This window comes from Peribacillus sp. Bi134 (genome assembly GCF_918698065.1).
Taxonomy (GTDB): domain Bacteria; phylum Bacillota; class Bacilli; order Bacillales; family DSM-1321; genus Peribacillus.
On record NZ_CAKKLN010000005.1, the window covers coordinates 1 to 57,671 of the forward strand.

51 protein-coding genes and 1 pseudogene (1 of these 52 running past the window's edge) are annotated in these 57,671 nt (G+C 38.5%); 12 read left to right on the forward strand and 40 right to left on the reverse strand.

Annotated features, from left to right (window positions below; genetic code table 11):
• The 8 genes from LQ188_RS11275 to LQ188_RS11310 all read right to left on the reverse strand — a co-directional run.
• A partial coding sequence (locus LQ188_RS11275; protein ID WP_230176863.1) for a hypothetical protein occupies positions 1 to 1,433 on the reverse strand: 1,433 nt, incomplete at its 3' end.
• Between the two features lie 471 nt (positions 1,434 to 1,904).
• Entirely contained in the window at positions 1,905 to 2,993 is a 1,089-nt protein-coding gene (locus LQ188_RS11280) for a glycosyltransferase family 2 protein (protein ID WP_230176864.1), read from the reverse strand.
• A gap of 1,079 nt (positions 2,994 to 4,072) precedes the next feature.
• Positions 4,073 to 4,414, reverse strand: coding sequence for a hypothetical protein (locus LQ188_RS11285; RefSeq protein ID WP_101226114.1), 342 nt, complete (start codon positions 4,412 to 4,414; stop codon positions 4,073 to 4,075).
• A 247-nt stretch (positions 4,415 to 4,661) separates the two neighbouring features.
• Positions 4,662 to 5,159, reverse strand: coding sequence for a hypothetical protein (locus LQ188_RS11290; RefSeq protein ID WP_230176865.1), 498 nt, complete (start codon positions 5,157 to 5,159; stop codon positions 4,662 to 4,664).
• A 276-nt stretch (positions 5,160 to 5,435) separates the two neighbouring features.
• A complete protein-coding gene (locus LQ188_RS11295) occupies positions 5,436 to 5,957 on the reverse strand; it encodes a hypothetical protein (RefSeq protein ID WP_230176866.1) in 522 nt (173 codons plus the stop codon).
• Positions 5,950 to 8,694, reverse strand: a complete 2,745-nt coding sequence (locus LQ188_RS11300; RefSeq protein WP_230176867.1) for a DUF3289 family protein — start codon at positions 8,692 to 8,694, stop codon at positions 5,950 to 5,952. Before LQ188_RS11300 ends, LQ188_RS11295 begins: the two co-directional genes overlap by 8 nt.
• Positions 8,695 to 9,606: 912 nt before the next feature.
• A complete protein-coding gene (locus LQ188_RS11305) occupies positions 9,607 to 10,269 on the reverse strand; it encodes a hypothetical protein (protein ID WP_230176868.1) in 663 nt (220 codons plus the stop codon).
• A 223-nt stretch (positions 10,270 to 10,492) separates the two neighbouring features.
• Entirely contained in the window at positions 10,493 to 11,038 is a 546-nt protein-coding gene (locus tag LQ188_RS11310) for a TetR-like C-terminal domain-containing protein (RefSeq protein WP_101222270.1), read from the reverse strand.
• Positions 11,039 to 11,221: 183 nt separating this feature from the next.
• Between LQ188_RS11310 and LQ188_RS11315 the strand changes: the two genes are divergently transcribed.
• The 3 genes from LQ188_RS11315 to LQ188_RS11325 all read left to right on the forward strand — a co-directional run bounded on the left by LQ188_RS11315 (position 11,222) and on the right by LQ188_RS11325 (position 14,252).
• On the forward strand, positions 11,222 to 11,968 hold the full coding sequence (locus LQ188_RS11315) for an SDR family oxidoreductase (protein WP_101222271.1): 747 nt from the start codon (positions 11,222 to 11,224) through the stop codon (positions 11,966 to 11,968).
• A 261-nt stretch (positions 11,969 to 12,229) separates the two neighbouring features.
• A complete protein-coding gene (locus LQ188_RS11320; RefSeq protein ID WP_230176869.1) occupies positions 12,230 to 13,402 on the forward strand; it encodes an MFS transporter in 1,173 nt (390 codons plus the stop codon).
• Positions 13,403 to 13,544: 142 nt separating this feature from the next.
• Positions 13,545 to 14,252, forward strand: a complete 708-nt coding sequence (locus LQ188_RS11325; protein ID WP_230176870.1) for an SDR family oxidoreductase — start codon at positions 13,545 to 13,547, stop codon at positions 14,250 to 14,252.
• 138 nt (positions 14,253 to 14,390) lie between these two features.
• On the opposite strand, the gene LQ188_RS11330 is transcribed toward LQ188_RS11325, so the two are convergent.
• From LQ188_RS11330 to LQ188_RS11355, 6 genes are all read right to left on the reverse strand, one after another.
• Positions 14,391 to 14,618, reverse strand: coding sequence for a hypothetical protein (locus LQ188_RS11330; protein WP_230176871.1), 228 nt, complete (start codon positions 14,616 to 14,618; stop codon positions 14,391 to 14,393).
• A 712-nt stretch (positions 14,619 to 15,330) separates the two neighbouring features.
• Positions 15,331 to 15,564, reverse strand: coding sequence for a hypothetical protein (locus LQ188_RS11335; protein ID WP_230176872.1), 234 nt, complete (start codon positions 15,562 to 15,564; stop codon positions 15,331 to 15,333).
• 57 nt (positions 15,565 to 15,621) lie between these two features.
• Complete coding sequence (locus LQ188_RS11340) at positions 15,622 to 16,566, reverse strand: sporulation protein (RefSeq protein ID WP_230176873.1); 945 nt, start codon at positions 16,564 to 16,566, stop codon at positions 15,622 to 15,624.
• A gap of 805 nt (positions 16,567 to 17,371) precedes the next feature.
• Entirely contained in the window at positions 17,372 to 17,800 is a 429-nt protein-coding gene (locus LQ188_RS11345; protein WP_101222280.1) for a MarR family transcriptional regulator, read from the reverse strand.
• Between the two features lie 251 nt (positions 17,801 to 18,051).
• Positions 18,052 to 18,678 carry a fumarylacetoacetate hydrolase family protein gene (locus LQ188_RS11350; protein WP_230176874.1) on the reverse strand — a complete coding sequence of 209 codons (627 nt, stop codon included), beginning with the start codon at positions 18,676 to 18,678 and terminating at the stop codon, positions 18,052 to 18,054.
• Positions 18,679 to 19,212: 534 nt separating this feature from the next.
• Complete coding sequence (locus LQ188_RS11355; protein ID WP_101222282.1) at positions 19,213 to 19,848, reverse strand: FMN-dependent NADH-azoreductase; 636 nt, start codon at positions 19,846 to 19,848, stop codon at positions 19,213 to 19,215.
• A 243-nt stretch (positions 19,849 to 20,091) separates the two neighbouring features.
• Between LQ188_RS11355 and LQ188_RS11360 the strand changes: the two genes are divergently transcribed.
• Complete coding sequence (locus LQ188_RS11360) at positions 20,092 to 20,910, forward strand: histidinol-phosphatase (protein ID WP_230176875.1); 819 nt, start codon at positions 20,092 to 20,094, stop codon at positions 20,908 to 20,910.
• A gap of 318 nt (positions 20,911 to 21,228) precedes the next feature.
• Positions 21,229 to 21,390, forward strand: a complete 162-nt coding sequence (locus tag LQ188_RS11365; RefSeq protein WP_161784845.1) for a hypothetical protein — start codon at positions 21,229 to 21,231, stop codon at positions 21,388 to 21,390.
• 343 nt (positions 21,391 to 21,733) lie between these two features.
• Here LQ188_RS11365 and LQ188_RS11370 read toward each other — a convergent pair whose 3' ends face one another.
• On the reverse strand, positions 21,734 to 22,714 hold the full coding sequence (locus LQ188_RS11370; RefSeq protein WP_101222283.1) for an MBL fold metallo-hydrolase: 981 nt from the start codon (positions 22,712 to 22,714) through the stop codon (positions 21,734 to 21,736).
• A gap of 275 nt (positions 22,715 to 22,989) precedes the next feature.
• On the opposite strand from LQ188_RS11370, the gene LQ188_RS11375 reads away from it, so the two are divergent.
• Positions 22,990 to 23,154 carry a hypothetical protein gene (locus tag LQ188_RS11375; protein ID WP_153246145.1) on the forward strand — a complete coding sequence of 55 codons (165 nt, stop codon included), beginning with the start codon at positions 22,990 to 22,992 and terminating at the stop codon, positions 23,152 to 23,154.
• A gap of 248 nt (positions 23,155 to 23,402) precedes the next feature.
• On the opposite strand, the pseudogene LQ188_RS11380 reads toward LQ188_RS11375, so the two are convergent.
• Positions 23,403 to 23,916, reverse strand: a pseudogene (locus LQ188_RS11380) (hypothetical protein); the annotation flags it as partial.
• A gap of 236 nt (positions 23,917 to 24,152) precedes the next feature.
• Positions 24,153 to 24,779 carry a hypothetical protein gene (locus LQ188_RS11385; RefSeq protein ID WP_034311227.1) on the reverse strand — a complete coding sequence of 209 codons (627 nt, stop codon included), beginning with the start codon at positions 24,777 to 24,779 and terminating at the stop codon, positions 24,153 to 24,155.
• Positions 24,780 to 25,252: 473 nt separating this feature from the next.
• On the opposite strand from LQ188_RS11385, the gene LQ188_RS11390 reads away from it, so the two are divergent.
• Positions 25,253 to 25,873, forward strand: a complete 621-nt coding sequence (locus LQ188_RS11390) for an SDR family oxidoreductase (protein ID WP_230176876.1) — start codon at positions 25,253 to 25,255, stop codon at positions 25,871 to 25,873.
• Positions 25,874 to 26,074: 201 nt separating this feature from the next.
• Here the strand turns inward: LQ188_RS11390 and LQ188_RS11395 are convergent, their stop codons facing one another.
• Positions 26,075 to 26,815, reverse strand: coding sequence for a VCBS repeat-containing protein (locus LQ188_RS11395; protein WP_230177078.1), 741 nt, complete (start codon positions 26,813 to 26,815; stop codon positions 26,075 to 26,077).
• A gap of 408 nt (positions 26,816 to 27,223) precedes the next feature.
• Here LQ188_RS11395 and LQ188_RS11400 point away from each other — a divergent pair, with 408 nt between their 5' ends.
• Positions 27,224 to 27,814, forward strand: coding sequence for a TetR/AcrR family transcriptional regulator (locus tag LQ188_RS11400; RefSeq protein ID WP_353616216.1), 591 nt, complete (start codon positions 27,224 to 27,226; stop codon positions 27,812 to 27,814).
• A gap of 25 nt (positions 27,815 to 27,839) precedes the next feature.
• Complete coding sequence (locus tag LQ188_RS11405; RefSeq protein WP_230176877.1) at positions 27,840 to 29,042, forward strand: MFS transporter; 1,203 nt, start codon at positions 27,840 to 27,842, stop codon at positions 29,040 to 29,042.
• A gap of 161 nt (positions 29,043 to 29,203) precedes the next feature.
• Here the strand turns inward: LQ188_RS11405 and LQ188_RS11410 are convergent, their stop codons facing one another.
• The 10 genes from LQ188_RS11410 to murQ all read right to left on the reverse strand — a co-directional run bounded on the left by LQ188_RS11410 (position 29,204) and on the right by murQ (position 37,701).
• Positions 29,204 to 29,929 (reverse strand): GntR family transcriptional regulator, encoded by a 726-nt coding sequence (locus LQ188_RS11410; RefSeq protein WP_230176878.1) that lies wholly within the window; start codon positions 29,927 to 29,929, stop codon positions 29,204 to 29,206.
• A gap of 115 nt (positions 29,930 to 30,044) precedes the next feature.
• Positions 30,045 to 30,911, reverse strand: a complete 867-nt coding sequence (locus LQ188_RS11415; protein ID WP_101222289.1) for a MurR/RpiR family transcriptional regulator — start codon at positions 30,909 to 30,911, stop codon at positions 30,045 to 30,047.
• Between the two features lie 25 nt (positions 30,912 to 30,936).
• Entirely contained in the window at positions 30,937 to 31,833 is an 897-nt protein-coding gene (locus LQ188_RS11420; protein WP_230176879.1) for a BadF/BadG/BcrA/BcrD ATPase family protein, read from the reverse strand.
• Between the two features lie 51 nt (positions 31,834 to 31,884).
• Positions 31,885 to 32,970, reverse strand: a complete 1,086-nt coding sequence (locus tag LQ188_RS11425; RefSeq protein ID WP_230176880.1) for a DUF871 domain-containing protein — start codon at positions 32,968 to 32,970, stop codon at positions 31,885 to 31,887.
• A gap of 14 nt (positions 32,971 to 32,984) precedes the next feature.
• Positions 32,985 to 33,314 (reverse strand): PTS lactose/cellobiose transporter subunit IIA, encoded by a 330-nt coding sequence (locus LQ188_RS11430; RefSeq protein ID WP_101222292.1) that lies wholly within the window; start codon positions 33,312 to 33,314, stop codon positions 32,985 to 32,987.
• Between the two features lie 80 nt (positions 33,315 to 33,394).
• The gene (locus LQ188_RS11435) at positions 33,395 to 34,741 is read right to left on the reverse strand and encodes a 6-phospho-beta-glucosidase (protein ID WP_290370116.1); all 1,347 of its coding nucleotides are present in this window, start codon (positions 34,739 to 34,741) and stop codon (positions 33,395 to 33,397) included.
• A gap of 35 nt (positions 34,742 to 34,776) precedes the next feature.
• Positions 34,777 to 35,061 carry a hypothetical protein gene (locus LQ188_RS11440; protein WP_230176881.1) on the reverse strand — a complete coding sequence of 95 codons (285 nt, stop codon included), beginning with the start codon at positions 35,059 to 35,061 and terminating at the stop codon, positions 34,777 to 34,779.
• A gap of 69 nt (positions 35,062 to 35,130) precedes the next feature.
• Positions 35,131 to 36,420: a PTS sugar transporter subunit IIC gene (locus LQ188_RS11445; RefSeq protein WP_101222295.1), complete on the reverse strand. Its 1,290-nt coding sequence runs from the start codon at positions 36,418 to 36,420 to the stop codon at positions 35,131 to 35,133.
• A 49-nt stretch (positions 36,421 to 36,469) separates the two neighbouring features.
• Positions 36,470 to 36,775 (reverse strand): PTS sugar transporter subunit IIB, encoded by a 306-nt coding sequence (locus LQ188_RS11450; RefSeq protein WP_061463755.1) that lies wholly within the window; start codon positions 36,773 to 36,775, stop codon positions 36,470 to 36,472.
• 41 nt (positions 36,776 to 36,816) lie between these two features.
• Positions 36,817 to 37,701, reverse strand: a complete 885-nt coding sequence (gene murQ, locus LQ188_RS11455) for an N-acetylmuramic acid 6-phosphate etherase (protein WP_101222296.1) — start codon at positions 37,699 to 37,701, stop codon at positions 36,817 to 36,819.
• Between the two features lie 340 nt (positions 37,702 to 38,041).
• Here murQ and LQ188_RS11460 point away from each other — a divergent pair, with 340 nt between their 5' ends.
• Together LQ188_RS11460 and anmK are read left to right on the forward strand one after the other, a co-directional pair.
• The gene (locus LQ188_RS11460) at positions 38,042 to 39,652 is read left to right on the forward strand and encodes a family 10 glycosylhydrolase (RefSeq protein ID WP_101222297.1); all 1,611 of its coding nucleotides are present in this window, start codon (positions 38,042 to 38,044) and stop codon (positions 39,650 to 39,652) included.
• 117 nt (positions 39,653 to 39,769) lie between these two features.
• Entirely contained in the window at positions 39,770 to 40,942 is a 1,173-nt protein-coding gene (gene anmK / locus LQ188_RS11465) for an anhydro-N-acetylmuramic acid kinase AnmK (RefSeq protein WP_230176882.1), read from the forward strand.
• 92 nt (positions 40,943 to 41,034) lie between these two features.
• Here anmK and LQ188_RS11470 read toward each other — a convergent pair whose 3' ends face one another.
• The 10 genes from LQ188_RS11470 to LQ188_RS11515 all read right to left on the reverse strand — a co-directional run bounded on the left by LQ188_RS11470 (position 41,035) and on the right by LQ188_RS11515 (position 54,281).
• On the reverse strand, positions 41,035 to 42,474 hold the full coding sequence (locus LQ188_RS11470) for an NAD-dependent succinate-semialdehyde dehydrogenase (protein WP_230176883.1): 1,440 nt from the start codon (positions 42,472 to 42,474) through the stop codon (positions 41,035 to 41,037).
• The gene (locus tag LQ188_RS11475) at positions 42,471 to 43,862 is read right to left on the reverse strand and encodes a DUF3360 domain-containing protein (protein ID WP_230176884.1); all 1,392 of its coding nucleotides are present in this window, start codon (positions 43,860 to 43,862) and stop codon (positions 42,471 to 42,473) included. The genes LQ188_RS11470 and LQ188_RS11475 overlap by 4 nt, the downstream gene beginning before the upstream one ends.
• A gap of 14 nt (positions 43,863 to 43,876) precedes the next feature.
• Positions 43,877 to 45,028 (reverse strand): iron-containing alcohol dehydrogenase, encoded by a 1,152-nt coding sequence (locus tag LQ188_RS11480; RefSeq protein ID WP_101222301.1) that lies wholly within the window; start codon positions 45,026 to 45,028, stop codon positions 43,877 to 43,879.
• Positions 45,029 to 45,161: 133 nt separating this feature from the next.
• The gene (locus LQ188_RS11485; protein ID WP_101222302.1) at positions 45,162 to 46,766 is read right to left on the reverse strand and encodes a sigma 54-interacting transcriptional regulator; all 1,605 of its coding nucleotides are present in this window, start codon (positions 46,764 to 46,766) and stop codon (positions 45,162 to 45,164) included.
• A gap of 1,705 nt (positions 46,767 to 48,471) precedes the next feature.
• The gene (locus LQ188_RS11490; RefSeq protein ID WP_230176885.1) at positions 48,472 to 49,965 is read right to left on the reverse strand and encodes an aldehyde dehydrogenase family protein; all 1,494 of its coding nucleotides are present in this window, start codon (positions 49,963 to 49,965) and stop codon (positions 48,472 to 48,474) included.
• A 50-nt stretch (positions 49,966 to 50,015) separates the two neighbouring features.
• The gene (locus LQ188_RS11495) at positions 50,016 to 50,981 is read right to left on the reverse strand and encodes a PDR/VanB family oxidoreductase (RefSeq protein ID WP_230176886.1); all 966 of its coding nucleotides are present in this window, start codon (positions 50,979 to 50,981) and stop codon (positions 50,016 to 50,018) included.
• A 5-nt stretch (positions 50,982 to 50,986) separates the two neighbouring features.
• A complete protein-coding gene (locus tag LQ188_RS11500; protein WP_101222304.1) occupies positions 50,987 to 51,505 on the reverse strand; it encodes a hypothetical protein in 519 nt (172 codons plus the stop codon).
• A gap of 16 nt (positions 51,506 to 51,521) precedes the next feature.
• Entirely contained in the window at positions 51,522 to 52,508 is a 987-nt protein-coding gene (locus LQ188_RS11505) for a DUF3445 domain-containing protein (protein ID WP_101222305.1), read from the reverse strand.
• Positions 52,509 to 52,555: 47 nt separating this feature from the next.
• Positions 52,556 to 53,968 carry a cytosine permease gene (locus tag LQ188_RS11510; RefSeq protein WP_230176887.1) on the reverse strand — a complete coding sequence of 471 codons (1,413 nt, stop codon included), beginning with the start codon at positions 53,966 to 53,968 and terminating at the stop codon, positions 52,556 to 52,558.
• Between the two features lie 82 nt (positions 53,969 to 54,050).
• A complete protein-coding gene (locus tag LQ188_RS11515; protein WP_063593935.1) occupies positions 54,051 to 54,281 on the reverse strand; it encodes a hypothetical protein in 231 nt (76 codons plus the stop codon).
• 168 nt (positions 54,282 to 54,449) lie between these two features.
• On the opposite strand from LQ188_RS11515, the gene LQ188_RS11520 reads away from it, so the two are divergent.
• A complete protein-coding gene (locus tag LQ188_RS11520) occupies positions 54,450 to 56,285 on the forward strand; it encodes a sigma 54-interacting transcriptional regulator (protein ID WP_230176888.1) in 1,836 nt (611 codons plus the stop codon).
• A gap of 367 nt (positions 56,286 to 56,652) precedes the next feature.
• On the opposite strand, the gene LQ188_RS11525 is transcribed toward LQ188_RS11520, so the two are convergent.
• On the reverse strand, positions 56,653 to 57,429 hold the full coding sequence (locus LQ188_RS11525) for a YibE/F family protein (RefSeq protein WP_230176889.1): 777 nt from the start codon (positions 57,427 to 57,429) through the stop codon (positions 56,653 to 56,655).
• A protein-coding gene (locus LQ188_RS11530; RefSeq protein ID WP_230177081.1) for a YibE/F family protein crosses the window boundary here: on the reverse strand, positions 57,429 to 57,671 show its final stretch. Its footprint extends 864 nt past the window's final position; only the last 243 of its 1,107 coding nucleotides appear in the window; its start codon lies off the right edge, out of view; it ends in the stop codon at positions 57,429 to 57,431. The genes LQ188_RS11525 and LQ188_RS11530 overlap by 1 nt, the downstream gene beginning before the upstream one ends.

Here is a 57,671-nt window from a genome sequence, read left to right on the forward strand (position 1 = left end):
GCACCCGTTGCTCCTGTGGCTCCCGTTGCTCCTGTTGCCCCTGTGGCTCCTGAATCTCCTGTGGCTCCCGTAATTCCTGTCGCACCCGTAGCCCCTGTAATTCCTGTGGCTCCTGTTTCCCCTGTGGCTCCCGTTGCTCCTGTGGCACCCGTTACTCCTGTTGCGCCGGTAGCTCCTTTGGCTCCTGGATCTCCCGTTGCTCCTGTAGTTCCCGTGGCTCCTGTAGCCCCTGTCGCACCTGGATCTCCTGTTGCTCCTGTAGCTCCTGTCGCACCCGTATCTCCCGTTGCTCCTGTAATTCCTGTTGCCCCCGTTGCTCCTGTGGCTCCTGTATCTCCCGTGGCTCCTGTGATTCCTGTTGCTCCCGTGGCTCCCGTCGCTCCTGTAGCTCCCGTGGCTCCTGTAGCTCCTGTTGCTCCCGTTGCTCCTGTTGCCCCAGAATCTCCCGTCGCTCCTGTAATTCCTGTGGCTCCTGTAGCTCCTGTCGCTCCCGTGGCTCCTGTAGCTCCTGTTGCTCCCGTGGCTCCTGTAACTCCTGTTGCTCCTGTTGCTCCTGCTGCCCCTGGATCTCCCGTGGCCCCTGTAATTCCTGTAGCACCCGTCACTCCTGGATCTCCCGTGGCCCCTGTAATTCCTGTGGTTCCTGTCGCTCCTGGATCTCCCGTGGCTCCTGTAGTTCCCGTTGCTCCTGTCGCCCCTGGATCTCCCGTTGCGCCTGTGATTCCTGTTGCTCCTGTGGTTCCTGTCGCACCTGGATCCCCGGTGGCTCCTGTGATTCCTGTGGCACCCGTAACTCCCGTGGCTCCTGTAATTCCTGTGGCTCCCGTGACCCCTGCGACTCCTATAGCACCCGTCGCTCCTGTCGCTCCTGGATCTCCCGTGGCCCCTGTGGCTCCCGTTGCGCCTGTGATTCCGGTTGCCCCTGTTGCCCCTGTTGGCCCTGTTGGCCCTGTGGCACCCGTCGCTCCTGTTGTCCCTGTAATTCCACCAGCTATCGCATTAAAGCTCTCTGGACCAACACGCGTTACATCTGTATCAACTGAACCAGTAATGTTACGAACAAAAGCTGTATATACTAAAGATCCTGAACCTTTGGGGACATTGTAATCTGCAGCTGAAAATGAGTACTCATGCGGTCCGGCCTCAGAGCCATTAAGTACAATAGTCTTAATACCGGTAAAAATTGTATTAGCATTAGGATTGGTCCCTCTAACAATTTTAATTTCAATAGAATTCACAGGAACACTGGCTTGTGGATTTACTCTTAAGGTGATGATCCCATCAAATTGAACACGAATCATTGAAGTTGGATTTGCTTCGCTAACATTAAGGCCAACTTGTCCAAAAAATTGATAAGCAGACGAAGTGGGAATATTAATGGAGTTAGCATAGGAAGCATTTTGAGATGTTATTTCATCAAAAAATTCTGGCATACTTTGTTCCACCTACTTTTTTTATAAAAATACAAATGAATTTAATTTTCTCCAAATACTAGGTGTTTTAATTTGGCTTTAGAACCTTATAATACTTTATGAAATTTGCAACAACAGTGAAACGGCACAAACCCTTTGTCCTTGTAAAATACCCTGTGTTATACAAAAATAAGGAAAATATCAATCTGTATTTTTTATTTAGTCTAAAGATAATCAATATTTTTATAGAGCTATTCTGCCCTTAAATAAGGGTATTTTTTTCTTGGATTGCTGTAAAAAAAACTGAAACCTACATTATGTAGTTTCAGTATTCATAAATTCTCGAACGAGTAAAAAAACCATTAGCATTCGTATTTCTTCTTTTTCCAGTTTTCTGCATGGCTAGTGGAATCATCCCCATTTTTACGATTAAAAGATCCAAATTAACTTTTCGAGAAGCAAAAAAAGGCTAATCCCTTGGCGTTCAAGGGATCAGCTTTTTTCCTTTTTTTCGATACTCTTAAAGTATCTGCGGTTATAGTCGATGGAAGGGTGATCTGGAAAGTAATCAGCAGCTAACTCATTATGCCTTTTTGATTCCTCTAGCTTGCCGATGCGGTCAAAACATACGCAAAGCTGAATGTGCGGCAGCCATGTGTAACAATTCCGCTCGATAAAAGGGCTTTTTGTTTCAGGTATTTCTATTTGTGTTGCTAGATTGTACCAGAATATGGAGCGTTCATAATCATGTTGCTCCAAATGGATGTATCCGAGCCGACAGCAGATTTCCCCTCTTGGTGTATCGTACTCGAAAGACTTTAAACAGCTCTGGACTGCTGAAACCCAATCTTTAAATTGAATATGGCAGTCCGCCAACTTGCCGCATGCTTGAATGTTATCCTCACTCCATCCTTTACCCTCTTCAAGAAATTTACGATACCACTTGATGGCATCATCATATAAACCATGGTCATTGCATTCATTCGCATAGTAATATTTGTCGCGCGGTGAAAAATCAATTCCTGATTGAAGGACATTCTTGTAAATTCTCAAATTACGATCATTAAAGCTTTTTTCCTTTTTATGATGTATGGCAATATCCGATTGAAATGTGAGTCCGGTTACTTCAAGATACTCATGAACGAATCCTATCCATTGAAAGTTCTTTTCCCGTTTTACGAGCCGGTTCCGCCTGGAACTGAAGCTGGGGTTTCCATTCCCATCAAAAGAAAGATGATAAAACATCATGACAGAATCGAAGTGAGGAGGAAGCTCTTTTTTCAGGGTTGAAAATTTCTCCTGATTCTCTTCAGTTAAAATATCATCCGCATCAAGCCAAAATATATATTCTTTTGTCGCTTTAGAAAAAGCGAAGTTTCTCGCAGCCGAAAAGTCATCGATCCATTCAAAATCATAAACATGATCAGTGAAGGCTGAGGCAATTTGTTTCGTGTTATCTTTTGATCCTGTATCAATGATGATAATTTCATCGACTAGTTCCCTTACAGAAGCAAGACAGTTAGAAAGTGAATCTTCTTCATCTTTTACAATCATGCATAAACTAATTGAAATCCCGCCCATTAAACCACCTCCAATAACAGCATATTAGTTTCTGCCTGCTATAGTGTCTGGAGATAGCGTAAGTATGACCTAATTAAATTCAAGACATGACCAAGGAAAATCGTCAATTGCAGGAAATTTAAGATCTTTTTTTGCAAACGCATCTTTTGTTGCAATTCCTTTGCTGAAGGACTCTATTTGTTTATAATTTTGTTTATATTTGTAAACACCAAATGTATGATTATGTTAATGATCGTACATTCAAAAGGCCGCCAATTGGCAGCCCTCTTATGGCGCTAAAGCATCCATTAGTTTAAGTATAATACTTCAAAAAATTATTGAAATTGTTCAAAAATGAATTGAACAATACAGTATAAATTTAGTTCATGGTTAATAAACAAAATAGACAAATCAATACAAGATATTTGATAGGGGATATGTTTTTTCTTCTTAAAGGCACCTGTTTAAATCTCAATACTTAACACAAAAAGTAAAGATATCATGAGAAAACAAGTAACTGTTTCTTTCATAGAATACAGTCTACTTGATATTCCTATAAGAAGCCCTCTCCCTACTAAACACTCCAACCTTAACTCGTCCGAACATCTGTTAATTGAAGAAAGGTCTTCGGTATTATATAAACTTAAACACCAAATAAAAATGTTCCTAAAATCATATATACAAAAGGAAACATTAATAAGACCGAATTTAAAATGATAGCACCAAGCGTCAAAACATCCTTTTGTATTTTATGTGCTTTTAAAGCGAAGAAAAGACCAATAGCACAAAATACTAAAGGAAAAAATATAGGCAATCCTTGTATCTTTTCGAGTGTAACAATATCAAACAGAAAATTCACAATGAACATTAGAGGAAAAAGGAATAACAAATAAGAAACAATAATAAATGTCTTTTGAACAATGAGCTCCTTTGAAAAGTTATGTTTCTTAAACTTTAACATAAAACAAGTTATATTTGGGTCGATTTTCCATCCCTTTATGCAACTAACCTGCCCCTTTAGCTCCATAAGAAAAAGAGCTGCAAAAGCAACTCCCTTATTAGAAGTAAAGTACCTTGTTATCTGAATAAGTAGTTACCTTTTATTTCTCGTTTAATTGCTCTAACCACTCTATAAACCAATCTTGAGGTAACTTTACTTTTGAGAGGTCTAAGTTCAGCAATTCTTTTAATGAGTAAGTATTTACCAAAAATAAATCCCATTGACATTCAATATCTCGTGCTATTCCAAAAGCTATTTCATCAAATTCATTAAATTCTCCAGCTTCATCTTCCTCAAAAGCCATTGTGAGGTTATCACACCACTTAATTAACTCATATTGTGAAAATCTGTTTTCTTTTCTACATACGGTATTTAACAAGTTCTTTAAGTTTTTGGACGAGAATGGAAAATCTATAGTGGTTTCATTCCAGTTCCAATTCATATAAACATCCCCTATATCAACTGAATTACTTACTATCCGCATCACCTTTCAACTCTCTATTTTATAACATTTTCTTATTCAACTAAACTGCCCCGTTAGTTCCATAAGAAAAAAGCTGCCTTAAAGACAGCTCCGGTCTTCAGCTAACGCACCCGTTAGTTTAAGTAGATTTCTTCACAAACTTTTTAGTATTTCAGTTAATACAGGAATGCTACCCCGTTACTTGAAGAAGAACATGTATATAAAACTACCACAGTGCACTTCCCAACAAAATCATGCCAATAAATCCATATACAACAGTAACTCCCAAACCATACAAAAATAAGTTATCCTTTTTAAATAGTCTGATCAGTTCAAAGAAAGAAATTACAATCCGTATAACCAACAACAGTCCAAATATACTTAAAAATGACATTCCAATAGTCATTGGAATCTCTGTCACTAACCTCATACCATCTGACTTATCATTTGAGACTACCCCAATCCCCATTCCAATATAAATCCACAAAAATGACCTCAATATCAATGTAAAGAATAAAATGTAATAACGATGAACAGTAGGTGCCAAAGAAGAATCCACAGACGTTATCCATTTTATAAAATACTTGATACATAACCTACACGAAATAATAGGATGTAACCACGCAAATATAAAATCTGTTTCATCGTCCTTAACATAAGAATTCTTTCCAAATGTCATTTTAATTATATTTGATTCGTTTTTCTTCTTTTTCTTCCTTTTCATCTTCAACAACCAATCTAATAGTCATAGTATAATTCGATATTATTCAATCGAAATTATATCATAAACGAGAGTAAAACTTTTTCTGTGTTAGCGAACGAGTCATTTATGTATAAAACTACATTAAATCACTTGTTTCCTTCTTCCACTAACCTGCCCCAATAGTTCCAAAAGAAAAGAGCTGCCTTAAAGACAGCTCCGATCTTCAGCTAAAGCCAACCATTAGTTCACTAAGAAAGGTAATTTCCATTTTACCCCTTTAAGGGTATGGATAGAGTATCACTCAACAAGCTGATCCTCAATAAAATGCTCACTCTTGATTACCTTTCCTTCCTTATTTTTATCATAAACATTGTATTCTTTTTGTGTTTCAGCATCTGACCAAATTATATATGCAATTAGATCATTCTTATGATGTTCTAGCCGATCTGTATTCATGTAACTTTCATCAAGCTGCCAGTCTCTTGGCAAATCCTCACTTTCCCTATAAAAGGATATATCAAAAATCCTGTTTTTTCCTTCCATTACTTTTATTTCTTCTTCAACTGGATGTTCCATACTGTATTTTTCAACTATTTCTTTCAATTCTATTAAATCTTTTGGTGGATTTAGAATCATATAATGCTTTTTAACAGTCACCTCTTCTTCATCCTTTTTACCAAAGATCTCTTCTGTATTTTCAATTTCGAAAATCTTTGTTTCCCCACTTGATTCCTCATTCTTTATACATCCAATTAAGTTTAATGGAATTAAGAATATACAAATCATTAAAACTATAATTTTCAAATTAACTTTAATCACTCAATTTCCCCTCAAATGGTACATCCATTTCCATTACAGTAACAAAGGGCTTATATTTGCCATTATATTCATCATAATGCTGTAAGACAAACCAGGAACGGAATCCTGCTAAGTTGACATACTCCTTCTCAACATCTGGCCGATCCAACCCAAAATGATCATATAAACGAACACGCATGACTCCTTTAAAGTGATTATTCTCTACAGAAAAATCTTTTACGGATACCGTATTCCCCCAAGTATCATTTACTGTAATTGTAAGTCCACCTACTCGATCACTCCAGGTGCTAAACGTCGGATAACTAGCATTTCTCTGTATCAAATTATAAAATTCATTTGTATTCTTTGTACTTTTATCCAACTTAAGTGCTGCCAAATTACCTCCATTTTTCTTTAGCTCATCAACTAAGGCATTTTTGACAAATTCAACATAGGCTTTCGTTGTTTCATGCTCACTTGCTTCTTTAGTTAAAGTCTGGTTTTTGTACTCTTTACCAGTTCCCTCTTTAAAATGATTAATCATATCTAAAATAACCTCTTCCATATCTCCCATGGAAAACAAGCTTGTTGTCATATCCTCGAACTCATAAAAGAGAATACCTGGGAAATAAGATTCAAGTAATTGGAATCTGAACATCCAGCTAATATCTTTTATTTCATCTTCTGTATAATCATTTGTTTTCATATCATTCGCTATATTTCCATTTTCATCATAGCCTTCTGGTCTATCTGATTGATAAATTTCTGTATCGGTAAAATCAGAGTACAACGGTCTCAAATCCTCATTATCAAACTTTCCATCTCCGTCACTATCTTTTCGGTCAGGGAAACTGGCTGGAAAGAAACCTTCATAATGAATTTTAACTCCAAAAATTTCTACCGTGAATGATTTTAATTGCCCCATTTCTTGCCCATCGGTTAATCCATCTCCGTCACTATCCTTCTTGTTAGGATCTGAGTAAATTATACCGTACGGTGTTTTCATTCCTTCAATTTCATAGCTGTCGTATAAGCCATCCCCGTCCGAATCTGTTTTATCAATTTCTACATCACCTGATATACCATTTTCGTCATCTCTTCCTACATCACCTACTGTCTTCGTTGCAAGATTGTTAAGCAGATCTTTATTTACATCATGCGTCCCTGAGTAGTCTATTTCCCTATTCCATAGCTCCAACCATTTTGCCTTATCAACAACCAGATATTCACCAAAGTGAGTAGTTTCCACACTTATTGTATTTTTACTTGTATCTAACACAGTGTTAATGCTTTCAAACATTTCCTCGTCTTCATTGTACCAAATGATGGCTAGATCATCTTCCAACGTGTCTCCGAGCTTCGCTTCATCAAACGTAAACTGAATGCTTGCTTTCTCAAATTCTGATTGCGTATTGATGCTTACAGGAGAACCAATAATACCGTGTAAATTAGTTGTTTTAATATTTATGTTGTTTGTGCTGCTAATTCTAGTCGTTTTATTAATATTATCCTTTGCACTAAACCCAACTTCTACGCTTTTAATTTCTGATTTATCAGGCTGAATCAATGATTTACTAATCGATTGTTTATAGAGTTCTTGTGAATCCTCGCTTCCGTCATTGTCGCCGTCTGCAGCATTCGGATTTGTCTTTAAAGCATATTCATCTCCATCACTTAACCCATCGTTATCTGTATCATACTTATTAGGTAATGAATCGAACTGATGTACTTCAAATCCGTCAGTTAAATCATCTTGGTCTGAGTCTCCTTTAATCAAATTTGTTTGATTAGCTTGCTCGTCTTTATTAATCAGGCCGTCTTCATCGATATCTTCATCTGCATCACTTATGCCATTACGATCTGAATCATATTTTGTCGGGGAAATAAATGATTTGACCTCATATTCAATATTGTCCTGCAATCCATCACCATCTGTATCCTTTTTAAATGGATTCATTCCCTCTAGGAATTCTATTCCATCTGTTAAAGTATCACCATCCGTTTCAGAGGTAGATTCAAAGAATTCTGTGTTAAATGAATAGCCTGCTTTTTCAAGTCCGAATAACACTTGTTTATATGCATTTTGATAGGATTTTGATGCAGGGACAGCTAGATCTTTTTCTAGAAACTCATTACCTTTTTCAGACATTTTACCAGCGTTATTCAAATGAGCTTTTAGTTTATTTCCTTTTTGATCTGCTTGATCGGAGATATCCTTTAAGATGCCGATAGCATTTTTATTGACAATTTTATCCGATAAATAAAAATTAAAGAGTATATCTGCAAGTAATACTTCAGTTGGTTCATTAAAATCGTTTTTTGTTACATACCCCCATAGACATATGGTTAACTTATGTTTGATTTCCAAGAGCCGATCACTTTTAAGAACCGACTCATGTATATACTCCTCTTGAACAGCTTGTTCATATTGGTTAATCAATTGTTGAAGTACATCAAGTTCATTAATATCTTTTTGTTTAAAGTCTCCGATTTCATCAAATTCCGCTATCAGTTTAGAATCAAACTTAGCATTAGTTTCTTTTATGACTGTCGCGAAACGCTTTAATTCATTTATTGCAATCTGATCATAGATTTTCGCAATTCTGGTGTCCTCATAGAATTCATATTCACTTAACCATTGTTTTACATTTTGCTGACTAGAGTTATTGCCCTTGGCAACCGCCGCTTGCCCAATTCCGCCGAAAATCATTGCAAAGATCAATAAAAAACTCAATATACTTTTTACTTTATTTTTCAACGTGATAATCACCTCTATAAGAATATTAATTTAACCTATTTACGATATGGTTCCCATCCAAAGAAATATTGTCAAAATCCTTGAGTTAACGTCATTAAATCAACGCCTTTACAATTGTAATTTTCTAATGCAACTAGTTAGTACCTATCAAAAGCATAAATAGGAATTTACTCCAAACGAAAATAATGCTGAATATTCTGAAATTTAATAAATCAGAAAGACACCTAGTTCATTGTCTTTTTAAATTAACCGAACATAAATAAATCTTTGATCCAATAGATTTTCGGACTGTAAACCAATTAATGAATCCCGTTTAGCTCCTCAACCGTTTATATGAAAAGTGTCAGGGGATGATGCTTTTTGTTCCTAAGACTGTGGCGAAAATGCAAAAAGCATTGAAGAGCATAAAATAAACAGTAACAGCTCTTATAGTTCCTTGAGGGATAAATTCATTTTTTCTCCTTTCCTCCCTAAAAATAATTTTTTCAACTAAGTATTAGTTTACAGATTAAAATTATGGAATATAAGGTAAAGATTTCCTATATATTTTTATCAGACTTATGAATTAATGATCTTATTTTAGAGATTGAACCAATATATAGCCAATTTTCTTTTAAGCCACCTTTTGATTCATATGTACTTTCCTTTTCCTATAAGAAAACCCCTTTAGATAACCACAAAGGGGCAAAGCATCGTAACTTTTTTGCAAACATCGCGACTTTATTCAAAATATCTCAGGTTTTATAAACAACGTGACTTTATTTTAGATACCACACTCTGTACAATTTTAGGGTTCATTTCTTTAGCCATTGCAGGTTTACTATGTAACCGATGAATGAACAAAAAAGACCTTCAATTGAAGGTCTTTACTCATATGAGGAACAATTTGGATAAAGGTCCCTCCTTAATGTGTCAATAAGACCATTTCTCATCATCTGTAACCCACTGATTTTTCTTTAAATCAAAGGATTCATAATCATCGTGAAGAGAAAAGTAGGCTGGCAATGTTATTGCTTGTCCATCTGCTTTTTTCCAGCAATCTGCGACCCAAGTAGCAAACGCTTGTTTTTCTGCAAGGTTAATTTCTTCTTCATTTTTTTCGTAGAAATCCCAAAAGTCTCCTGTTTGATTACCTAAAAGGTGGGTGTATCTTACATTTTCAATCATACCCTTACTACCTGCAAAGATAGTAGAATCCTTACCCTCGTTAAAGACTTCATTAGCCTGTCTATCCATTGAGAACATAGTAATGGATAAGTTAAACTCGGAAGGATCATCTACAAATGCTACAAAATCCAATAATTCCACTTTAGAGTAAATGGTGTATTTATGTAACTCCTTTATATTACTGATAAATGTTTCCGATTTTGCTTCAAGGTTTTCTTCGACTGACTTCATATAGCTGTCTACCGTATAAAGAGATTTGACTTCTTCATCTTCTTTGACTGTTTTTTCTTCATCTTCTTTGACTATTTTATCTTCAGAATTGGCTTTCTTGTTCTCCGTGTTTAATGCTTCACAACCCAATAACCCCAATAATAAAATAGAAAATAAAACAAGTGATGCTTTTTTCAAATATTCTCCTCATCTCTATAACTTTTCCATCATACTTCAACCAATTATACCAAACCTTATACCTAAACGATCTCCGAAGCATACAAAAAAGTACCCGAAAAGGATTCCAAGCAGGTCATCTTTACCAGAGGCGCTAATGCCGTTTCCAATAATCCATAAGAAAAGAGCTGCCTTAAATACAGCTCCGACCTTCAGCTAAAGTAGATTTATCATGCGATACACTCTATAAAATCCTCTCTAATAAATCCCCCACTTTTTCTGCCATTTCCTCTGGTGGATAAGGCATGCCATTTTTTAGCCACCATTCCACTACACCTACGTAAGCATTTGCAACAAATTCAACAACTACATCTTCGCTTTGACCAAAATTTTTCCCTTTTGTTATATCGACGTCTTTTTTGAACTCTTCGATATTATGCTGAACAAACCGGCTGCGAAAGTACGGAGCTCCTTCACTCACCAACATCGTCGAAAAAAATAAATAATTACTTTCAAGATATTCCATACAGTGTACAGTCGATTCAATCCAATCCATTTCAGCTTCCGTTTCACAAAGGTTAACCATGTTATTTATATGTTCTTCTATGATCTTATCCAACAGATCGAATTTATCCAAGTAATGAAGATAAACCGTTGCACGGTTAATATTTGCCCTGTCAGAAATATCCTGAATGGTAATGCTATCGAAATTTTTTTCTGACATCAATTCAAGAAATGCTTTTTTTATTGCATCTTGAGTTCTAACAATTCTTCTATCCACTTTTGCCATGTTATTGACACCATACTTTCACTGAGATAGTCAACAATTTTTATTGATTTGTTGTTTAAACATCAAAACTGATTAAATTAACGATTTATATGCCTTGTTTTGTTTATATTTATATTTTAGATTATAGACAGGTGTCGAGAAAACATCAAATGTAGTTTTTTTTACATGAAGGGATGATACGAAATGACAATTGAAAACAAAGTAATTATAATCACTGGGGCCTCATCTGGAATTGGTGAAGCAACTGCAAAATTATTGGCCAGTAAAGGTGCTAAAGTTGTTTTGGGCGCTCGTCGCGAAGACAAATTAAAAGCATTGACTGAGGAAATTCAAAAAGCTGGTGGACAAGCTGCTTATCGCGTCACAGATGTTGTTAATCCAGATGATAGTCATCAGCTTGTTCAACAAGCTAAAGACACTTTTGGTGGTGTCGATGTAATCTTCTTGAACGCTGGAATAATGCCTAATTCACCACTTTCCGAATTAAAAACTGACGAATGGAACAGTATGGTTGACGTTAATATTAAAGGTGTATTGAATGGTATCGCCGCAGTATTGCCAACATTTACATCGCAAAAGTCTGGACATATCATCACTACTTCATCAGTAGCTGGGCTTAAAGCTTACCCAGGCGGTGCGGTTTATGGCGCAACAAAGTGGGCTGTTCGTGATTTAATGGAAGTTTTGCGTATGGAATCTGCCCAAGAAGGTACTAACATCCGCACAGCAACAATTTATCCAGCAGCGATTAACACGGAATTGTTGGATACGATTACTGATAAGAATATTTCAGAAGGTATGACTGCGTTGTACGAACAATATGGTATTGCACCTGATCGAGTTGCCAATATTGTGGCATTCGCTATTGATCAGCCAAAAGATACGAACATTAATGAGTTTACAATTGGACCAACAAGTCAACCATGGTAATAATTACAAGATGAGATAAAACTAGCGCTATTCATTTTCTAAAGCTCAGGCTGTCGAGTAGACCTCGACAGCCTGGCACATTATACTTTGAAATTTATTCAGAGACAGGAACAAAGAGGATTTTAAAAAACTGATATTGTTTAAAAGGTCTGGATATTAATGGAGAAAACAGCTAAATTGAAAGTTATCTAATACCCTTAAAAATCTCCCCCTTTACGCAATTACAAAATGACACTGTACTGAAAGTAGGAGATCCATTTTATGACTAAACGAAATAACTTGCTGATTTTCATATTGACCATAGGAGTTTTCGGCATCTTAAATACCGAAATGGGGGTTATTGGGTTAATGCCCTCCATTGCTGATCACTTCAATGTCAGCATATCAAAAGCAGGATTGCTTGTGAGTCTTTTTGCTCTTACTATTGCTGTATCTGGACCAACGATGCCGTTATTGTTTTCCGGGATAAATCGTAAGAAGGTCATGTTACTTGTATTAGGAGTTTTCGTTATAGGAAACATTGTATCCATATTTACATCTAATTTTACCATTCTATTAATTGCTCGTATAATTCCAGCCTTCTTCCATCCAATTTATTGTTCTTTGGCATTTACAGTAGCTGCTTCCTCAGTAAGTAAAGAAGAAGCTCCAAAAGCTGTTTCTAAAGTATTTATCGGTGTATCTGCGGGTATGGTAGCCGGCGTACCGATCGCAAATTTTATTGATAGTGCCGTTTCGTATGAAATGGCGATGGCATTCTTTGCTATTGTTAATGCTATTGTATTCATTGCTACATTGATTTTTGTTCCATCTATACCTGTTGAGGAAAGAATTTCTTATGGTACACAACTTTCCGTATTAAAAAAACCTATTTTATGGCTTTCCATCGTGACTGTCATTTTATTAAACTCAGCTATATTTGGGGTTTATAGTTATTTTGCTGAATATCTGAAAACAGTTACGAATATGTCCCCGAATACCATAAGTTTAACGTTATTCGTCTTCGGTGGAGCCAGTATTATCGGAAACATTGTCGCAGGAAATTTACTTACTCATAGTGCCATTAAGTCTGTAGTATCTTTTCCTTTGTTATTGGGTGCTGTTTACATCATTTTATTCTTCACAGGACAATTTACCGTACCTATGGAAATTACAACTTTAATTTGGGGAATATTAGCCGGAGGAATAATGGCAAATATTAATCAATATTTGATTGCGTCTTCAGCTCCCGAAGCGCCTGATTTCGCCAATGGCTTATTTATATCATCCTGTAACGTAGGAACAACAATTGGTGCAGCTGCAGGCGGGTTATTTATATCAGAACTGGGTACACAATACGTCGTATTAGTAGGAATCCTATCATTGATACTAAGTTTGGTAACTATTTTTCTTAGAAACTACATGTTTACTCCTACACAACAACTATCTAGATAAGGAATAAATTCAACATTCTATAAAAGTTCCCTGTTCATTATTGCTTTATTTTCCCTGCCCTACTTTCTTTTATTGAATTTCTAGGGTGTGGAAAATTCTACTCTGGCCCAAGATTAGTAGCCGAAAAAAAGGAGGATATATTATGTCAAAGGATATAAAAGTTGCACTTGTCACTGGTGGGAATCGAGGAATTGGATATGAGCTGGTCAAACAATTGGCTTTGAATAGTTTTAAGGTCATTTTGGCAAGTCGGGATCCAGAAAAAGGGCATGAAAGTACGCAAAGACTTAAGGATTCAAATCTTGACGTGTCGTTTCTGGTAATGGATGTAAACAATCAAGAAAGCATCCATCAAGCTGCGATTACTGTAAATGAGCAATATGGAAGATTGGACGTATTGATTAATAATGCTGGCGTGTATTTGGATGAGAGTGAAAATTTAGTGACTATGGACACTTCCATTCTGGAGAAAACAATGGCAACCAATTTCTTTGGAGTTTACCATGTGATCCGTTCCTTTATTCCCCTCATGGAAAAGCAAGGCTATGGGAGAATCATTAATGTTTCCTCAGAATACGGGGCGATGAGCGAAATGTCATATCCAGGAGTAGGAGCTTATAAAATATCTAAATTTGCCCTTAATGGATTGACACGATTGGTAGCTGCAGAAATCAAAGGTGATATCAAAATAAATGCGGTCGATCCGGGATGGGCAAGTACAGATATGGGTGGATCATCTGCTCCAAGAACACCCAAGCAAGCAGCTGAGTCTATCCTGTGGTTAGCAACTATTGGACCTGAAGGACCTAATGGTGGGTTTTTTAGAGATGGAAAACGAATCGATTGGTAACATTACAGTTTAAACACATTATTCTGTGTTTAAGTGTGGTTCGATACAATAAATACCTTATCTTTTATCATCAATATTAACAAGGCAAAATTTTTCCTCGATTAAGAAAATGACCAAAAAAAGATCTAGTCCAATTGACTAGATTCTTTTTTTAATTTCTTCCCTTAATGATTCAATGATAGAACTTGATAAATTTGCTGGAAGAGATGAATTACCCTCAAAAACCCATGTATTAATTACTTCAAGATCTTCTTTTTTAAAAGTAATGCTATAATCTTTATATTTGTGAGTAAAATCAGCTGTAACCGATTCTTCACCATCAAACTCATCATCAATAATCATATTTTTTATTTCATATGGCTTCACGATGTAATCTCCTTTTTATCATTCTTGTATATAGAATTGGCTTTATATGATTGTTTATTCATTTTATTCACGCCAAAAACCGAAGGGCTATTTTCAGGTGATGAAAGCATTAAACCAAACAGCAATCAAAAAGTCGATATCAACATAACTTTGTGGTTATCTCTAAAGGAGTTATGTAGGTATAGTTGGGCTTTCTTATTTTCTTTTCTTCACTTCTACCCAAAAGGTTGTATAACAAAAAAACCTTATGTTTTAATTTAGGATGAAAAAGGTTACCTACATCAAACTGTAGAACCTCACGTCGATTGGAACTCCAGGCACTCGCTTTCCGCGGGCGGTCCGGGAGCCTCCTTTGCGCTTTTGCGCCTTTGGGGTCTTCTCCCCTCGACGCGCTTTTCCCTCAGGAGTCTCGCACCTTCCGTTCCAATCATACATTTGTCTACAAACTCAGTTACCTACATGTTTTTCTTTTCTTGACTCTTATTATCCACATAAAATGATTAGCTTCATGATTGCCTTCACCTAATCCTTTTATCACAATCGGCTAGATATGACTTCGTTTTTACTGAACTGTTCCGAGAAGGCATGAAATGAATGCTAAATTTCGGTGAAGAGTTTGCGCCGCCGTCCAGTTTCTTCAATAAAAAAAGCTCTGTAAAGTTTCCTTTAACAGAGCGTACCAACATATTAAAGTATTTTCACCAAGCCTTTTCTAGTACCCAAGCAAGCAATTTCCTGATAGCCTGATACACACTCTACCACTCTTTTTGAACATAAAAAATGGACTTTTTTTATTTAGCCTCAAACGTAATTTGATTAGGCTGAAAGCGACTTTGACTAATGTTTGTTCAGGTCTTATTACAAGCTTTTTACCTGAATTCTTAACTTGCGAAAACTCTTTTGATAGATTTTCATTATTAAGGATTTCTAATAAATCCACTTCCATAACATTGGTTTCCCCAATAAAGTCGGCAACATAACATAGGACTATTTAATGGCTTACTTAGGATTCCCCATCCCCACTATCAAAAAATGAATCAAATCCCCCATCAAGATCTTCTATTGCTTCTTCAACCATTTCCCCAACATCAAAACCATCCATCATCTCAGTAAGTAACATCGACCCTAAAACACCTACTGCTAATCCACCAACCATTCCAGGTATAGCGTTTCCTAATTGGGAAGCGCGACCATGATGATGGTTGGTGGAATAAGAGAACGGCTGTGTAAAAGCATAAGGCTGATCAATAGCTTCCGATATATATTTTCCAAGTAGTTTATGAAGATCGGCTTCATGCTCGAGAATATTCTTACTTAAATAAAACTCACGTTTTGCTTCAATTTCCTTGTAGCCGCTTTTACAGTCAACTTCCATCCAGACCCGGATACCTGATTCTTCATTGGCAAACCGCATTTCAACTTCATTTACCTGTCCCATGAATTGTTGAGTGGGAAAAAAAGCAAATTCCTGTCCATATTGGTCGAGTTTACCCGAGTTTGCTGTCTCGCGAAAACCTAATTGAGCCATTGCATTAAAAATGGATGTGATAGATTTTTGGGATTGGATGACCAGCCGGTCTACATCTTTACGATCAACTCCGCCCTCAATATCAAGATGTGTATCCAGATAGTATGAGACAGTTCCCCTTGAAATAGGTATATTCGTAGGTAGGACGTAATGAAACGGAATGACCTTACGTTCTTTGGGGTGAATGCAATCTCGATTAACTAATGGTATATGGGCAACTTCCTTAGAAACGCTTCCTTGTTTTAATACCACGTTCATCATCAACCGTACAGTCAATTGATTGATTTTCTGTTCCACTTCACCACCTTGAATGACTACCTCCCCTTGAATGCTATCTCCAGCTTGATAATTACGATTATCATATTGTAAATCTACAGTTGCTGCTCCTTTTCCTAAGCTTGCTAATATTTTCTTGAACATGCTTCCTCTTCCCTTCGTCAACCCTCTATTAGAATTCATATGTAAAATGGGCGTAATAAGATAGGACAAGAAATCTATTTGTAATTCATGAGATTTCTTAATTTATCCCTGATAGTATTACGTCGAAAAATGAAAATAGTTTCAAATAATTTACCGCAGTAGGTGACTTCAGATGAATATGTTTTTAATGATATTGTTGATGGACTATTGGCTTTTATTTTTCATGTAATAGGCGAAAAAACAAATGATGTTCCTTTGACTGAATACAGCAAGTTAGGGTCACCCATTGAAAGACGGATGTATAATGCATTGGTGATGAATGGCTAATTATGTACAAACACAAGTGAAATTTGGTTCTTATCGAATTAAACTTTGCTAAACCTTTTATCGATTGAATGTGGTGGAATGGTGATGAGAATAATATATATTATTGTTTATTTAGGGTGAAAACCAGCAACTGTACGTCGAAGCATATATAGAGAGAGAGTTTAATTTTCGCTCAAAAAAATGCCAGGGGCTAACAATTTTGAAAGTACTCTAATAACAAGAATATCATCTTTGATAAGCTATTTTGAAATGGTCATATTCCCGATTTCTCCATTACTTTATAGCCATGGCCTTTAATTTATCCTCGGTGGTCAAAAAAAACCTTAAATGCATGCGCTTACATTTAATTCCGCATTATCCCTGCTCTCTTTCTCAACAGATCCGTTCATTATTACCTTACTGGGCTAAAGGGATATTCCTATCCAAGATATATAGAAATAACCGACTTCACTTATCACTTAAAATTACAAGAACCATATTACAATTTTTGGATTAAGGATTGTAATTCATCTTGAAGGTTTCCTTTTGATAGAGCAGAGTGAAGAATTTCATGAACAGTATTTAAGGAAATTTGTAGTTTTTCTTCTCCTAATGTGGTTAAACGTGTATAGATGCCTCTTCGATCATCTTCACATATATGCCTTTGTAATGCTCCGCAGCTTTTTGCTTCTAGCCTGCCCACCAGCCTTGATATAGCACTTTGGCTTAATCCAACCATCTCCTGTAATTGTTGTAGCCTCAATTGTTTATCGCTTGTTTTGGATAAAAAGTAAAGTACGTAAAACTCTTTTAACGACAGGTTATGATTTTTTTGCAAAGCACTTTCAAGTTCATTCGTAATGCTCATTTGAATACTAGTAAGAGAAAGCCAATTATCTAAATACTTCTTTTCTTGGTTGTTCTTCATGCACATTCCACCCTGTTCTATCCTATATAATTAAAATATGGCACTTTAATTGATTTTCATAAGACATATAAATAGTTCTAACATACTCCAAAGCCAGAATTTAATGGTCAAACTTATTTGAAAAAGTGGTGCCATATTGGCCGTTTCCATGTATGTTATATGGTTCTTCTCATTTTAGACGAGTTTCTTCTTTTTGTCTAAGATTGAGTTATTCCATAAAAAAAAACAGTCAAAATGACTGCCTTTATTCATTAACGAATTATAACTGAACAGGATCCTATTTCATTTCCACCCCAGTTAAGTGAAAGCTTGTCTTGATCTGAAAGAGGACCGACGCCACTTGGAGTACCGGTAAAAATTATATCTCCTTTTCCAAGCCCAAAATGCTCTGCTGTAAATTCTATAATGGTTTGCAAATCAAAAAGTAAGTCCTTAATATTTCCGACTTGTACACGCTCTCCATTTTTTAAAAGGGAAAAATCTGATTGTTCACATGCTTCGACACCTGGAAACGGAATAAAATCACTAACAACTGCTGAATTTTTGAATCCTTTAGCCAAAAGCCAAGGATGCTGTTTTTGTTTTAACTGTGATTGAACATCTCTAAGTGTTAAATCCAACCCAATGGCCATGGCATCTACTATTTCATCTACTTTCATTCCTGATTCGTACTGTTTTGCGATATGTATAACAAGTTCAGTTTCAAAATGAACGGAACCCTGATTACTCGGCAACGTGATGGACTGTCCATTAGCTTCCACAAGCGAATGAGTCGGTTTTGAAAATAAAAAAGGGGAAGTTGGGATTTCATTATTCAACTCTTTTGCATGCAAGGCATAGTTTCGACCTACACAATAGATATTTTTAATATCTTTCATTATTAAACTCACTCTTTTCTTAATAAATTTAATGATTCTAAAAATAGAAGTTTTATTAGTCTCCCAAATTACAATTTGTAAATAAAAAAAACTCTAATTTAAATACATTTTATATTTTTCTGATTTTTTATACAACCGTTATACTTATAATAAAGTATCCCTGCTACGGGAAAATACGTTAAATTTTCACTTGTGGTACTTTTACCAGTTACATATGGCAATATCATTGAGAAAAAATCTTATGTTGATATGCATGAGATTCTCCGGCAATTTGAACGCCTAACTTGATAACTTTAAATTATTTCTAAAATAGTCAATTTAGTTAATCAAGGTACCCTTATGGGCCTTTTTTAGCTTCTTCCCTCACTTTCAGCTATTTCTATTACAAGTTCCCCCCCTATAACCACTATTAGACTAAATAAAAAAGCATATTCCTTTATTAGAGAAATACGCATGATTGGTGTAGTGAGGGTAAATCCATATATCACCATTTCATTATGAAAAAAAGAGCCAACAAGTTGTTGACTCTTTTTTTTAAAAAGTAGAAGCTAAATCTTTTGATCGTGCTATTGCATTTTCTTTTATTTCTTGTGCTTTATCTGGCATTGCTGCATGTCCTTCAACGAATAAACCTTCAAAGGAAGGCACTCCGAAGAATTGCATAATGATATTTAGATATCGGTGACCCATTTCCAGTTCAGCAGCTGGTCCTTCTGAATAAATTCCACCACGAGCTTGAATATGCAAGGCTTTCTTATCAGTTAAAAGACCAACTGGGCCTTGTTCGGTGTATTTAAATGATTTACCTGCAACTGCAACGGAATCAATATATGCCTTCATTACTGGCGGAAACGAGAAATTCCATAAAGGCGTTACAAATATATATTTATCCGCCGCTATAAATTGCTCACATAACTCTGAAAGTCGACTAACTTTTGCTTTCTCTTCCGACGAGAGTTCTTCAAAACCCTTTCCAGATTGAAGTTTCCCCCAACCACTGAAAACATCCACATCAATTTCAGGAATATTTTCTTTATAAAGGTCAATATTTACAACTTCATGGCTAGGATTTACTTCTTTATAAGTGTCAAGAAATGCTTTTCCAACGGCCATACTGTAAGATTGCTTGTCATCATGAGGATGAGCCGTGATGTACAATACTTTTGTCATTCTATATATCCTTCCTTTCCTTTTACATATTTGAACATTTTATTTTGCCTAGGAAATTCAACACTTATACAATTACTCGAACTAAAATATCTTTAATTGATGGGTATAAAATTAAATCCGTAGGATATAAATTCGTTTTCGAGGGTAGTAAGGTATAAATCTTCTTTCATTTTGTGAGAAAGGATATGAATTTTGGATATGATAAAATAAGACAATCTGGTTCACTTTAGGAGGACTAAGTAAATGACGAATTCAATAAAATTTGATCTCCACACTCACCATGAACGCTGTGGACATGCTATCGGCACAATTGAGGATTATGTAAAGCAAGCCATCGAATACGACTTGCATTATATTGGGATTTCTGATCATTCTCCATATTTTTATAGTGAGGACGACCATTTCTACCCAACTATTGCAATGGCAAAAAGTGAACTTGTTCCTTATATTGAGGAAGTACTTCGCTTAAAAGAGAAATATGCAGGCAAAATTCACGTGTTATTAGGAATGGAAAGTGATTTCTTCCCTGATCACATTGAAGTCTACCGCGATCAATATCTTTTACACCCTTTTGACTACATAATTGGATCTGTTCATTATGTTCAGGATATTAGCATTTTTAAAAGAGGGCGTTGGAATGGCTTAACCTCTAAAGAACAGTCAAAAGTAAAGGATGAATATTATGAATTAATACAGAAATCGGCTAAAAGCGGAGTGTTCCAAATCTTAGGCCATATTGATGCAATGAAAGGTTTTTATCCAACCTTTTCTTCCATTGAGACAGACAGTATTGAAAAAACGCTAAAAATCATTAGTTCAGAAGATATCGCCATTGAGATTAATACCTCTGGTAAAACGAAAGATTGTGGTGGGTGGTATCCATCAGATGACATTTTAGAACGAGCTCTTTTCTATGATGTGAAGGTAACCTTTGGATCGGATTCGCATACACCGGAACGTATTGGCGATGAATTTGAACTAGTTAAAAAAAGACTAAAGGAGATCGGCTTTTCTGAGTGGGCTTACTTTGTTAAAAAGGAAAGGATTCTCACTCCACTTTAACCTTTCAATCAGAACAGGTCCGATCATTAGAGCTTCCTGTAACCACATGTGGAATGAACTTTTTCAATCCTTTTGCTACTAAGAAGGCCGAAGACCAAAACCCCTCAACTGATCAATGAATCGGTACCATTTTTTTTTATGGGCATAAAATAATCATTATGCATCCTGTCATAAAAATCATCACGATTGCTTACACGTTTTTCCCCGTTCATTTCAATGAATTCCAGTCATCACCATATTTTTTTGCATAAAATAAAAGTATTTAGGGAATTAATAACTAACCATTCGTTTATCTTATAAAAAGGAGTTGATTTTGGGATGATTGATAACCCATTGCATAAAGAGAATGACGAAACCCTTGTAGAGTCAGTTGAAGGTGGTATCAACTCTTCAATAGGGCGATCCGAAGCCCCTCCAAAAACCCAGTCAAAAGATCCTGAATTCGATCTTTTTGGCACAGTATTAAATGGGTATCTTTAATTTATACTTCCTTATTCAATATACCTTCAGAACATGGTTTAAAGCATTAGATTTCAAGACCTAAAACATTATAAATTCCTAAAAAGAAGAGCACATATTAGTCACGCATAATATGTGCTTTCCTTTTATTAAATTCAAGCGCCCTTTTCGTTAATGATATTCCTTTTGCTCTTCATTGTTCTTCTGGAATTAACACTTCTCCAATTTTATCAATTGAGTTAACTATCGACATTTTTGAAACTGCCTGTCCCTTTATTAACATTAAGGAAAAGGTTGCATCAGCAACCTTCCTTGGAAGTAAGCCCTCTCATTCATGAAATAGCTGAAGCTGGTCCGTTTTAGCTTAGTTCGCCTCGTTAACCGGCTGTTGTACTTGTACCTTGTCCCCTATTTGAATGGAAAGCAAATCCTCCCCTACTAACACAGTTCCTTCATATGTCTTTTTAGTTCTTTCGAGCAAATCAGCTTTTTCTTCTGTTAATCCTCCCAATAATACTATGTGTGAGTACACAGCAAGTTTTGGTTGTATTTGGCTAAAGACTTTACCTGCTTCCTCCGGTGTAGTGTGAAGATCAAGTATATTGACGATTGATTCCGATTCATTATCAGGTTTTGCCGCTGCAACCTCATGAATCACCACATCAGCACCTTTGGAAAATTTTATAAGATTTTCATTATAACGGGTGTCACCTGAGATAATTACTGAATGTCCTTTGTAATTAACCCGATAACCGAAAGCCGGCTCTATTGATTTATGGTCAACCTTGAAACCTATTACTTCAATTCCCTTTTTGTTATAGACAATACCCTCCTTGATATCATTTGCGACAATACTTGCTCCTTCAACGTTCCCATTTCCAGAGTCATCCCTTGCATCCAAATCGGCTTTAAATGCTTTATTCATATGTACCATCATTTTCTCGGTTCCCTTAGGTCCCCAAATCTTAAATGCTTGCTCTCTTTTTCCTCCTGTTGGTAAGGAACCTGTAAGCCATACGTCCGGTATGCCGATTGTATGATCCGAATGCAAATGCGTCAGGAATAACTTATCAACACTTCCTGGTAACATATTCGCTTTATATAATTGTAAAGCGGTTCCGCGTCCAGCATCAAAGAGGAGTTTTTCATTACCAACTTCTACAAGAGTAGCTGGACCGGAGCGGGATGTACTTAAAAGTGGAGAACCTGTACCTAATAGGGTTACTTTAAAATCGGTTTGCTGGACCGCTGTTTGGCCAAATGAAGGAAGAAATAATGATAATGATAGAATTATGGTCACTACCAACAAAAAACCAAACGAAGTATTTCTTATTCTTTTCTTCATAACAAAAACCTCCTGTCAGATTATTTGACTGTACACAAGGAAAACCCAGTTGTTTTGAATATAAAACCTCGTTTCAAAAAAACAAATACGCAAAATAAATATTACAATATTTATAATATTCAGTCAATAATAACCGAAAGAATATCGTGTATGTTGTTTCAACCTTCCATTAAGACAACCGGACTCAATTTGGGAAAGAAGCGGAAATAATCTTAGTGAATATTGGATGAATCGTTCATACTAAATAAAAAATAACTGTTCAAGAAGGAGTTTATATGCCAAAAGAAAAAAATAATCCAGCTCAGCCAAAAAGTCAGGTTAGTCGATTAAACGACGTGATGGAAGTGGATACAGATGTCAATGAAGATCCTAATCGGGAAAAATTATTGGATGAATCCGTTGATGCTTTTCTAAAATCGAAAGAAGGACAGGGATATTAGGGGCAAAATTGTGGTCGCTATTGACTTGTTTTAAGACGTTTTTATATTTTTTTCACGTTAAATGGGCCCCTCATGAAGCTATTGAGCGGCCCGTTTTGTTTCCTTATCAACGAACGTTTTTCTTCTTGGGATACCGCCACATCGCCATCAAGGTACGCGCGCAAGAGATAATATACAAGGACGTTCTCTTTAATTTGCTATGGTAACGCTAAAAATACCGCATGACAAAAAAACCATCCATGTTGAAATTGATTCATAAGCTCTTCCGTTCTAACTGAATAAAGAGAGTACCTTTCTTCACAGTCCCATTCCAAAAAAACTCTGGTTCATCATTCTTACGATATATACGAGAATTCAACTTCAAACGTGAGATTTAGTAAGCACCTTCATCATTCATTTTCTGTAAGCGTGTAAGTCGAAATACCCTAAATCCCTTATGTATAAGCCTTTCGGTTGAATGGTTAGTAGACCCGTGGAACTGAAGGTGGTTTTATCATTTTCCCTCGCTTTTCCTACTAAACGTGGAGGAACTCCCCACCCCTCAGGGCTCATGAGGACACCTGTAGATGCTTCGAGGCGGCTACACAATTGTCTGAGTGGTGTTACTCGCGACTGTTGACTAAACCATACACATAAAGCAATTAATTCTTGTGCTTGATATTTAGTTGTACGTTGAACAAAACCAACTTCTTTAGCTAATTGTTGTAGAGAAGATGGAGATAAGTAGTTTTGAAACTCTCGTTTTTTTATGATGATACAAATTCACCTTAGCTTGATGGCGATGGGGTCCCGCCAACATTTTAACGAAAATATACGCAATGCCTTCGGATGTTACCAGACCCGGCCGTCTCTCTTCTATAAAGTCTGTTTTTATGAAGTAAATCTTTTTGTTCGTGATAACAAAAAGGAAATATTTGTTTTTGTGTGAATAAGTCGAAAATATATAAAGGTGAACTAAACATTGTATATTTTCGACTTATTGCTAAAGTACCAGGGTTTCATTCACATCTGTACTTGAACTGAGGCTCTGTCTGTATATAAAAAGCATTTCTTACTTGTGCACTCCAATTTGCAAAGGCTGATCTCCATTCAGGAGTGTTAAAGAATTGATCTACAGTTTGAGTTTCAGAATGCCAAACTATAAATAGGTTGAGTGGGGCAATTCCTCCTGCCCAAATTCCATTATTTGCGTCAGTATCTTCTTCCCTTACTAATAATAAGGGTAGACCAAATTGAAAAGCCATTGAAGGTTCTACTTGTGAATAAACTGATCCTGTCCAGAATGGAGTGGAAGGTGGAAGGGGTCCTGCATTGACATCAACTGTTTGAATTTTAAAACGACGAAGGTTTACTGCCAACATTCCATAGCTTGATGAAACTAACCGACGAATATCAGTTAAAATGGATTCAGGATAACTTTCGCTTAATGGTAATGTACGCGGAAAAAGCAAAGCATTCTCAATCTCTAAAATTAGACGGTTTAGAAACCGTTGTTGGTTGTCATTTAAATGAGTCGTCGTACTTAAAAATATAGGAATACGATAAGCACGATCAATACACTCTTGGTGTGCCGATTCTATTTTCGCTTTATCTTTACGTAAAGAGCTATGCTCATTATTACTCACTTTCTCTTCATCCTTGCGTGAAGAGCTATTCTTACTTTTACTCACTTTCTCTTCATCCTTGCGTGAAGAGCTATTCTTACTTTTACTCACTTTCTCACCTCCTTTTTTTATTAGTATATGGAAAAGGAATAAGTGAGCTTGGACATAACAGGATTTCATATTAGAAGGCTTTATAAAACAAAAATTAGTAATTTTGTCTAAATATGAATAATTTTATAAAAAATTTATTTAATTTATCTGAAGCAGGAAATAGGTAATCTTTCATTAAGCTATCCACAATAAGCTTTTGGATGAATTCAATGTTGAGGAAAAAATATACCCACAAAAAGATTGTGGGAAAATGCTCTTGGGCATGGGGTACCGCCAGCAAAAACTGGATTATAATGATTTTATGCACAAAACTCCCCATTAGTTGAAAATGACGATATAATGTTAGTCGAATGATTGTATTCGCAAAAAGGAGGCTCGTTTCTATGAATATTTTAATTTTGGGTGCAACTGGACGAGTTGGGGGTCAATTAGTTACTTACGGTCTGCATGATAAGCATCATGTTACAGTTTTAGTACGCAATCCAGAGAAGATTGGAATAAGCAATGCCAATTTAACCATTATTCAAGGTAATGTATTAAATAAAACTGATATCGTTCGTGCCATGCATGGGATTGATGTTGTTATTAGTGCGCTTAATACTGATGGGACAACCACTTTATCAGCAAGTATGCCCCTGATTATCGAAGCAATGGAAAACGAAGGAATACAACGAATTATAACCATTGGAACAGCAGGAATCCTGCAAAGCAGAACAACCCCCAATTCTCTGCGTTATCAGTCTAGTGAATCGAAGCGAAGGTCTACCCGCGCAGCGAAAGAGCATCATAAAGTTTACGATATACTTAAACAATCAACACTTCAATGGACGATTGTCTGTCCTACGTATCTGCCCGATGGAGAAAATGTTGGTACGTATCGTGTAGAAGGTGACTTTTTGCCGGAGGATGGGGTTGAAATATCGGTCCCGGATACAGCAGAATTTGCATTCAGCCAAATAAAAAGTAGCGATTATTTAAAATCACGTGTAGGCATTGCCTACTAATAATTCCAATTAGCGATACTCCCCTTTGAAAAAATTTGTTTAATCTTAGATGAAGTAAAGAAACCATCACGTCCTCTTTGAAAGCCGGTACAATTTTCGTAAATGCACACAATCAGCTGAACCATTGCCAAGAATATTTTCCGGTTTCATTAGGGCGAAGATTTCGCCTGTACCTTGTTCATGAACTTCTATTCCATTGTGCTATATTTCCCCTCCAAAAATAGCCACATTCTGCCGGTCAGGAGCAAAAGCAAGCCCGTTCCATTTCAATACGGTCTGTACAAATCCTAGTGAGTCGGCATTGTATCTCCCTGCGATCCTCTGATACGCTTCGAGCTCATATATGCCATCCCTATTGTAATCAACCGGATATAAACCAGATAAAGGATTGACCCACCCTTCTATTGGCGCCTTCAGTACACCATCCTTGTTATATATTTCAGCTAAATAGTCCTTATCCTTATAAGTAAGGTCAAGAATGTACCTTTCTTTTAGGTAAGTACTATTCACCTTTGCCTTGTAATGGTTTTCATAATTCACATCGTATTTATAGGTTTCATTGAAAGTATCTGAATTAAAAATGGTCATGAGTTGACCGTTAAGATATGCAAAAACATACGCATAAATGGAGCCACCGCTTCCTCCTGTATCAATGACCACTAAAATGTCATCCCCCTTATTACCTGTAAAATCACCAAGAAAAATGGTCGGATTATATCCTGCGTTATTTTTCATGGGAACTTGTTGATATTGATGAGTCCTCCCATTTTGGATAACCAAAGTTATATCCCTCCAAAAGGGGCTATCAGGGGTTTTGTTTGCAGTTAGAAAAACATTGTCCTTTATCCCGTCCCCATCAATATCGCCTTGCTTTGATGTCACTATGACTGTTCTGTTGGAGTTCATTTCCCTTGTAAGAACAGTTTGGAGGTTCAGTTGCATGTCTTGCAGTTCCTGCCTTGAAGGATAAGGGTTTGGAAACGACAACGCGTTATCAATCGTTTGCATTGCTTCACTTGTTAACCCGGCCCTACTTTGAGTCTCAGCCAAACAGTACCAATAATAAGGATGATTCGTTTCTTGTATTTTTGTGTAATAGTATTGAATCACCTTTCTAATGTCATACGTATCCACCTTCATCCCACCTGTCTCTTTATTATCCATATAGAATTATATGCGGGAATTTAGTGAATAGCCTTGAGTGCATATCTATTGCTGGAAACAACAATATTGTCCTTCTAAAATATATCGCCTAATTATGATTTCTGGGCATAATACAATAAACAAATTCGCTTGCATAAATTTATTTAATTTGCTATTATAACTGACGAACGTTCGTTAAATTATGGGGTGATATTATTGAAAAGTAATGAAATTAAGGACGCCGCTCTAAAATATTTTACGATTCATGGTTATGAAGGAGCGTCGCTTTCTCAAATAGCTGAAGAAGTCGGCATGAAAAAGCAATCCATTTACGCTCATTTTAAAGGCAAGGATGATCTTTTTCTGCAAGTTTTACGTGATGCGAAAGAGACGGAGCTATCTTCGAAACTCCAATATTTCAGTAAAGTTGATTCAAAAAATCCTGAAAAAGATTTATTTGGATTCCTACAATTGGTCATCGATCTTTTCCAAGAAAATGAGCATATAAAGTTTTGGCTGCGTATGTCCTTTTTTCCGCCAGCACATCTTGAAAAAGAAATCGGGCAGGAAGTGATGGATATCGAGGAAAAAGTGCAGGAGATCCTTGAATGCAAATTCCATGATTGGATCAAGGCCAAATTAATCGTCGATGAAGAAGCCATAACACCGACCTATGCTTTTCTGGGAGTTGTGGATTCCATTTTGCTTGAGCTTGTATACGGCAATGATGAGAAACGGCTGAAGGATAAATTAGCAGCCTCTTGGAAAGTTTTTTGGAGAGGTATTTCACAAGAATGATTCACAAAGAAAGTGGTGTTAAAACATGAATAAACCAATTAAAGAACAAAAGGCGGTATTAATCATTCTTCTAAGCAATATATTCATTGCTTTTCTGGGAATTGGACTCATCATCCCCGTTATGCCGTCATTTATGAATATCATGCATTTATCAGGAAGTACGATGGGCTATCTTGTTGCCGTATTTGCTGTTTCACAGCTTATTATGTCACCTTTCGCAGGTCGTTGGGTTGACCGTTACGGCAGAAAGAAAATCATCATCATCGGCTTATTCCTTTTTGGTGTTTCAGAACTTATCTTCGGTGTAGGGACAAACGTATCCGTGTTCTATTTATCAAGGATCCTTGGGGGTATCAGTGCTGCCTTCATCATGCCAGGTGTTACGGCATATGTTGCAGATATTACATCCGTTCAGGAAAGGCCAAAAGCAATGGGCTATATTTCAGCCGCAATTAGCTTGGGCTTTATAATAGGACCCGGGATCGGTGGCTTTGTTGCAGAATATGGTATACGCTTGCCCTTCTTCCTTGCGGCGGCCATTGCTTTTTTAGCATGCCTTTCATCGATATTCATTTTAAAAGAGCCGATGACAAAGGAACAGCTTGCAAAAGTTTCCGCTAATACTAAGCAAACAAACTTTATGGGCGATATAAAAAAATCACTAAATCCGCTTTACTTTATTGCGTTCATCATTGTATTTGTACTCGCTTTTGGTTTATCAGCCTATGAAACGGTTTTTAGCCTATTTTCTGATCATAAATTCGGCTTCACGCCGAAGGATATTGCCATTATCATTACAATAAGCTCTATTTTCGGAGTTGTTGTGCAAGTCTTTATGTTTGGAAAGCTGGTAGATATTCTCGGCGAAAAGAAGCTTATTCAATTATGTTTAATCGTCGGTGCAATTTTTGCGGTAGCATCCACTATGATTTCCAGTTTTTCGGCAGTACTAGTGGTAACTTGCTTCATATTCCTTGCATTTGACCTTCTTCGTCCGGCTTTGACGACATTTTTATCAAAAGCTGCCGGGAAAGAACAAGGATTCGTTGCTGGAATGAACTCCACCTATACGAGCTTAGGGAATATCGCCGGGCCATCCATGGGAGGATTGCTTTTTGACGTAAACATCCACTACCCTTACCTTTTCGCTGCTGTCATTATCGTCATTGGCCTTGGCATTACAGTCATTTGGAAAGAAAACCGATTGACAGAAAGCTTAGCGAAATAATGAAAGTCCCGGATGGTTATTCGTACCTTTCCTTTTCGAGCTGGAAAACTCCCAAACTTGAAAGATGATATTCTACTAAAAACCCCCCTTGCCCATATTTGGGCAAGGGGGGTTTTTAGTAATCTTTTTGAGAACGGGATTCTTACTACTACTTTTTTTGCTCATGATAACCGCTCCAAATCGATTTCGAATTTATATCGATCTGCCCGGTAGACAGATCTGACAAGCCCAAGTGGTTGATTGGTATCCAGGGTACTTCTTCGTTCAATCAGCAATACAGGGGCACCTTCGACTACCTCGAGCATTTCCGCCTCTTTTTTTTGAGCAATCGCAGCTTCAATTACCTGGTCATGCTGAATTTTTAAACCAAACGTTTTTTCTACATAGTCATGCATGGAAGTTATGGCTATTTCTTCCGTTAGATCCAGGGCAAGATTTTTAGAGATAAATAGCCTTTCATATGCCATCGGCAACCGATCAGCAAGCCTAACACGTTCCAGCTCGAAAATAGGAGCTCCTGCTTCAACATCAAGCTTTGCAGCAAGGTCATGATCAGCATTGATCTCCGTAAAACTGATAAATCGTGTACTTGGTTCAAGTCCTCTTGAAATCATATCCTTCGAAAAGCTTGTTAATCCTTGCAAGGGCCGCTCCAATTTTTGTTGGGCAACGAATGTTCCTTTTCCGCGCTGCCTATATAAATAACCGCCATTCACTAGGTTAGAAATGGCCTGTCTCACAGTCATCCTGCTTATTCCATATTTTTCAGTGTATTCTTTTTCTGAAGGAATCATCTCTCCTGGCACCAATTCAAGATTTTGAATCGCTCCTTTAATCTCCTCTTCAAGTTGATGATAAATGGGACTGGGAGAATTCTTTTGGATCATTCAGCGTACATCTTCCTTTCATCGTTATGAAATTTCACAAGGCATACTGATTGGAAACATAACGCTCATCAATCTTATCCATGCATTTGAACACGATAAGTAATGACTCGCCTTTCTAAGTATCCAAATTCCTTTTTGTGAATTTCAATACCGATTCCCTTGAACGTTCAATTTCATTTTTATTTTCATTATAGAATTTTGAAACATATGCATAGAAAATGATGCTGACCGTTAGAAATTGTGCAAAAAGCGAACTTGTTGCAGCACTTCGGAATTTAGCCTCCGGAGCACGTACATGATTTAGGGACATATCAACTTTTTTAGTTAGTCCATTGTTCCCCAGTCGCGATAAACCAATTGTCTTTATGCCATATGCTTTAGCAATATCAACGAGTTCAAGGACTTCTTCAGTTTCGCCACTATTGGAAATACAGAAAAAAACGGTATTCTTTGATGATGCAGCCAGTGCAGTTGCCGTAATATGCGGGTCTTGATTGGCACTTACAATCTTTCCTAACCGTAACCATTTTTGTGTAATATCTTCAGCAACGAGCCATGATGCACCTAAACCATAGACATAAATCACATCTGCACTCCTCATGGTTTCAATGATATTGTCAAGAACGGACTCATCCAAATAATGCGCAGTTTCTTGTATAGCTTGGACAGAGTTGGAAACTATTTTATTTTTAATGGACGCTATTGTTTCGTTAGGCTCAATGTCATGGAAACCTTTTTTCTCAGGTTGGGAAATCAGGGATGATAGGGATACCTTCAGTTCTGAAAAGCTGTTAACTTTTATAGAATGACAGAACCTCGTTACGGCCGAACTGCTGGCATTGGCATGATCAGCTAATTCATGTATCGTCATTCTTATAATGTCGTTTGGATTTTCTAAAATATATTGTGCAATTTTCCGTTCTGATTTAGGCAACTGGTTTAATAAGCTTTCAATTCTCAATATAATATTTTCGACGTGCATATGATTTACTCTCCTTGATCTATACTTACTTTAAATGCTTCATTGCTATGTAATAACAACCTAATGTAGCTGATACGTCTTCCAAAACAAAATTCACATTTGGATTTTCAAGTTTAATATGATTGATGAAAGAGCTTTGCACCAATGGTATATTTGTCAAGATGCTACCTTTTATTGCAATTGTAACATTCCCACTTAACTTTAACTTCCTGATAACCTCAAGCGTTTGTTTTGAAAGGTGGTACCCAGCCTGATTCAGAATATTTTGCGAGAAACCATCGCCCTTAACCGCATGTTGGACAATCAGGGGAACAAATGAGGCAATCTCGGATTTCGTGGCAGAATAAATGAATTTCTTCAGTTCCATAACACTGTTGTAGCCAAGTTTTTGAAGTATAGACTGTGATAGCTGGCTATAGATATACCCCTCATCCTCTTCTTTCGTCATTTTTATAAAAGCCTGCATGGCGATCCAATAGCCACTTCCCTCATCCCCAAGGATGTGTCCCCAGCCACCAGCCGATTTCTCGATTCCTTTATGGATGCCGATACTTACAGATCCAGTTCCGGATATGGTCAAAATGCCATCATTTCCTTTAAGCAAAGCAGCATGAGCGATAATTGCATCATTTACAATGGTGAACGGGGCCTTAAATGCCATGCTTAATGCACTTTTTATGCCCTGCGGATTTTCAACTCCTCCATACCCGGCTAATCCTAAGCAAATGTAATGGCAGCTTCCATTGTTAATGGGCATTACGCATTCTTCAATTGCCTGTATAATGTTAGCGATGGCTTTTTTTTCATTAATAAGCAGGTTTCCAAACCCCGCTATGCCTTCACTAATTTTATTTCCATCTAAATCATAAGCCACTGCTTCAGTTTTAGTGCCTCCGCCGTCAACTCCGATAATATAATTCATATTATTCTCCTATTCAGTAAAAAAGGAAGGAATATCACCTTCCTTCCCTGATCAATTAATATTGAATTGGAATTTCCCCCATGGTTCCAAATAATCGAGAAGAAAAATTTCCTCTTCTGTTATTCGGCCAACTACATTTGTTTTCCCCGAATTCTTCATTTCCTTTAATGCAATCTGCAATTCCCCTTTATATTGTCCATAGAGCTCATTTTCAATTAAAATATCACCGCGCCTGATATCAGGCGTATATGTTGGTTTAAATTCTTCGCTCTTATATTTCACACGTGATTGAGTCGAGCGAATTAAATAATCGGAAACATCTCCACGGTAAAAATGGAATTCTTCCAATACTATTTTTTTCTCTAGTGCTGTTATGGTTTCGTGAAGGTTAACATTAAATGTTAACAGACCGCTGTTTAACAGGCTAAGCTGCTTCAATTCATCTTCAGATGCGTAAGCATTTGCAATGATTACATCATCAATCAACCCTGTCGCATACAAATGTTTCGCTTGTGTTGTAATCGGCAATTCCCGGTGCATTTCTAAAGTACATAATCCTTCCGTTACAGGCCAAGGACCGTACGTTGCTGCATGTGAGCTGATGAAAGCTGCCGTGCGGATATTATGCTTTTTGAATGACTCACAGCATTTTATAAAATGAGGATAGCTCAATCCTGCATAGCGATGCGGATAGAAGTTATGCGATCCAACTAAATTCTCTTTATTTGGTTTGTAATCCATAATATTATCTAAATATTTTGTTGCATTGCTCATGTTTATTTCAATTTTCAGGTCATATGGATTATGTGTCATAACCGACTCTTCGTTACCTGTAAAACCCATGTCCAGCCTGATTCCATATGCACCTAATTCTGCAAAAAACGATAAGTCATTATAAGAAATGCCTAGCGAACCGAATACACGGGGAGCAATATCGACCATCACTTCCATATTCAATTGATTGGCATAAACTATCGTTTCTTTAAATTCTTTTAATATCTTCTCTTTATCACCTTCGACAGAAAGCAAGCAAGTAAAGATCTTTTTGAATCCATATTTGTGTGCAAGTGCAATGTATTCCATGTCTCTTTCGACGGTTGAATGCTCTGGATAGATAGATATACCAAGTTTACCCATTTTTAATCACCTCTTTACTGTTGTGGGGCTAGCTTTTTTACAATGCGAATCATATGTTCAATTAGTTTTTGTTCGCTCATTGCCGTCATCAAGTGATCTTGAGCATGAATCATCAATAAAGTTTTCTCACTTGGAACTCCATTCAATTCTGCTTGAATTAGCTTGGTTTGTGTCTTATGGGCCAAGTTCAATTCTTCCTGGCCTTGTTTAATTAGTTCTTCTGCACTTTCAAAATTAAATTCTTCCGCTTCTTTCAGTGCTTCGAATGCTAATCCTCTTGCATTTCCACTATGTGATATTATTTCAAAAATTTCCATTTCGTTATTGTTCATTTCAGTTGACATATCATTCCACTCCTATTTTATGTTAGATTATGAAGGTTCATTGGATTACTGTAATCCATATTCACTGTTTAAAACACCATTCACTTGATGGTCGGAACAGCACTTTCACTGAAGAATCGCGGTAAGTATTCTTCATGCGCTTTTAAAAGTTTTTGTAAAACGATTTCCGCCAGGTCATCACTTGGAATAAGCGGGTTAATCGTTAAAGCCAATAATGCTTTATCATAAGAACCTGTAACGGCTGCCTCTGCACCAATTCTTTCAAATGATTTGATTTGTTGGATTAAGCCATGCACTTGTATGGGTAATTTCCCCATAGCCAAAGGAATTGGTCCATTCTTCGTGACGATACAGCTTACTTCTACTGCTGAATCATAATCAATATCAGTAAGCGATCCATTGTTTTGTACATTTAGCACTTGAATGTCTTTTTTATCATTATAAATAGAAGAAATGACGTTACACGCTGCATCACTGTAGTAAGCTCCACCGCGCTGCTCTAATTGCGGAGGCTTGATGTCAAGGGTTTCATCCTTGTATAGGTGAAACAAACCTTCTTCTAATCTTTTCACAATTTCAGCTCGAGTTTCCCCTGTTTTGAATGCTTCCAATTCTTCTTCTAAAATCGTTTTTGTTTTGTAATAATAACGATGGTACGGGCAAGGCACCACTCCTAAGGATTTCAAAAATCTTCTGTTCCAAGCCAATGGGGCAATATTCTTCATCGTCAGCTGAATCTCAGGATTGCCAAGCATTTCAAGCACTTTATCTGTTACTTCTTGATCATCAACGAATACATGCATCCCGAATACCATGTGGTTTAACCCGGCGAAATCTATATGAACTCTCTTCCTATCCACACCAAGCATGCTAGAAATAGACATATGCATATTAAATGGAACATTGCATACCCCAATGACTTTTTTATGCTTGCTGTAGCGGAGAAGGGCTTCCGTTACCATCCCCGCTGGGTTTGTGAAGTTAATTAACCAAGCATCAGGGCAGAGCTCCTGCATTTCTTCTGCAATTTCCAGAATAATAGGTATAGTTCGTAATGCTTTGGACAATCCTCCTGCACCGTTTGTTTCTTGACCAATCAATCCTAATTCCAACGGGATCCGCTCGTCCTTGATTCGTGCATCAAGTAATCCCACTCTCATTTGCGTCGTGACAAAATCGGCATTTTGCAAGGCTTGCCGGCGGTCTAACGTTAGATGTATTTCCATTGGAAGTCCTGCTTTTTCAACCATCCGTTTTGCTAAGGTTCCTACAATCTCCAGTTTTTCTTTTCCTGCCTCAATATCCACTAACCACAGTTCCCTAATTGGCAACTCATCATATCGTTTAATAAAACCTTCTATTAATTCTGGTGTATAACTGGAGCCTCCACCAATTGTGGCAATCTTCAACCCTTTTTTCATTTCCATTCCCCTAACACCTCATAGTTAGCTAATCTGAATTTTCATTTATAGATTATTACATAGCAAATCAGTGCGCTCACCGCTAATAAAGACAAGAATAATAGTGATGCATGTTTCTTGTTTTTAAACTTACCTTCAACAAAACAAACAACCATCGTCAATCCTGCGCTTATGGCAAAGGTATTTCCCAAGTACAGTGATAATTGTTTATTTATCTCAAAGGCATTCATTAATCCGTTAAAGATAAAATTAAAAACAAGAATGAAGCTAAAAAATAGAAAGGCACTTTTGTAACTAAAAAAGTGAATTCTGGATGTTGAATTCATATCCTTTCCCCCCTCAATTTATAAAAGGAGTTTGGAGCATTTAGTCCCAAACTCCCTTTTAGGTATTCCTTATAAAGCGATATTTTGATTATCCGTTGTTTCTACCACGTTTTCCTGTGCTAGAAGCTTTTTATCGTACATCTTAAAGAATGGCAGATAAATAAGGACTGAAATTGTTAAATTCACCATCACGAGAACAACGGCTCTCCAATCACCGCCTGTTGAAAGGTAGGCACCTATTGGAGCGGGCAATGTCCAGGGAACCATTACATATGTCGGGTTCACAAGTCCGATGGATGTTGCTATATATGCAAGTGTCGCACCAATTAGCGGTGTAATGATAAATGGAATAATAAGTACCGGGTTCAATACAATCGGCATCCCAAAGATAACAGGTTCATTGATGTTAAAAATGCTTGGCACAATTGTTGCTTTCCCCATTGCTTTACTATAGGTGGATTTTGCCGTTAAGAGCATGGCTATTACCAAACCCAAGGTTGCACCAGACCCACCAATCCAAATAAACCATTGGAAGAATGTTTCAGGAGCTATGTGGGGAATTGCCTTTCCAGCTGCAACTGCTGCCGAGTTATTCCCCAAGTATACTTCCCATACCGGACGAGCTACGGCACCTACTACTGAAACGCCATGAATACCAAATGACCAAAAGAATGTAATCAAAAATACTGGAATTAATACACCTGGCAATGTATCGCCTGCACTGATGAGTGGTGCAACCGCTTTATCAACAAGTGAATGTAAATCAACAGCAAAAACGACTGTAATTAATGTCATGACAAGCAGTACAATTGAAACTGGTATTAATGCTTCAAATGAACGGGCCACTGAAGTTGGAACAGAATCAGGCATTTTAATCGTGATATTCTTTGTCTTACAAAGACGTAAAATTTCGACAGCAAAAATGGATACAATCATTCCTACAAAAAGACCATGGCCTCCGAGATTTGTCATTGGCAAAACAAACCCCACATCATCCATCATCTTTACACCAATTGTGAACAAGAAGGCTGCTAATGATAGTAAACCTCCAGATAGCGGGTCAAGTTTATAGCTTTGAGATAAACTGTAGCCTATACCAAAAGTAATATATAGCGTCATGATAAACATCGTTAATCGATATGGTATTAAAATTTCAGCGATATGTTTTGCAGACCATTCACCTAATGCAGTATCTGCTGCAACGGGCGGAAATGCAATGATCAAGAATAAACTTCCAAAGATGATGAAAGGTAACGCAGAAACCACACCATCCCGAATCGCGCGTAAATGTTTTTGCTCAGACAATTTAGCCATAGGTGTTGAAAGATTATTTTCTAAAAAAGCTACAAACTTGTCCATTCGTGTTTTCCCCTTTTACGTTTAGTGAAAAGAAATAGTAATTAGTTTATTATTTTGCTAGTTCCGTTACCAGTTTTAATAGTTTAGGTCCGCCAAGAGGGCTGTAAGCTTGGGCTGGAATGGCTTCACATGGGACGCCTGCTTCATCTGCCGATGCCTTAAAGCCATCGAAACGATGTTTGACTTGCGGAGCTACCATTGCAACATCCCAGCCATTTCGTACTTCTGCATCAAATTCTTGAGTGCCGACTGCCAATACTTCTATGGTTACACCCTGTTTTTCCCCTTCCTTTTTTAAAGCGCTTACAACGATTGCACTAGACATACCACCTGAGCATACGAATAATACTTTCATTCTTTGTTCCTCCAATTTTTTTATTTTTTTTATTAAAAGCGTTAAATCGTTTTTCTAATGAACCCTTGTGCTTTCACTAAACGATTTGAGGCTTCTTCATATGATACATTCGTTAAAATCATGACAATTGCAATTTTAGGCTGGGCATTTGCCTTTTCTAAGTATTCATCTGCAATTTCATAGCTACAGTCAGTAGCATCCATGATAATACGTTTTGCACGTTCAACCAGCTTTTCATTAGTTAACTGTAAATCTACCATTAAATTACCATAAACTTTTCCAACTCCAACCATTGAGGCGGTGGAAAGCATGTTGCATACTAACTTTTGCGATGTTCCAGCTTTTAAACGTGTAGAACCCGTCAGGACTTCAGGCCCGTTTACAACTTCAATCGCAACTTTTGCGATCTTACCTATCTCAGAACCTTTGTTACAGCTTATCGACACAGTTCCTGCACCAACTTGATTGGCATATTCCAATCCAGCAATAACATATGGAGTGCGTCCACTAGCTGCAATGCCCACTACGACGTCCCTGTTTGTTAATTCGATTTTCTTCAAATCTTCAGGACCTAATTCAAAACTGTCTTCAGCACCTTCAACCGCCTTAATGAAAGCCTTTTCCCCACCAGCTATAAGACCCACTACTTCACTCGGATCGGTATTGAATGTTGGGGGACATTCTACTGCATCCAATAAACCGATGCGCCCGCTTGTTCCTGCACCCATGTAAATTAATCTGCCGTTTTTATTCATGGCTTCAACGATCATCTCCACGGCTTTAGAAATTTGCGGAAGTTCTTTTTTTACACAATGGGCAACTTTAGTGTCTTCTTCGTTCATCACCTCTAAAAATTCCAGTGTTCCCATTTCATCTAAACTCATGGTCTTTTCATTACGACGCTCTGTCGTTAAATGCTCAAGCATACATATCATCCTTTTTTATTTCAGTGGTGAAAGTGGTGAAACTTTATTTGCTATAGAGAATATATCACTATTAAAAATTAATTTCAATATTGTATATACATTTTTAAAATTTAATTTTAAAATAAAAGTAAGATACCTAAATTGATTGGTTGAATGTTAGCTTTCTACTAAAAACTAAAAAGCAAACCGAGTAGCCATTTCGTGAACCAAACCTACGATTCTTTTTATTGTTAGATCATATCTCACTATTCATAGATGACAAATTCATATATTCATTATTTGTTAACGCTTACAAATAATTAAATATAAATATTAGTAATGAAATGAGGTTGTACTATTGATGAATGAAAGGATTACTAAGAAAAAATTGGGTTCATTGGCTCTAGCCGCTTTGGTGGGGGGATCACTTCTCCTTCCAGCTGATTTGAAAGCAAATGCAGAATCTGGGACAATTCCTCAAACAACGACTTATGTAAAACAGGAACTTCGCGCAACTTGGATTGCAAGTGTGTTAAATATTGACTGGCCTTCCAAACCTGGTTTATCCATATCAGCACAGAAAGAAGAATTCATAAAATATTTGGATGAACAAAAAGCGATGGGAATGAATGCTGTCGTTATGCAAATTAAACCCACTGCGGATGCTTTTTATCCTTCTGAATACGGTCTTTGGTCAAAATATTTAACAGGAGTCCAAGGAAAAGATCCCGGGTATGACCCTCTTGCATTCATGGTAGAAGCAGCACATGAGCGTAATATGGAATTTCATGCGTGGTTTAATCCTTACCGCATTACTATGCCTTTAGGTAAAACAGCTGAAATATCGGATATTGATAATCTTCCAGAATCTCACCCTGCCAGAAAGCACCCGGATTGGGTCATACCATATGGACAACAATTGTACTTTGATCCAGGCATTCCTGGCGTACAGCGGTTTGTGATTGATGGAATAATGGAAGTTGTTAAGAATTATGATATCGATGCAGTCCATATGGACGATTATTTCTATCCTTACAAGATTGCAGGAGTACCTTTCCCAGATGAAATTTCCTATCAAAAATATGGAGCAGATAGATTTACAAATGTTGAAGATTGGCGCAGGGATAATGTAAATAACCTTGTTAAGAATATAAATGAAGAAATCAAGGCAGAAAAATCATATGTGAAGTTTGGTATAAGTCCATTTGGAGTTTGGCGCAACAAAGCAGTTGATCCCACAGGATCTGACACTGCCGCAGGACAAACGAATTATGATGATTTATATGCAGATACCCGAACGTGGATCAATAATGGATATATTGATTATATTGCCCCTCAATTATATTGGAATATAGGATTGCCAGTAGCTGACTATGCCAAACTTCTTGATTGGTGGACAAAAGAAGTCGAAGGTAAAAATGTTCAACTCTATATTGGACAAGGAGACTATAAAATTAATACAGAGTCCAACGGTGTGCAAAACTGGTTCAATCCTGAAGAAATGCCAAACCAGTTAAAACTGAATCGAACATATAAGGAATTTGATGGAAGCATGCATTTCAGTGCCAAAGATTTACGGAAAAACCCCCTTGGGATAGCAGATCGGTTAAGCGGGGATATTTATAAGCATCCCGCATTGGTTCCAGCCATGCCTTGGATTGATGATCATGCACCAAAGGCTCCAATGGTGAGAAATTCAACACAATCAGGAGATGGAATACAATTTGAAATTCACGATCATAAGAAATCAGATGCATCTTATTATGCCATTTATCGTTTTGATGGGAAGAAAAAAGGAAACATTGAAGATTCAACGAACTTACTTGCCACAGTGCATAAAGAAAATACAAGTCAATTGTTTAATGATGGCAGTGTAGAAAAAGGCAAGACTTACACATATGTTGTGACAGCATTGGACCGTACCCACAATGAAAGTAAACAAACTAGGCAGATTTATATAAAAGTAAAATGATCTTCAAGAAATAGCTTTATAGCTTAAGTGTTATATCTCAGTGAACAATGGCAGCATACACTGCTGCATATGCTGCTAAGTCAGGATTATAAAAGAATTGAAGTAGGTGGAATGACGATGTACATAGTTGGATTAATGTCCGGAACATCACTGGATGGAATTGATGCTGCACTTGTTCGGGTGAATAATAGTGGACTTGAGACTGAAATGGAAATGATTGAGTTCATGACATGCCCTTTTCCAAAAGATATTGAAAAAGAAATTATGCAGTCTTTATCTGCAGAAACATCCAATGTGCAGTTAATATGCAGTTTGAATTTTAAATTAGGAAAATTATTTGCCAATGCAGTAAAGGAAGTTTGTCATAAAGCTGGATTTCCCATAAATAAACTGGATCTTATTGGATCCCATGGACAAACCATTTACCACCAGCCTTTAAAAGAACAAAATTATATACCCTCCACTTTACAAATTGGGGAAGCTGCAGTAATTGCTCACGATACAAACACACTTGTAATCTCTGATTTCCGTACGATGGACATGGCTGCTGGTGGACAAGGAGCTCCTCTTGTTCCTTTTACCGAATACATTCTTTATAGAAGTGAAACGAAGGGAAGATTACTTCAAAACATAGGGGGCATTGGAAATGTAACCGTCTTACCCAAGCAGGCATCTCTGAATGACATGTATGCCTTTGATACAGGGCCTGGGAATATGATCATTGATGAAGTATGCCGCCAATTGTTCAATATTAGCTATGACGAAGGTGGTAACATAGCTAAACAAGGACAAATTAATGACGAACTTTTATCTTATTGTATCAGCCATCCTTATATTATGAGCCCTCCGCCAAAATCAACTGGCAGGGAATTATTTGGCAAGCAATATGTAGTAAAACTATTAAAGATGTTTGAATCACTTCCCAGTCATGATATTTTAGCTACAGTAACGATGTTTACAGCAAAGTCGATTGTGGAGAACTATCGAAAATTCATCTTTCCAAAAACCAATATTGAAGAAGTGATAATTGGCGGCGGAGGCAGCTATAACAAAACGTTATTAAATATGATGCAATCACTGCTTGGAAATTCTATTCAAGTTTTGACTCAAGAAGAGTTGGGGTACTCTTCTGAAGCGAAGGAAGCAGTGGCCTTTGCATTACTAGCAAATGAGACTTTCCATGGTAATACGAGTAACGTCCCCAAGGCTACCGGTGCTGACTTCGATGTCATCCTAGGAAGCATGACCTTCCCTCCTTCATATCTGAAGGAGCATAAAAATACTTTTTAACCATTTAAAAAAGTGGAAGGCACATCGATATTTGATGTGCCTTCCACTCTTTTTTGAACCTGAAGAATCATCGCGGACTCTTCTGTTTTATTTTACTGGCCAAGCTGCATGGATACATACTTCACTTCTAAATATTCATCCATGCCATAGTGTCCCCCTTCCCTGCCTAAACCACTTTCCTTCATTCCTCCAAATGGTGCTTGGGCAGTGGATGGGGCACTGTCATTAATACCGACAATCCCATATTCAAGAGCATCCGAATAGGCAACTGCCTTATTTAATGACTCGGTATACACATAAGCTGCCAAGCCAAAATTCGTATTATTGGCTCGATCTATCGCTTCTTGATCGGTTTTGAATGTACTGACTGGCGCAATTGGCCCAAACGTTTCTTCCTGCATGCACAGCATATCATCCGTTACATCGGAAAGTATGGCTGGTGCGATAAAATGGCCTTGTTTTTCATCGACTTTTGAGGTGTTATGGATGATAGCCCCCTTACTTGCAGCATCCTCTAATTGAAGCTGAACTTTTTTTACTGCGGCCCCATCTATCAATGGACCAAGATCGTTTCCTTCCATTCCATTTCCAACCTTCAAAGTTAAAACGGCTTCTTCAAAAGCTTGTAAAAACGGCTGTTCGATTGTTTCATGGACGAAAATTCGATTCGCACAAATACATGTTTGTCCAGCATTCCGGAATTTTGATTGAATCAAACCATTTACAGCTTCTTCGATATTCGCATCCTCAGCAATGATGAACGGAGCCAATCCACCGAGTTCAAGCGAGACTTTTTTTACTGTTTCTGCGGCTTTTTTCATTAGATGTTTCCCTACAGGAGTGGAGCCGGTAAATGTGATCTTTTTAACACGTGAATCATTCATCCACACGTCTGATACATCTCCCGGTTTCTGTGTAGTTACAATATTCATCACGCCTGCCGGAATGCCTGCTTCATGGGCACTTTCAACTAATAGCAAAGCGGTCAAAGGTGTTTGTTCCGCTGGTTTGATGACCACGGTACATCCTGCGGCAAGGGCTGGCGCCACTTTCCTCGTGATCATGGCAGCAGGAAAATTCCACGGGGTAATGGCAGCAACGACACCGACTGCCTGCTTTTGCACTAAAATACGCTTTGATGCAACGGAGGCTGGTATGATTTCCCCGTAGTTGCGCTTTGCTTCTTCAGCGTACCATTTCACGAAACTTGAAGCATATTTCATTTCACCTTTTGCCTCTGCCAATGGCTTTCCTTGCTCCAATGTCATGATCGTTGCGAGTTCATCCAGCCTGTTCTCAATGACCGTGTACCACTTCTCAAGTAATTCCGCCCTATGGTATGCACTTGTTTTCGACCAAGTATGAAAAGCAGCCTGAGCTGCATCCACTGCAGCCTTTGCCTCTTTTTCGTTAGCGTCCGGAACATAGCCCACTGGCTCCAACGTTGCTGGGTTTTCCACTACAAAATGACTTTCTGTATGAATAGATTCGCCGTTTATATAAATTGGCCATTTTTCCGCTACTTTTTTCATCCTGCTTTAATCTCCTCTTCTTCTTCTTCATGATCTGTAAATGTCTTATCATTTTCACCTTTGAAAAAGTCCTTGCCATATAAAAGGGCACATAATAAAATTCCTGCTGCAAACGCCATTCCAGCACCTTTTATAACAAGGATGGCAGCTACGACTCCTGCAATTCCCAGGTCGCGTTGGCTCTTTGCCTGCATGACGCCTACGCGTACGCTAACATATCCTTGAACCAAAAGCGTCAAGGCCAAGGCCACACCGAGAATTGGTTCCACCAGGCTTACTACCGGCAATAAGAATAACCCTGTATTCGTACCCCAACGGAACGAGCCGGCACCGCCGAAGAAAGAATTCATGGCTTTCTTGCCATTCTTGAATCGCTCCACAACCACGACCTGCATGGCTGCCCACAACGGACCGCACATTGTTATATCGGGTCCTATAAAACTCATGATCACATTTCGGCCACCAAAAATTAAATGGGCTCTGTTTGGATTATAGTCCACTTTTTCATCTTCCCTGACCTCATCGGATTCAGAAAGCAGCGCTTTCGTTTTGAGCACATCCCCGAATACGACTAAATAAGTAGCGAAAACAGCTGGAATCGCACTTAAAAAGAAAGTCAAGGCGGGAAAACCTAAACCAAAAACAGTATAGTCTGACCAAAGCGTAGCAAAATCCGGACTGCTGAATCCCCATTGGATATCAGGCCATTTTGCTTCTCCAAAAATGGGGGCTACAAAGACAGCAAGTAAGATTGCTGGCAATATCCCTAAATTGCCTATGAATATCCAAACTTTGTTTCGCATTTTCAATTTTCCAAAACTTTTCGAAAAAAGCAGATAAAAGGCAAAGCCGATACAAATGCTTATTGTATAAGGAAATAAATCAAACTTTCCACCCACTTCAAAAATGGAAACGACAGCACCAATACCCGCTCCTAAAATGATGCCTGATTTGATTGCATTCGGCACTAATCGCACGACCTTACTGGCAAGTCCGGTCATTCCTAGCAATATTGATAAAATACCTAATGTTAGTTGAAATGCAACGAGAGCATAGACCCGATCAGGTCCTTCGGGAAATTGCCCGACGAACAATACAAGCAATGGAACCGCAGGTGTAATCCAACCTGGTATAACAGGGTCCCCGAGTAAATGATGCGCCAAGTATAATAATCCATTCAAGACAACGACGGCTAGAGCCACATCAAAAGGCATACCAAGATGGTCTGCAAGCAGTGTAATCGCTCCAAGATCAACTGCACACATCAATAAGCCTTGAACATAGTCAGGCCACTCAAAACGATAATGGACAAATGGCAGTCTAATTTTAAAAGGTCCCGCAGGTATATACGATGTCTCTTCTCCATAGCGACGGTTTTTCCATTTCATGTTGTTTCCTCCACTTAAAAGCCATAGGCTGAACGGTAAATTTTTTCGATATCCCGGACGTTTAATGCACGGGGATTATTGCGAAGTAAACGGACTTGTTTGATGGCCTCGGCAGCCATTTCACTTAAAGCCGATTCAGGAATGTCAAATTCACTTAGTGACTCTGGTATATCAACATAACGGCATATTCTGGTCATCGCTTCTATAGCCTTATCCGCTGCCTCATCATCATTTAAATGATTGACTTTCTCTCCAAGTGCTTCAGCAATCTCGCGGAACCTTTCCAAACATGCAATTTTATTCCACTTCATCACAAATGGCAGTAATAATGAATTGCTGACTCCATGTGATAAATGGAAGCGGCCTCCAAGAGGATAAGCTAAAGCATGAACAGCTCCAACACCAGCATTTCCAAAAGCTAATCCTGCCATTAGGCTTCCAGTGATCATCGCTTCCCGTGCTTCCAGATTATCTGGCGCAGCATAAGCCTTTGGTAAATTTTTTGCGATTAACTTCATGGCCCCAATTGCCAAAGCATCCGTAACGGGCGAAGCAAATTTGGAAATATAAGCCTCGACCGCATGAACAAGTGCATCCACTCCACTCGCAGCAGTCACACTTGGCGGGCAAGTCAGCGTCATGACGGGCGATACAATCGCTACATCCGGTAAAAGATACGGACTTACAATTCCCTTCTTAACCTGTTCTTTCTTGTCCGATAAAATCGAAATATTCGTCACTTCTGACCCGGTTCCTGCCGTCGTCGGTATGGCTATTAAAGGTAGACCTGGGACTTCAATCAAGTTAGTACCGAAATATGTCTCGATGCTGCCTGAATTCGTAGCCATGACGGAAGAGGCTTTCGCAATATCCATCGCACTTCCACCGCCTACCGCAATCAGTCCATCATGTTTTCCATCCTTGATTGACCGTACACATTGCTCAACGATTTCAATTTCCGGTTCTGGATTCACATCCGAAAAAATACCACATTCTGCAGAAAGTAAATCCTCAACCCTTTGTACAACCCCAGCACCCACTAAAACTTTATCTGTAACTATCAACGGATTCTTCATCCCTAATCGCGTAACCTCATCAGTCAGCTGCTGTAAAGAATCTGCTCCTGTCACCAATTTGTTAGCCATAGAAAAAATAGAAATATTCATGGTTATCTCCCCTTTCATGTATTTACTAATGCAGGAATCATGCCAAAGTTTGAAAACGCTTAATTCATAAGGGGGATAACCTTTTTTTCATGGGTAACAGTATAAATAATGAGTGGAAAACAAATCAAATAAACTAATTCGATTCGTTTTCTAATCGCATGTGAAATTTTTTCATTTTTTGCACCAAAGCGCTTTGACTGATATCCAAAGAGATGGCAGCGGCCCTTGTAGTCCCATACTTCTTCATCGCATTCAGGATCAGGGAACGCTCCAGCTCGGAAACGGCTTCCTTCAAAGAATGTGTTGTCGTTTTTTTTGATAAGACCGGCTGGATGAAAGATGGTAAATTAGGCAAATCAATCGTATCATCATATGTCGTGACGACCAGCCGCTCTGCAAGACTCGCAAGCTCACGTATATTGCCAGGCCACGAATAGTTCGTCAGCCATTCATAGCATTCCGGTGTCATCTTTTTCTTTTCATCATATTTTTCATTGAATTTTTTCAAATACATTTCTAAAAGCGGGATCGTTTCTTCCTTTCGCTGGCGTAAAGGCGGGACTTCAAAGGAAACGATATTAAGCCGGTAATAAAGATCTTCACGGAAAGATCCTTCTTGCACGAGGGAGGCCAGATCGCGATGGGTGGCTGTAATTAACCTGACATCCACTTCTTTCATTTCGGTAGAACCAACTCTCATAAACTTGTTTTCCTCTACCACTTTCAAAAGTTTTACCTGTAGCTCTAAAGGTAAATCCCCTATTTCATCCAAAAATAACGTGCCACCATTCACTTTCTCAAAAATCCCCATTTTCCCATTCTTAAGGGATCCGGTAAATGCCCCGGGTTCATATCCAAAAAGTTCAGATTCCACCAAGTTCGCTGGGATGGCTCCGCAATTTAATTCAAGGAAAATTTTTTCCTTCCTGGAGCTTTTGGCATGTATGTATTTGGCGATTAAACTCTTCCCTACTCCCGTTTCCCCCTGTAACAAGATCTTCGCATCCGTTTTAGCTACTTTATCAGCCAATTTGAATAAAGGAGTTGTAGAGGGACCAATGATTATTTCCTGTAAATTCACCTGTTCCGAGCCAGGCAATAATTGAGAAATAGGTTGGAAAGATAACTTTTGGCTGTCAATCGTATACTTCATCCGGATTAATTCAGTAATATCCCTAACACTATTAATGACAAATATGACTTCATTCTGTGGCGATAGAATAGGTGTGGCCGATACGATGATCTTTCTTCCATTTCGAATTCTTTGTGTCAAAGTAACTTGATTCTTCGTTCGAATGGAGTCCAATGAAGCAGAGACGGATATCATGCCTTGCTCAATTAAATAACTCATTGGTTTTCCGATGATTTCCTCTTCTCTTATTCCAGTAATACGCTGATACGCTTGATTGATAAATAATGTCGTTCCATCACCATCCGTGATATACACCCCATCATACAGGGCATTAAATACAACCTTGCATAAATCACTCTCGAAGAATGCTTGAAATTGTTCATAGGGAATTGAGTAATTCCGTAAATTTTGCAGCGGTGCATTAACGGTAATGAAATGAGAAATTGGCTTCGTCAAATCACTCTGCTGCACTGCTGCAGATAACGCCTCTATAGTCAAAAATCCGATGAAATCCTCTGAATCATCCAAAACTTCCACTTCAGTGCTTCCTATCGGGAAACATGATATCGCTTCCTCCACTGTCATATCCGAATAAAACTTAGTCATCAATATCCACTCCCTGACCGGTCTTTAATATTTGATAGAGCACTTCCTCCTTGATTGAAGACTTTTTGAAAGTTCTGGCGGCTTCCTAGTCTTTTCAAATTAAAGAAGGCAATAAACTTATTAACTTATATTGTGTGAGCATTATGTAATGTCCATTTCTTTTTAATGATACTATGTACGACAATCAACGACACCAAGAATAAATGCTACACCGGTAAAAACGTTTCAATCTCAATATCCTATTTCTGTTTAAAACGATAAATAGCATTTGTATGTTACTTTTATCATATCAATGGTGTTTTTTATGCTCAAATCCATTTTCACTCATAACAGGAAATCTTGTCCTTTTGTTGTATAATAAAAATGCCTGCGAAATGGCTCATTCCTTGAGATTTTTTAATTCTCAGTTGAAGCTTAAGAGCAATTTTTGTTAAGTGCTTTAAAAAGCTTCTCTGCAGTTTGAAAAAACCTAATCCGTATTTGGATTAGGTTTCAGACTGTAGACAAACTCGATGAAAACTCAGTTTGCCTGCAGTTTTTTTATTGAAAAAAGTTGCAGCTGATTTAAGAGATCCGCCCCCTTTCCGCCGACTGTCTGCCAAGCCTCATCAAAGCAAGCGCCTGTGGGGTCTCGGCAGACAGTATTTCTGCAGGAGTGTCGCAAATCTCTTCAATCCAGTGAGGGTTTCATCCGTATAAACTAGTAAAAAACATGAAAGATACTCAAGTTTAATTTTAAAATCTTGGTTCGGGGCGAGTGCAATTCGAAACTCCTTTTTCCAAAAAATTGATGAAACCGCCAGACTGTAAACGAATTGGAGAGGAAGAGCCAGTTTCCCTACAATATTTCTTAAAAAGTAGTTCCGGTTGATTGGAACGTAAGGTACGAGACTCCTGCGGGAAAAGCGTGGCCAAGGGAGACCCCGCAGGCGAACAGCCGAGGAGGCTCCCGGACCGCCCGCCGAAAGCGAGTGCCTGGAGTGGAAATCATTACACATAACCCTTTCGGGAAATCCGCTCCCTTTCCGCCGACTTGTCTGCCAAGCCTCATAAAAGCAAGCGCCTATAGGGTCATGACTAGCCAGTAATTAGGCAGGAGTGTCGCAAATCTCTTCAATCCAGTGAGGGTTTCATCCGTATAAACTAGTAAAAAACATGAAAGATACTCAAGTTTAATTTTAAAATCTTGGTTCGGGGCGAGTGCAACTCGAAACTCCTTTTTCCAAAAAATTGATGAAACCGCCAGACTGTAAACGAATTGGAGAAGAAGAGCCAGTTTCCCTACAATATTTCTTAAAAAGTAGTTCCGGTTGATTGGAACGTAAGGTACGAGACTCCTGCGGGAAAAGCGTGGCCAAGGGAGACCCCGCAGGCGAACAGCCGAGGAGGCTCCCGGACCGCCCGCGGAAAGCGAGTGCCTGGAGTGGAAATCATTACACATAACCCTTTCGGGAAATCCGCTCCCTTTCCGCCGACTTGTCTGCCAAGCCTCATAAAAGCAAGCGCCTATAGGGTCATGACTAGCCAGTAATTAGGCAGGAGTGTCGCAAATCTCTTCAATCCAATGAGGATTACAGTAAAAAAACATTCTCTCTAATCGGACTCCTAACCCCATTTTGTCGCCAAAATGAAACTTAATACTTATTTGGATTAGGTTTTTTGATTTGATTAAAGATAGTAATTTGCTTCCTTTCTAATCAGATGCTTAATTTGGAAACCAGCCGACCGGTTTTACATCGAGATTAATGTTGATTTGTTTAATTTCCTGGTATTCATCCAAGCCGTATTTTCCTAAACTGCGTCCAATCCCGCTCTGTTTGTAACCGCCCCATGGCGCTTCGACATATGTTGGATGATAATCATTAACCCATGTGATGCCTGCCCGTACCTTCTTGATCACTCGCAATCCTTTTGCCCCATCGTTAGTGAAGACGCCGCCTGCAAGGCCGTAGTCTGTATCATTTGCAAGTTTAATAGCTTCTTCTTCATCTTTAAACTTTTGAATGACAACGACCGGACCGAAGATCTCCTCTTGTACGATGCGCATGTCAGGTGTTACATCGGTGAATACAGTCGGTGCAATGAAGTATCCTTTGTCAAGGTCTTCATCAACAAGACGGTAACCGCCTGCTGCAAGTGTCGCACCTTCCTGTTTGCCGATTTCAATATAGTTCAAAATGCTATTCATTTGCGCTTCGCTGACAATTGCCCCCATGTTGCTGTCCTCCGCAAGGCCAGATCCTACTTTGATTTTATTTGCGCGTTCCACATAGCGTTTCACATATTCATCATAAATACTTTCCTCAACCAGGATGCGGCTGCCTGATGAACATACTTGACCGGCACCGAAAAAGATGCCGAATAATCCGTAATCGACGGCCGTCTCTAAATCTGCATCTGCAAAAACGATATTAGGTGATTTACCGCCAAGCTCAAGTGAAATTTTCTTTAAGTTGCCCGCGGCCGCCCTCATGATTGTTCGGCCAACATCCGTACTTCCTGTAAATGAAACAATGTCAACATCCTTGCTTTCTGCAATGGTTTGACCGACAACAGTGCCGCGGCCCATCACCATATTAGCAACACCTTTAGGGATGCCTACTTCCTCCAGTATTTCAAATAATTTCATTGCTGTAACAGGTGTCACTTCAGCCGGTTTATATACAATGGTGTTACCTGCCGCAAGGGCCGGTGCGATTTTCCAGACACTCATTAGAAGAGGAAAATTCCAAGGTACAATCAAACCGGCTACACCTACTGGCTCACGAACAACCATCGCTTGTACTGGAGCGGGAACTTGATAAGTTTCCCCTTCTGGATGAAGCACCAAACCAGCATAGTAACGGAAACACGCGGCGGCATCGGCAATATCGAAACCTGCCTCTGCTTTGAGTTTCCCATTGTCCATTGTTTCGAGAATCGTTAACTCTTCAGCACGTTCATCTATTTTATCAGCGATTTTATATAGGTAGGAAGCACGCTCCTGTGCTGTTAGGCCTGACCAGATTCCACTTTCAAAAGCTGCCTTTGCAACTGAGATTGCCTTTTCAGTATCTTCCTTGGTGGCACGCGGAGCCCTTGCAATGACTTCCTGTGTTGCAGGGTTGATTACCGGGATTACTTCATTTGAAGATGAGGTCTGCCACTTACCGTCGATGTAATTTTTAAGCTCTAAAACTGCCGTTTCTAAAATTGTCATGTTTCATTCCTCCGTTTTCATTATTTTTTAGTTTTATCTTTAAGGAACCGTTAAAGTTTTATAACAAGTCTGTCGTCCTTCGCACGTGAGCAGCATGTCAGGATTGAGTTGCGTGTTTGGCGGTTTTCTTCGCTAAGGAAGAAATCACGGTGATCCACTTCACCTTCTGCAACATCCACCTCACAACTTCCGCACCCGCCCACTTTACAAGAATAAGGTGCATCAATGCCTTCCCTTAAAAGCGCATCAAGCAGTGTTTCACCTTCATGAACACGGATGGACCGATCGCTGTCTGTAAGGTCGACAATGAAAGGTTCTTTCGGCCCGTCATGTTTTGTCGCAAATAATTCAAAATGAATCGCATGTTCCGGATAACCATATGAACTGGCAGCTTTTCGGTACTCTTGTACCATCTCGATTGGTCCGCAAAAATATACATGCGTGCCAATGCGATGATCCATCATCGTCTCAGGCATCATTCTGCGTTTATCTTCTGCCTGCGAAAAATAAAAGGTGCATTGATCAGGATATTTGGCTTTCAACAGATCATAAAAAGCACATAATTCCGGTGTGCGTGCTGCATAATGAAGTTCGAAGGTTTGTCCTTCGGCAGCCATATCTTCCATCATTGCCAGAAATGGAGTGATGCCGATTCCAGCTGCATAAAATGCATGATGCTTAGCTCGAAAGCTGAGAGGGAAGTTGTTTTTAGGGAAGCTGACTTCCAACCTGGAATCTATTGTTACATGATCATGCCAGAAAGCGGAACCTCCGCGTGACGCCTCATCACGCCGAATGGAAATAGCATATTTTTTACGGTCCCTTGGGTTGCTGATAAGGGAATATTCTCGCTCGATTATCGTATCCCCTACCGGCATGAAAGTGGTCAAATGCGAACCGCCAGTAAAAGCAGGCAATGGTTTTCCATCAACTGGAATCAATTCGAACTGTTTTACGAATGGAGTTTCTTGAATGATCTTGTTTACTTTCATTTGAATATTTCCTACTACCCGCATGATGATCAGCTCCCTACTTCTTCTTTTCCGATTGGGATGAATGGGTAACCAATATAACCTTCCCGTACGATTGAATAAAATGGTCCTATTTCAAGACTGGCTTTGCAATGGTCACATTCTGCAATTTCGGCTTCTTCTGCGATTTCCGACACTTCGAAACATTTCATGCAATATACATACCGCCGTTTAGGGCCGATAATCACCGTCTGGATCTCAGCTTCAGATAGACCAGCTTCCACCCCGAGCGAGAAGATCATTACGGCATTGTTCCAAGCTGCCGCAATATAAAATTGGGTGCCCATCTTTTGTGACAAGATGACTCTCTTAATCTCCTCTTTATCTTCCATTCCATTAATGGAAAGACATTCAACAGGCACTGTTCCTGCGATTTCAGAAGTGAAACTTTTCGCCTTTTCATATCCGGCTTGATCAGAAATGACGACAAACTTTCTTCGTTCATTCCGAGGAGTAAATTTATTTACGATCGTAATGGATTTATCAAACAATACTGGACTATTGTACAAGGCCCTATCCTCCTACTTATTGTTTATCTTCGCTTTTTTGTTTTTCATCAATACTCCTCAAATATTCGACCGATTGCGAAAGAAACGGGGCAATTCCTTTGTATTCAGCCATAGGTTCCGGAATATCCTGCAGTACGCTATATGTCAGATCAAACCACTCCTGGCGCATTGTCAAATCCTCCAGCGGCAGGAACTGAGTATTCAATACGAATAGAATGGCGTTGCTTCGTGGCATGCGATAAAATTTTTGTTCTTCAACGCGCAAACGAACAAGTTTACCTGCATTTTCCGGTGTTATTTCAGAGCGCTGCGGTCCCCATACATCCATCGTTTCATAGTTGACATCCCAACGGTCCGCCATCAGGTTCCAGTTAATGCGTGTCCATGGCTTTCCTGGCTCGATGGATAATAAAAACTTACGAACGCGATCTGCGAGTTCATCACCTTTCCGTGATACGAATGGAACAGGTGCATGGATCTCATCAAAGGACATGCCTTTATTCCAGTTAGCCGAGAAGAGTGCAGCGTATGAAACTTGCCCCACTTCCAAGTAGAAATTACTATCGCGATGAACCATTAAAACAAAATCATTATGGAAATGGCGGCCTATATAATCAAGCGGCTCATTTGGAAGCGTGCTGGCATCGCCATATACGAATGAATCGGATTCCCCGAATATGTGGTTCTTGAAAGTCCAGTTGTCACCATCTTTAATGACCTCGAAATGCTCCGGGTAGCGATCAGCTGCCATGTCAATCAGCATTTCCAATACTTCCCATTGCATTTCCATTGTGTGTGAAAAAGATTGAAACCTTATATGCGGCTGTTCTTGAAGGAGACGACGCTTCGTTTCCACTTGGAGTTTGTATTCTGGTGTAACTTCAATACAGTTAACGTTTGAGAGTTTTTTCAAGTCGTTTGAATAACGATAGTTACCTGAAGTGAATGGAAATGGGAATGTATCTAAATCTGTTGTTTTGAAATCTAAACTTTGTGTAAACATTAAACAATCTCCTCTCGTTCCCTAGATTCTTTAAAGTGAGTTTTTTTCTATTTAGCTTCCTTTAATTCCACGGATGGACGCTCCATGTCAACTTCATAACGGAAAATGTATTTAGATGAAACATAGTAGGTGACTAAAGCGACAAAGTATGTTGGAATTCCGGCAGCTGTATAAAGGAAAAAGCCACTTGCTTCAAAAGTCAATGGATTATAGAGTGCCCAGTAAACGGTCGTTCCGATAACCACCGTGAGAACGGCCGAAGGGTTAATGCCTTTCCAATAGGTATAAGAGCCTTGCGTGTCATACAAATCCCTTATTGAAATGCGTTGGCGCTTTACAAAGAAGTAATCTGCAACGACAATCCCGCCGAGAACAGCCATTATAAAAGAGATGACAGCAATGAATGAACCAAAGGCATCGTAGAACGTTGAGCTTAGAAGTAAGAATATAGTCGGTACGGTTGTACCCATCGCAATCATCCATGACTTTTTCGGGAATACAGTTTTAAAGCTGACAGCTTGTGAGTACATAAGGAATATGGCTGCACCGACATTCCCTACCGAAAGTAAAATCAAGCCAATGAAGCCGCCCCAACTTCCTGCGATGGAAAACATCCAGTCAGAAGGATTAAGAGAACCAGTGACTAATGCAGCAAGTGCCCCAACTAATGCGGCGATACAGACGATGATTCCATAGCTGTAAAATCCCGCTTTAAATGCTCCTCCTTCTGTTTTAGATAAACGGCTGTATTGGCCAAGGTACGGAAGCCATGAAAAGCCGAGACCGATGTTTAACTCCAGGGCTGTCGCGAATGAACGAGAACTCGTTTCAAATGGCTCAGAAGGAAGTATATGAGCCACTTCCGTGAACCCCTGTCCAAACAAGACTATTGCGAGCAGGCCAAACATGAGAACCATAAAAACTGGAACGGCTACTGCGGTATATTTTTGAATCGCTACCGGTCCCCTCACCGTTACAAGGAATGCACAGACGAAAAGCAAAATCGAGAAAAACGGCGCTCCCGTTGCTTGGCTTGAGAAAATCGCGGGCATGCCCATCCAATTAGCCGCCTCTGCTAACGCCTGGCCGGACATAAAAAGCGCGATGGAAATATAGCCGAGAGTTAAAATAAGAAAAACAAAGAAAAAGATATTCGATCCTAAATACCCAAGTGAACTTCTAAACCCTACAAAAGTGTCTATGCCATAACGCGCAAAATAAAGGGTAATGGGAACTATCAACAGCATAGGGAAGGCATTACCGAATAAAATCGCTGCAAGTGACTGCTTCGCGTCAAGCATTGTACCTGTGTATCCACCAGTTAACAGCCCAAAAGATGAGAGGCCAATAACAACTTGAACTAAAATTAAATCCCGAAGGTTAAAAATCCGGTCATTTTTACTTGCCGGTAAGAACCCAAAGGCCACATCCTTTGAAATGGAGGAATTCTCTTTGCTCACACGCTTCTCTCCCAACTATAGAATAGTGATTGTATTACTTGGAATAAGGCTGATATAGTTCTGGGTAATCGAAACAACTACATTAGACAAGTGAATAGATTAGGTAAGCGATGATTAAAATCATGAAAAAAATTGAACCTGCCGCATCACTCCATTTCATTTTGTCGATTTTCACGGCTTCTTCCTGCTCATACGCATTGATCCGCTCATTCAAATCTGAATATAGATTTTTAATAAAGGGATCTTCTGAATTGATATTCTGTTGAAACTGATTCTCTTTATTCAAAATCGCTTCTCCCTCCTTTGCAATCATGCTTTCTGGTCCCTTCTCTTTACTTTATTGCAATAACCATGCCAATCAGAAAACACTATGCTAACAGGGTTTTCAAAAGGAGGAATATTCATTTTTGAAACTATTGAACAATTGTGAAATTTCTGTAATATAAAACTAGGAAGTTAAATGAAAGGCAGGTAGACATAAATGGATCACTTCACCTCTGCACTCTTGTCTATTTACGATCAGCTTATTGTGACAGATAAAAATGGCACAATACTGAAATCGACCGGAACAGGGAATACCTTATTCCATACAATCAAATCCGCCAATATCGGTGGTTCCATCAAGGATGTTGAACAAGATTTATTTGCTACAAACTTTGCAGAAGAGATAATGGGCAAAAATGAAAAAAGATCCTTCATGCAGTCTACATGGCAGGGTCCAGAGCTTCTGATGACGGCATACCCGATTGAATCCGGGGCATGGGTATGGGCTTACAAAGAACTCAAAGATTCTTATCCAGATACATCAAGGGGGGAATCGTGGCCTTTATTGGAATCGAAGAAGCCATCTTTTCCATTTGTGATCCGCAGTAAACCGATGCTTGATGTTCTGCATAAAATGCAAATGGTTTGTGATGTCAGCGCAACCGTCCTATTATTGGGGGAATCCGGTGTAGGAAAGGAAATAGCAGCCAGGGCCATACATAATATGGGTAATAGAAGTGACGGGCCATTTATACCTGTCAATTGCGGCGCCATCCCGGAAAACCTGATTGAAAGCGAACTGTTCGGATATGTAGAAGGGGCTTTTACCAGCGCTCGGAAAGACGGCGCCAAGGGAAAATTCACACTTGCCCATAAAGGTATCTTATTCTTGGATGAAGTGGGCGAATTACCGCTTAATGTTCAGGTAAAACTGCTTCGCGTCCTTCAGGAGCGCATTGTCACGCCAATTGGGAGCACGGCCTCACACCCTGTTGACATTCAGGTGATTGCCGCAACTAATAAATCACTCGAAAAAATGGTAAAAAAAGGAGAATTCCGAGAAGACTTATATTATCGTCTTCATGTCGTGCCTATCCATCTTCCGCCGCTTAGGAATCGTGTAGATGAAATCCCTCACCTGGTTCAGTTTTTTTTACAAAAGTACAATACACTATACAATCGAAAGGTAGCTTTCACACCGGATGCAATCGACTTGCTATGTATCTATCAATGGCCCGGCAACGTGCGCGAGCTTGAAAATACAGTTGAAAGGCTTGTGATTACTAGCGGAATACCGGAAGTGGATGTTGCGTTGGTTAGAGAGGTGCTTCCTTTTAAAGGACCCAACAAACCCACTTCACTACCTGTCATCGATTTTCTAATGCCTTTGCAGGAAGCAGTCGACCTTGTGGAGGAACAGCTGATCAATATGGCGATGGAACAATACAAATCATTAAAACTAGCGGCAAAGGTATTGGAAGTCAGCCAGCCGACGATGAGCAGGAAATATAAAAAATTACGTAATAAAATCGAAGAGGCAAGCTTTTCACCAGTGGATAAACGGGCCATTTTAGAAGAACAAATAAACCAGCGGCTTCGATCCATAGCCGTTGTAACCGCAGCTATCATTCCAGCTGAGGAGGTAATCAGTCTACAAAAAAATATGAACCGGCAAAATTCCTATTCCCAGAAATTAAAACAAAAACTTACCATGATTCAAGAAAAGGAAGGCGTAATTGAATGGGTCTTTATATTTATCATGACGGATGATGGACGTCTGATTCACCTCGTTGCCGACAAGGGCTTTGTAATTGAACCGGGGGAAGAATATATGGGTCCCCCGGAAATGGTTAATGTCGCTTACCAGGCGTTTAATGGTAAAGCGGGTGTTACTCCCATATACGAAGACAGGTACGGTGAGTGGAAAACAAGCTTTGCGCCAATCATTGATGATGATGGCACTATCGTAGGTATTATCGGATGTGATTACAGCAAAGCCTATTTCAATTCGGAAATGCAGCGTCTCCGTAAGCAACTCAATATACATGTTTGATTTCGGAATGCAGTCATGCGGTGAGTCTATTAGACCAACTGAATACTAGGGTAAAAAAAGAAAAGCTGATTACAGGAGCCGTCTAGAACGGGCTTCTGCAGTCAGCTTTTTCATTATTACCATATACATCATGAACGTTATGGAGGAATTAAAATGGCAGTAATGCCACCCATTTTTCGGTCTAACTGGTTTTCCCAAATTGACCACACCTATATAGGCAATTTTATATGTTGTTCTTCCACTAAATATAAACTGTTAAGAGGATTTGGCAGAGCATATGGATACTCATTCAATGATTTAATGGAACAACCCAATGACTTATTCCTATTATACAAATGAGTGCTCATAAGCCTTATTGCCATGAAACTTATATAACTTTCTCTTTATTTTCTCTATTTTTCACCAAAAAATAAGCAGTAATCAAGGCAGTAATAGGAATTATCAGGGCTACACCTGTTCCAGCACAAAATATAGTGATCATTTCAGCACTGAATATTTTTGAGTTTACGATTTCTCCAACAGAATAGGATAAATCTTTAAACCATATAAGCAATGCCAAATAGCCTCCAAAGAAAGCAAAAAATAGTGTATTCGTAGATGTCCCTAAAATATCCCGCCCAATACTCAATCCAAATGTGAATAATTCCTTCTTGCTAATGGATGGATGGTGATGATACATTTCTCGCATGGGAGATGCAATGGCCATGGCTGTATCGATAATCGCGCCAATAGTACTCATAATAATTACTGAAGCTCCAATTTTAACAAAATCCACCCCAATATAAAGGGAAAAGATGCTAAGCTCTTCTATTTCTTCTTCACCGAAACCTTGTATCATCGCATTTTCCGTCACAATGACAATAAAAAAGAGTACAATAACAATCGTGATAATAGTAGAAATGAATGCTGTTTTTGTTGTACTGTTCACTTCGTTAATGAAAAATAAATTAATATAACTAATCACCGTACATGCAATCAATGTTACGATATACGGATCAATATATGGATTAGTCATAAAAATGATGGTGAAAAGTAACACACCAAAGTTTAGGAACAAAGCAAAAAATGAACGTGCCCCTTTTTTTCCGCCAATCAAGATCATTAATATAAATAGTATAAACGCTAGCAACACTAATACATTCATTATCTTTCCCTCTTTCGATTAATGAAAAAAATAGAGACATATAGACCGATCGGGATAGTTAACACGATTCCGATACCACCTGCAAGAGCACGGGCCAATTCCAATGTTAGGTTCATGGAAAGGGTAAATCCCAATGCAGAATTATTTTTCAAATACAAAATAATCATAGGAATGGAACCACTTATATAGGCAAAAAACAAAATATTTGTCATGGTCCCCATAATGTCTTTTCCAATCTCTAA

Bases quoted from the DNA above. Each gene is read 5' to 3' on its own strand.
- LQ188_RS11325 (WP_230176870.1), top strand. From the start codon at position 13,545: ATGTCAAAGGATATAAAAGTTGCACTTGTCACTGGTGGGAATCGAGGA.
- LQ188_RS11405 (WP_230176877.1), top strand. From the start codon at position 27,840: ATGAATAAACCAATTAAAGAACAAAAGGCGGTATTAATCATTCTTCTA.
- LQ188_RS11280 (WP_230176864.1), bottom strand. From the start codon at position 2,993: ATGGGCGGGATTTCAATTAGTTTATGCATGATTGTAAAAGATGAAGAA.
- LQ188_RS11390 (WP_230176876.1), top strand. From the start codon at position 25,253: ATGAATATTTTAATTTTGGGTGCAACTGGACGAGTTGGGGGTCAATTA.
- LQ188_RS11470 (WP_230176883.1), bottom strand. From the start codon at position 42,474: ATGAAAAAAGTAGCGGAAAAATGGCCAATTTATATAAACGGCGAATCT.
- LQ188_RS11495 (WP_230176886.1), bottom strand. From the start codon at position 50,981: ATGCGGGTAGTAGGAAATATTCAAATGAAAGTAAACAAGATCATTCAA.
- LQ188_RS11445 (WP_101222295.1), bottom strand. From the start codon at position 36,420: ATGGACAAGTTTGTAGCTTTTTTAGAAAATAATCTTTCAACACCTATG.
- LQ188_RS11370 (WP_101222283.1), bottom strand. From the start codon at position 22,714: ATGAAGAAAAGAATAAGAAATACTTCGTTTGGTTTTTTGTTGGTAGTG.
- anmK (WP_230176882.1), top strand. From the start codon at position 39,770: ATGTACATAGTTGGATTAATGTCCGGAACATCACTGGATGGAATTGAT.
- LQ188_RS11355 (WP_101222282.1), bottom strand. From the start codon at position 19,848: ATGACAAAAGTATTGTACATCACGGCTCATCCTCATGATGACAAGCAA.
- LQ188_RS11365 (WP_161784845.1), top strand. From the start codon at position 21,229: ATGATTGATAACCCATTGCATAAAGAGAATGACGAAACCCTTGTAGAG.
- LQ188_RS11440 (WP_230176881.1), bottom strand. From the start codon at position 35,061: ATGAATTCAACATCCAGAATTCACTTTTTTAGTTACAAAAGTGCCTTT.
- LQ188_RS11290 (WP_230176865.1), bottom strand. From the start codon at position 5,159: ATGAAAAGGAAGAAAAAGAAGAAAAACGAATCAAATATAATTAAAATG.
- LQ188_RS11335 (WP_230176872.1), bottom strand. From the start codon at position 15,564: ATGGAAGTGGATTTATTAGAAATCCTTAATAATGAAAATCTATCAAAA.
- murQ (WP_101222296.1), bottom strand. From the start codon at position 37,701: ATGCTTGAGCATTTAACGACAGAGCGTCGTAATGAAAAGACCATGAGT.
- LQ188_RS11430 (WP_101222292.1), bottom strand. From the start codon at position 33,314: ATGTCAACTGAAATGAACAATAACGAAATGGAAATTTTTGAAATAATA.
- LQ188_RS11315 (WP_101222271.1), top strand. From the start codon at position 11,222: ATGACAATTGAAAACAAAGTAATTATAATCACTGGGGCCTCATCTGGA.
- LQ188_RS11375 (WP_153246145.1), top strand. From the start codon at position 22,990: ATGCCAAAAGAAAAAAATAATCCAGCTCAGCCAAAAAGTCAGGTTAGT.
- LQ188_RS11505 (WP_101222305.1), bottom strand. From the start codon at position 52,508: ATGTTTACACAAAGTTTAGATTTCAAAACAACAGATTTAGATACATTC.
- LQ188_RS11360 (WP_230176875.1), top strand. From the start codon at position 20,092: ATGACGAATTCAATAAAATTTGATCTCCACACTCACCATGAACGCTGT.
- LQ188_RS11525 (WP_230176889.1), bottom strand. From the start codon at position 57,429: ATGAATGTATTAGTGTTGCTAGCGTTTATACTATTTATATTAATGATC.
- LQ188_RS11410 (WP_230176878.1), bottom strand. From the start codon at position 29,929: ATGATCCAAAAGAATTCTCCCAGTCCCATTTATCATCAACTTGAAGAG.
- LQ188_RS11395 (WP_230177078.1), bottom strand. From the start codon at position 26,815: ATGCAACTGAACCTCCAAACTGTTCTTACAAGGGAAATGAACTCCAAC.
- LQ188_RS11480 (WP_101222301.1), bottom strand. From the start codon at position 45,028: ATGAATATTTCTATTTTTTCTATGGCTAACAAATTGGTGACAGGAGCA.
- LQ188_RS11345 (WP_101222280.1), bottom strand. From the start codon at position 17,800: ATGAAGAACAACCAAGAAAAGAAGTATTTAGATAATTGGCTTTCTCTT.
- LQ188_RS11285 (WP_101226114.1), bottom strand. From the start codon at position 4,414: ATGAATTGGAACTGGAATGAAACCACTATAGATTTTCCATTCTCGTCC.
- LQ188_RS11310 (WP_101222270.1), bottom strand. From the start codon at position 11,038: ATGGCAAAAGTGGATAGAAGAATTGTTAGAACTCAAGATGCAATAAAA.
- LQ188_RS11485 (WP_101222302.1), bottom strand. From the start codon at position 46,766: ATGACTAAGTTTTATTCGGATATGACAGTGGAGGAAGCGATATCATGT.
- LQ188_RS11320 (WP_230176869.1), top strand. From the start codon at position 12,230: ATGACTAAACGAAATAACTTGCTGATTTTCATATTGACCATAGGAGTT.
- LQ188_RS11415 (WP_101222289.1), bottom strand. From the start codon at position 30,911: ATGCACGTCGAAAATATTATATTGAGAATTGAAAGCTTATTAAACCAG.
- LQ188_RS11420 (WP_230176879.1), bottom strand. From the start codon at position 31,833: ATGAATTATATTATCGGAGTTGACGGCGGAGGCACTAAAACTGAAGCA.
- LQ188_RS11350 (WP_230176874.1), bottom strand. From the start codon at position 18,678: ATGAAAGATATTAAAAATATCTATTGTGTAGGTCGAAACTATGCCTTG.
- LQ188_RS11425 (WP_230176880.1), bottom strand. From the start codon at position 32,970: ATGGGTAAACTTGGTATATCTATCTATCCAGAGCATTCAACCGTCGAA.
- LQ188_RS11520 (WP_230176888.1), top strand. From the start codon at position 54,450: ATGGATCACTTCACCTCTGCACTCTTGTCTATTTACGATCAGCTTATT.
- LQ188_RS11515 (WP_063593935.1), bottom strand. From the start codon at position 54,281: ATGATTGCAAAGGAGGGAGAAGCGATTTTGAATAAAGAGAATCAGTTT.
- LQ188_RS11475 (WP_230176884.1), bottom strand. From the start codon at position 43,862: ATGAAATGGAAAAACCGTCGCTATGGAGAAGAGACATCGTATATACCT.
- LQ188_RS11490 (WP_230176885.1), bottom strand. From the start codon at position 49,965: ATGACAATTTTAGAAACGGCAGTTTTAGAGCTTAAAAATTACATCGAC.
- LQ188_RS11460 (WP_101222297.1), top strand. From the start codon at position 38,042: ATGAATGAAAGGATTACTAAGAAAAAATTGGGTTCATTGGCTCTAGCC.
- LQ188_RS11435 (WP_290370116.1), bottom strand. From the start codon at position 34,741: ATGGAAATGAAAAAAGGGTTGAAGATTGCCACAATTGGTGGAGGCTCC.
- LQ188_RS11450 (WP_061463755.1), bottom strand. From the start codon at position 36,775: ATGAAAGTATTATTCGTATGCTCAGGTGGTATGTCTAGTGCAATCGTT.
- LQ188_RS11340 (WP_230176873.1), bottom strand. From the start codon at position 16,566: ATGTTCAAGAAAATATTAGCAAGCTTAGGAAAAGGAGCAGCAACTGTA.